This is a genomic window from Noviherbaspirillum sp., assembly GCF_035654295.1.
Taxonomy (GTDB): Bacteria; Pseudomonadota; Gammaproteobacteria; order Burkholderiales; family Burkholderiaceae_D; genus Noviherbaspirillum.
Genome location: NZ_DASRXF010000152.1, coordinates 1 through 55,629 on the forward strand (window position 1 = coordinate 1; position 55,629 = coordinate 55,629).

The 55,629-nt window shown below is 63.0% G+C and carries 55 protein-coding genes (1 of these 55 only partly in view); 42 read left to right on the top strand and 13 right to left on the bottom strand.

Going from position 1 to position 55,629, the window contains the following annotated elements; translation table 11 throughout:
* Positions 1 to 76 precede the first annotated feature (76 nt).
* The 10 genes from ispC to VFF99_RS14970 all read left to right on the top strand — a co-directional run bounded on the left by ispC (position 77) and on the right by VFF99_RS14970 (position 10,456).
* Positions 77 to 1,246: a 1-deoxy-D-xylulose-5-phosphate reductoisomerase gene (gene ispC / locus VFF99_RS14925; RefSeq protein ID WP_325019224.1), complete on the top strand. Its 1,170-nt coding sequence runs from the start codon at positions 77 to 79 to the stop codon at positions 1,244 to 1,246.
* 17 nt (positions 1,247 to 1,263) lie between these two features.
* On the top strand, positions 1,264 to 2,613 hold the full coding sequence (rseP, locus tag VFF99_RS14930) for an RIP metalloprotease RseP (RefSeq protein ID WP_325019226.1): 1,350 nt from the start codon (positions 1,264 to 1,266) through the stop codon (positions 2,611 to 2,613).
* Positions 2,614 to 2,672: 59 nt separating this feature from the next.
* On the top strand, positions 2,673 to 5,012 hold the full coding sequence (gene bamA, locus VFF99_RS14935; protein ID WP_325019228.1) for an outer membrane protein assembly factor BamA: 2,340 nt from the start codon (positions 2,673 to 2,675) through the stop codon (positions 5,010 to 5,012).
* 69 nt (positions 5,013 to 5,081) lie between these two features.
* A complete protein-coding gene (locus VFF99_RS14940) occupies positions 5,082 to 5,582 on the top strand; it encodes an OmpH family outer membrane protein (protein ID WP_325019363.1) in 501 nt (166 codons plus the stop codon).
* A gap of 17 nt (positions 5,583 to 5,599) precedes the next feature.
* A complete protein-coding gene (lpxD, locus tag VFF99_RS14945; RefSeq protein WP_325019230.1) occupies positions 5,600 to 6,649 on the top strand; it encodes a UDP-3-O-(3-hydroxymyristoyl)glucosamine N-acyltransferase in 1,050 nt (349 codons plus the stop codon).
* On the top strand, positions 6,649 to 7,119 hold the full coding sequence (gene fabZ / locus VFF99_RS14950; protein WP_088709003.1) for a 3-hydroxyacyl-ACP dehydratase FabZ: 471 nt from the start codon (positions 6,649 to 6,651) through the stop codon (positions 7,117 to 7,119). Before lpxD ends, fabZ begins: the two co-directional genes overlap by 1 nt.
* On the top strand, positions 7,119 to 7,907 hold the full coding sequence (gene lpxA / locus VFF99_RS14955; RefSeq protein WP_325019232.1) for an acyl-ACP--UDP-N-acetylglucosamine O-acyltransferase: 789 nt from the start codon (positions 7,119 to 7,121) through the stop codon (positions 7,905 to 7,907). The genes fabZ and lpxA overlap by 1 nt, the downstream gene beginning before the upstream one ends.
* A 13-nt stretch (positions 7,908 to 7,920) precedes the next feature.
* Positions 7,921 to 9,054: a lipid-A-disaccharide synthase gene (gene lpxB / locus VFF99_RS14960; RefSeq protein WP_325019365.1), complete on the top strand. Its 1,134-nt coding sequence runs from the start codon at positions 7,921 to 7,923 to the stop codon at positions 9,052 to 9,054.
* Entirely contained in the window at positions 9,051 to 9,674 is a 624-nt protein-coding gene (gene rnhB / locus VFF99_RS14965) for a ribonuclease HII (protein ID WP_325019235.1), read from the top strand. The genes lpxB and rnhB overlap by 4 nt, the downstream gene beginning before the upstream one ends.
* Positions 9,671 to 10,456 carry an RNA methyltransferase gene (locus VFF99_RS14970; protein WP_325019237.1) on the top strand — a complete coding sequence of 262 codons (786 nt, stop codon included), beginning with the start codon at positions 9,671 to 9,673 and terminating at the stop codon, positions 10,454 to 10,456. The genes rnhB and VFF99_RS14970 overlap by 4 nt, the downstream gene beginning before the upstream one ends.
* An 18-nt stretch (positions 10,457 to 10,474) precedes the next feature.
* Here VFF99_RS14970 and VFF99_RS14975 read toward each other — a convergent pair whose 3' ends face one another.
* Both VFF99_RS14975 and ppsR read right to left on the bottom strand, forming a co-directional pair.
* Positions 10,475 to 10,843: a hypothetical protein gene (locus tag VFF99_RS14975; protein ID WP_325019238.1), complete on the bottom strand. Its 369-nt coding sequence runs from the start codon at positions 10,841 to 10,843 to the stop codon at positions 10,475 to 10,477.
* A 167-nt stretch (positions 10,844 to 11,010) separates the two neighbouring features.
* Positions 11,011 to 11,859, bottom strand: a complete 849-nt coding sequence (gene ppsR / locus VFF99_RS14980) for a posphoenolpyruvate synthetase regulatory kinase/phosphorylase PpsR (RefSeq protein ID WP_325019240.1) — start codon at positions 11,857 to 11,859, stop codon at positions 11,011 to 11,013.
* Between the two features lie 165 nt (positions 11,860 to 12,024).
* Here ppsR and ppsA point away from each other — a divergent pair, with 165 nt between their 5' ends.
* From ppsA to VFF99_RS14995, 3 genes are all read left to right on the top strand, one after another.
* Positions 12,025 to 14,451, top strand: coding sequence for a phosphoenolpyruvate synthase (ppsA, locus tag VFF99_RS14985; RefSeq protein ID WP_325019242.1), 2,427 nt, complete (start codon positions 12,025 to 12,027; stop codon positions 14,449 to 14,451).
* Positions 14,452 to 14,679: 228 nt separating this feature from the next.
* Complete coding sequence (locus VFF99_RS14990; RefSeq protein ID WP_325019244.1) at positions 14,680 to 15,135, top strand: NfeD family protein; 456 nt, start codon at positions 14,680 to 14,682, stop codon at positions 15,133 to 15,135.
* A gap of 14 nt (positions 15,136 to 15,149) precedes the next feature.
* Positions 15,150 to 16,076 carry a stomatin-like protein gene (locus VFF99_RS14995; RefSeq protein ID WP_325019246.1) on the top strand — a complete coding sequence of 309 codons (927 nt, stop codon included), beginning with the start codon at positions 15,150 to 15,152 and terminating at the stop codon, positions 16,074 to 16,076.
* A 27-nt stretch (positions 16,077 to 16,103) separates the two neighbouring features.
* Here the strand turns inward: VFF99_RS14995 and smpB are convergent, their stop codons facing one another.
* Positions 16,104 to 16,553, bottom strand: coding sequence for an SsrA-binding protein SmpB (gene smpB, locus VFF99_RS15000; protein ID WP_325019248.1), 450 nt, complete (start codon positions 16,551 to 16,553; stop codon positions 16,104 to 16,106).
* A gap of 66 nt (positions 16,554 to 16,619) precedes the next feature.
* Here smpB and VFF99_RS15005 point away from each other — a divergent pair, with 66 nt between their 5' ends.
* Together VFF99_RS15005 and VFF99_RS15010 are read left to right on the top strand one after the other, a co-directional pair.
* A complete protein-coding gene (locus tag VFF99_RS15005) occupies positions 16,620 to 17,051 on the top strand; it encodes a type II toxin-antitoxin system RatA family toxin (protein WP_325019250.1) in 432 nt (143 codons plus the stop codon).
* Entirely contained in the window at positions 17,044 to 17,337 is a 294-nt protein-coding gene (locus VFF99_RS15010; RefSeq protein WP_325019252.1) for an RnfH family protein, read from the top strand. The genes VFF99_RS15005 and VFF99_RS15010 overlap by 8 nt, the downstream gene beginning before the upstream one ends.
* A gap of 13 nt (positions 17,338 to 17,350) precedes the next feature.
* Here VFF99_RS15010 and VFF99_RS15015 read toward each other — a convergent pair whose 3' ends face one another.
* A complete protein-coding gene (locus VFF99_RS15015; protein ID WP_325019254.1) occupies positions 17,351 to 17,854 on the bottom strand; it encodes a DUF4124 domain-containing protein in 504 nt (167 codons plus the stop codon).
* A 153-nt stretch (positions 17,855 to 18,007) separates the two neighbouring features.
* Between VFF99_RS15015 and guaB the strand changes: the two genes are divergently transcribed.
* From guaB to ldcA, 9 genes are all read left to right on the top strand, one after another.
* Positions 18,008 to 19,468 (top strand): IMP dehydrogenase, encoded by a 1,461-nt coding sequence (gene guaB, locus VFF99_RS15020; protein WP_325019256.1) that lies wholly within the window; start codon positions 18,008 to 18,010, stop codon positions 19,466 to 19,468.
* A gap of 33 nt (positions 19,469 to 19,501) precedes the next feature.
* Positions 19,502 to 20,527 carry a sensor domain-containing diguanylate cyclase gene (locus tag VFF99_RS15025; protein WP_325019258.1) on the top strand — a complete coding sequence of 342 codons (1,026 nt, stop codon included), beginning with the start codon at positions 19,502 to 19,504 and terminating at the stop codon, positions 20,525 to 20,527.
* 16 nt (positions 20,528 to 20,543) lie between these two features.
* Positions 20,544 to 22,124, top strand: coding sequence for a glutamine-hydrolyzing GMP synthase (gene guaA / locus VFF99_RS15030; RefSeq protein WP_325019260.1), 1,581 nt, complete (start codon positions 20,544 to 20,546; stop codon positions 22,122 to 22,124).
* Between the two features lie 116 nt (positions 22,125 to 22,240).
* Positions 22,241 to 22,876: a 7-carboxy-7-deazaguanine synthase gene (gene queE, locus VFF99_RS15035; protein WP_325019262.1), complete on the top strand. Its 636-nt coding sequence runs from the start codon at positions 22,241 to 22,243 to the stop codon at positions 22,874 to 22,876.
* A gap of 5 nt (positions 22,877 to 22,881) precedes the next feature.
* The gene (queD, locus tag VFF99_RS15040; protein WP_325019264.1) at positions 22,882 to 23,331 is read left to right on the top strand and encodes a 6-carboxytetrahydropterin synthase QueD; all 450 of its coding nucleotides are present in this window, start codon (positions 22,882 to 22,884) and stop codon (positions 23,329 to 23,331) included.
* On the top strand, positions 23,324 to 23,827 hold the full coding sequence (gene tadA, locus VFF99_RS15045; RefSeq protein WP_325019266.1) for a tRNA adenosine(34) deaminase TadA: 504 nt from the start codon (positions 23,324 to 23,326) through the stop codon (positions 23,825 to 23,827). Before queD ends, tadA begins: the two co-directional genes overlap by 8 nt.
* 157 nt (positions 23,828 to 23,984) lie before the next feature.
* Positions 23,985 to 24,896: an alpha/beta hydrolase gene (locus VFF99_RS15050; protein ID WP_325019268.1), complete on the top strand. Its 912-nt coding sequence runs from the start codon at positions 23,985 to 23,987 to the stop codon at positions 24,894 to 24,896.
* Between the two features lie 45 nt (positions 24,897 to 24,941).
* Positions 24,942 to 25,793, top strand: coding sequence for an alpha/beta hydrolase (locus VFF99_RS15055; RefSeq protein ID WP_325019270.1), 852 nt, complete (start codon positions 24,942 to 24,944; stop codon positions 25,791 to 25,793).
* A gap of 70 nt (positions 25,794 to 25,863) precedes the next feature.
* On the top strand, positions 25,864 to 26,778 hold the full coding sequence (gene ldcA / locus VFF99_RS15060) for a muramoyltetrapeptide carboxypeptidase (RefSeq protein ID WP_325019272.1): 915 nt from the start codon (positions 25,864 to 25,866) through the stop codon (positions 26,776 to 26,778).
* Here ldcA and VFF99_RS15065 read toward each other — a convergent pair.
* The 3 genes from VFF99_RS15065 to VFF99_RS15075 are packed head-to-tail and all read right to left on the bottom strand — an operon-like array spanning position 26,761 to position 30,287.
* A complete protein-coding gene (locus tag VFF99_RS15065) occupies positions 26,761 to 27,669 on the bottom strand; it encodes an aldose 1-epimerase (RefSeq protein ID WP_325019274.1) in 909 nt (302 codons plus the stop codon). The genes ldcA and VFF99_RS15065 overlap by 18 nt on opposite strands.
* Positions 27,670 to 27,678: 9 nt before the next feature.
* Positions 27,679 to 28,551: an SMP-30/gluconolactonase/LRE family protein gene (locus VFF99_RS15070; protein WP_325019276.1), complete on the bottom strand. Its 873-nt coding sequence runs from the start codon at positions 28,549 to 28,551 to the stop codon at positions 27,679 to 27,681.
* 14 nt (positions 28,552 to 28,565) lie between these two features.
* Positions 28,566 to 30,287 carry an IlvD/Edd family dehydratase gene (locus tag VFF99_RS15075; protein ID WP_325019278.1) on the bottom strand — a complete coding sequence of 574 codons (1,722 nt, stop codon included), beginning with the start codon at positions 30,285 to 30,287 and terminating at the stop codon, positions 28,566 to 28,568.
* Positions 30,288 to 30,382: 95 nt separating this feature from the next.
* On the opposite strand from VFF99_RS15075, the gene VFF99_RS15080 reads away from it, so the two are divergent.
* The 4 genes from VFF99_RS15080 to VFF99_RS15095 all read left to right on the top strand — a co-directional run bounded on the left by VFF99_RS15080 (position 30,383) and on the right by VFF99_RS15095 (position 34,417).
* Positions 30,383 to 31,168: an SDR family oxidoreductase gene (locus VFF99_RS15080; protein ID WP_325019280.1), complete on the top strand. Its 786-nt coding sequence runs from the start codon at positions 30,383 to 30,385 to the stop codon at positions 31,166 to 31,168.
* Positions 31,169 to 31,197: 29 nt separating this feature from the next.
* Positions 31,198 to 32,106, top strand: coding sequence for a 2-dehydro-3-deoxygalactonokinase (locus VFF99_RS15085; protein WP_325019282.1), 909 nt, complete (start codon positions 31,198 to 31,200; stop codon positions 32,104 to 32,106).
* A gap of 8 nt (positions 32,107 to 32,114) precedes the next feature.
* Positions 32,115 to 32,747, top strand: coding sequence for a 2-dehydro-3-deoxy-6-phosphogalactonate aldolase (locus VFF99_RS15090; RefSeq protein ID WP_325019284.1), 633 nt, complete (start codon positions 32,115 to 32,117; stop codon positions 32,745 to 32,747).
* A gap of 71 nt (positions 32,748 to 32,818) precedes the next feature.
* A complete protein-coding gene (locus tag VFF99_RS15095) occupies positions 32,819 to 34,417 on the top strand; it encodes an ABC-F family ATPase (RefSeq protein WP_325019286.1) in 1,599 nt (532 codons plus the stop codon).
* A 13-nt stretch (positions 34,418 to 34,430) separates the two neighbouring features.
* On the opposite strand, the gene VFF99_RS15100 is transcribed toward VFF99_RS15095, so the two are convergent.
* Positions 34,431 to 34,991, bottom strand: a complete 561-nt coding sequence (locus VFF99_RS15100) for a hypothetical protein (protein WP_325019288.1) — start codon at positions 34,989 to 34,991, stop codon at positions 34,431 to 34,433.
* A 332-nt stretch (positions 34,992 to 35,323) separates the two neighbouring features.
* Between VFF99_RS15100 and nadA the strand changes: the two genes are divergently transcribed.
* Together nadA and nadC are read left to right on the top strand one after the other, a co-directional pair.
* Positions 35,324 to 36,463: a quinolinate synthase NadA gene (gene nadA, locus VFF99_RS15105; RefSeq protein WP_325019290.1), complete on the top strand. Its 1,140-nt coding sequence runs from the start codon at positions 35,324 to 35,326 to the stop codon at positions 36,461 to 36,463.
* Positions 36,460 to 37,326, top strand: a complete 867-nt coding sequence (gene nadC, locus VFF99_RS15110; RefSeq protein ID WP_325019292.1) for a carboxylating nicotinate-nucleotide diphosphorylase — start codon at positions 36,460 to 36,462, stop codon at positions 37,324 to 37,326. The genes nadA and nadC overlap by 4 nt, the downstream gene beginning before the upstream one ends.
* A gap of 200 nt (positions 37,327 to 37,526) precedes the next feature.
* Here nadC and nadB read toward each other — a convergent pair whose 3' ends face one another.
* On the bottom strand, positions 37,527 to 39,128 hold the full coding sequence (nadB, locus tag VFF99_RS15115) for an L-aspartate oxidase (RefSeq protein WP_325019294.1): 1,602 nt from the start codon (positions 39,126 to 39,128) through the stop codon (positions 37,527 to 37,529).
* A gap of 138 nt (positions 39,129 to 39,266) precedes the next feature.
* Here nadB and VFF99_RS15120 point away from each other — a divergent pair, with 138 nt between their 5' ends.
* Positions 39,267 to 41,699, top strand: a complete 2,433-nt coding sequence (locus tag VFF99_RS15120; RefSeq protein WP_325019296.1) for a penicillin acylase family protein — start codon at positions 39,267 to 39,269, stop codon at positions 41,697 to 41,699.
* A 159-nt stretch (positions 41,700 to 41,858) separates the two neighbouring features.
* Here the strand turns inward: VFF99_RS15120 and VFF99_RS15125 are convergent, their stop codons facing one another.
* Complete coding sequence (locus tag VFF99_RS15125) at positions 41,859 to 43,523, bottom strand: MFS transporter (RefSeq protein ID WP_325019298.1); 1,665 nt, start codon at positions 43,521 to 43,523, stop codon at positions 41,859 to 41,861.
* A gap of 317 nt (positions 43,524 to 43,840) precedes the next feature.
* Here VFF99_RS15125 and VFF99_RS15130 point away from each other — a divergent pair, with 317 nt between their 5' ends.
* The 10 genes from VFF99_RS15130 (at position 43,841) to VFF99_RS15175 (ending at position 52,849) form a co-directional block, all read left to right on the top strand.
* Entirely contained in the window at positions 43,841 to 45,019 is a 1,179-nt protein-coding gene (locus tag VFF99_RS15130; protein ID WP_325019300.1) for an acetyl-CoA C-acyltransferase, read from the top strand.
* 113 nt (positions 45,020 to 45,132) lie between these two features.
* Positions 45,133 to 46,947: an acyl-CoA dehydrogenase gene (locus tag VFF99_RS15135; RefSeq protein ID WP_325019302.1), complete on the top strand. Its 1,815-nt coding sequence runs from the start codon at positions 45,133 to 45,135 to the stop codon at positions 46,945 to 46,947.
* A gap of 27 nt (positions 46,948 to 46,974) precedes the next feature.
* Entirely contained in the window at positions 46,975 to 47,760 is a 786-nt protein-coding gene (locus VFF99_RS15140; protein WP_325019304.1) for an SDR family oxidoreductase, read from the top strand.
* The gene (locus VFF99_RS15145; protein WP_325019306.1) at positions 47,760 to 48,194 is read left to right on the top strand and encodes a PaaI family thioesterase; all 435 of its coding nucleotides are present in this window, start codon (positions 47,760 to 47,762) and stop codon (positions 48,192 to 48,194) included. Before VFF99_RS15140 ends, VFF99_RS15145 begins: the two co-directional genes overlap by 1 nt.
* A gap of 7 nt (positions 48,195 to 48,201) precedes the next feature.
* Positions 48,202 to 49,200: an NADP-dependent oxidoreductase gene (locus VFF99_RS15150; protein ID WP_325019308.1), complete on the top strand. Its 999-nt coding sequence runs from the start codon at positions 48,202 to 48,204 to the stop codon at positions 49,198 to 49,200.
* A gap of 11 nt (positions 49,201 to 49,211) precedes the next feature.
* The gene (locus tag VFF99_RS15155) at positions 49,212 to 50,162 is read left to right on the top strand and encodes a glutathione S-transferase family protein (RefSeq protein ID WP_325019310.1); all 951 of its coding nucleotides are present in this window, start codon (positions 49,212 to 49,214) and stop codon (positions 50,160 to 50,162) included.
* A complete protein-coding gene (locus VFF99_RS15160) occupies positions 50,159 to 51,064 on the top strand; it encodes an SDR family oxidoreductase (RefSeq protein ID WP_325019311.1) in 906 nt (301 codons plus the stop codon). The genes VFF99_RS15155 and VFF99_RS15160 overlap by 4 nt, the downstream gene beginning before the upstream one ends.
* 1 nt (position 51,065) lies before the next feature.
* Positions 51,066 to 51,962 carry an alpha/beta hydrolase gene (locus tag VFF99_RS15165; protein WP_325019314.1) on the top strand — a complete coding sequence of 299 codons (897 nt, stop codon included), beginning with the start codon at positions 51,066 to 51,068 and terminating at the stop codon, positions 51,960 to 51,962.
* Positions 51,963 to 51,989: 27 nt separating this feature from the next.
* Entirely contained in the window at positions 51,990 to 52,427 is a 438-nt protein-coding gene (locus tag VFF99_RS15170; protein ID WP_325019316.1) for a thioesterase family protein, read from the top strand.
* Positions 52,424 to 52,849, top strand: coding sequence for a GNAT family N-acetyltransferase (locus VFF99_RS15175; protein WP_325019318.1), 426 nt, complete (start codon positions 52,424 to 52,426; stop codon positions 52,847 to 52,849). Before VFF99_RS15170 ends, VFF99_RS15175 begins: the two co-directional genes overlap by 4 nt.
* Here VFF99_RS15175 and VFF99_RS15180 read toward each other — a convergent pair.
* Genes VFF99_RS15180 through VFF99_RS15190 form a run of 3 tightly spaced genes read right to left on the bottom strand, consistent with a single transcriptional unit; the run spans position 52,842 to position 54,915 of the window.
* A complete protein-coding gene (locus tag VFF99_RS15180; protein ID WP_325019320.1) occupies positions 52,842 to 53,567 on the bottom strand; it encodes an NRDE family protein in 726 nt (241 codons plus the stop codon). The genes VFF99_RS15175 and VFF99_RS15180 overlap by 8 nt on opposite strands.
* Complete coding sequence (locus VFF99_RS15185; protein ID WP_325019322.1) at positions 53,558 to 53,845, bottom strand: DUF4936 family protein; 288 nt, start codon at positions 53,843 to 53,845, stop codon at positions 53,558 to 53,560. Before VFF99_RS15185 ends, VFF99_RS15180 begins: the two co-directional genes overlap by 10 nt.
* 20 nt (positions 53,846 to 53,865) lie before the next feature.
* Positions 53,866 to 54,915, bottom strand: coding sequence for a folate-binding protein (locus tag VFF99_RS15190; protein WP_325019324.1), 1,050 nt, complete (start codon positions 54,913 to 54,915; stop codon positions 53,866 to 53,868).
* Between the two features lie 110 nt (positions 54,916 to 55,025).
* Between VFF99_RS15190 and mltG the strand changes: the two genes are divergently transcribed.
* Positions 55,026 to 55,629, top strand: the 5' portion of a protein-coding gene (gene mltG / locus VFF99_RS15195; protein WP_325019367.1) for an endolytic transglycosylase MltG. It continues 386 nt past the right edge of the window; 604 of the gene's 990 nt are visible here — the first part of the coding sequence; its start codon is at positions 55,026 to 55,028; its stop codon lies beyond the right edge, outside the window.

A 55,629-nucleotide genomic window follows, 5' to 3' on the forward strand; every position in this document is an offset into this window, starting at 1 on the left:
GACCGGATCGATGCCTTGATCCCGACACTCCCGCTCGCTGTGCTGATCGGCTCATGGATTTGACACGGATGTAGCGATGCAGCGTATTACGATTCTTGGCGCAACCGGATCCATCGGGGTCTCAACGCTTGACGTGGTGGCCCGCCACCCAGATCGCTACCAGGTCTACGCGCTTACTGCCCACAGCCGCGTCAAGGAGTTGGCGGAGCAATGCTTGCGTTTTCATCCCGAGGTCGCCGTCGTCGGTTCCGCGGACGCTGCCCAGGCGCTGTCGGCCATCCTGAAGGAAAAGGGCTGCAAGACGGAAGTCGCCCATGGCGAGACAGCGCTGTGCGATACGGCAAGCGCGGCGGAATGCGACGCGGTGATGGCTGCCATCGTCGGCGCGGCCGGCCTTCCGCCTACCTTGGCCGCGGCACGGGCCGGCAAGAAAATCCTGCTTGCCAACAAGGAAGCGCTCGTCATGTCCGGTCAACTCTTCATGGATGCCGTGAGCGCCAGCGGGGCGCCGCTCTTGCCCATCGACAGCGAACATAACGCGATCTTCCAATGCCTGCCGCACGGATACGGACGGGCGCCTGCGCACCACGGTGTTTCCAAGGTGCTGCTGACAGCCTCCGGCGGACCGTTCCTCAAGCGCGAGCTCGACACCCTCCATGACGTGACCCCCGAAGAGGCAGTTGCCCATCCGAACTGGGTCATGGGACGGAAGATATCGGTGGACTCCTCGACCATGATGAACAAGGGGCTGGAGGTGATCGAGGCGCATTGGCTGTTCGGCGCCTCCGCCGAGCAGATCGAGGTCGTGATCCATCCGCAAAGCGTGATCCATTCGATGGTGTCGTACGTGGACGGCTCGGTCCTGGCACAGCTCGGCAACCCCGACATGCGCACGCCGATCGCATACGGGCTGGCCTATCCCGAGCGGATCGCTTCCGGCGTGGGCGCGGTCGACCTCGTCAAGATCGCGCAGCTTTCCTTCTTTCAACCGGATTTCCAGCGCTTCCCCTGCCTCCGTCTTGCCTACGATGCCTTGTTGGCGGGCGGTACCGCCCCGGCTATACTGAATGCGGCTAACGAGGTTGCTGTCCAAGCATTCCTGGACGGAAGAATCGGATTCCGCGCGATCGACCAGCTGATCGCGCGCGTAATGGACGCGCTTCCCGGCACCGGAATCGCCTCGCTGGCGGAATTGCTGGACCAGGACAGGCTGGCAAGGGAGAAGGCACTCTCCTTCATTCAATGACCTTTACCGGGTAAATCATGACTCTGCTGCATACCGTCCTCGCATTCCTTGTGGCGCTTGCCCTGCTGGTGGTCGTGCATGAACTCGGGCACTACCTCGTCGCGCGCTGGTGCGGCGTAAAGGTCCTGCGCTTTTCGGTTGGCATGGGGAAAATCGTCTATTCCCGCCGCATCGGGCCGGACCAGACGGAGTGGGCGCTGTCGGCGCTCCCGCTCGGCGGCTACGTCAAGATGCTCGATGCCCGCGAGCAGGACGTGAGCAAGCTGCCGCCGGAAGACCTGGCGCGGGAATTCACCCGTCAGTCGGTCTGGAAGCGCATCGCGATCGTCGCTGCCGGACCGCTGGCTAACTTCCTGCTCGCGATCGTCGTGTTCGTCGGGCTTTACAGCTATGGGATTCCGGAGCCGGCAACGCGCTTGCGGGCGGTCCCGGAAATGTCCGCCGCCCACCAGGCCGGGCTGAGGGGAGGGGAGCTCGTTACGTCGGTGAATGCAGAGCCGGTCGAGATCTGGTCGGACCTGCGCTGGAAGGTCATGCACCTTGCCCTCGAAAAAACGCCGGCGGCGCTCGGCGTGCAACGCGCCGATGGGGGCAGTGCGACGGTAACTGTTCGCCTGGATGAATTGTCTCCGTCCGACCTCGAAGGGGATTTCCTGGCGAAGCTGGGCATCGACCTCGCCCGGCCCAAGGCGGCAATCGGCAAGGTCGTTCCCGACGGTCCTGCGAGTCAGGCGGGCTTGCGCGAAGGCGACGTCATCCACGAAGTCGACGGCCGGCCCATGCTCGACGGTCTTGCATTCGTCGAACTCATCCGCGCGTCGGCAGGCAAGACCCTGCGCGTCACCGGCGAGCGTGCCGGCGTTCCTTTCGATATCGCGGTCACGCCGGAGACCCACGTTCGCAATGAGCAAACCATCGGACGCATTCAGGCCGAAGTGCCCCTTGCGCCTGAAATGGTGACTGCGCGCGACTCTCTCCTGCCCGCCATTGGCAAGGCCGTCCGCAAGACCTGGGATACGAGCGTACTGACGCTCAAGATGCTTGGTAAAATGCTCATCGGCGAAGTTTCCTGGAAGAATATCACCGGGCCGATTACCATTGCCGATTACGCAGGGCAGACTGCGCGCATCGGGGTCATCAGCTACCTGACCTTCATTGCGTTCATCAGCATCAGCCTGGGTGTCATGAACCTGCTCCCCATACCGGTTTTAGATGGGGGGCTTTTACTGTATTATTCGCTGGAACTTTTGACCGGGCGGGCCATCCCCGAACGGATCGGAGAATTGGCCCAGCGAGCAGGAGTGGGCATCTTGATGATGTTGATGGCGGTCGCCGTATTCAACGACATCATCAGGCTCATGTCCTGAGTCCCTGCCAAGCTTGCGCGTCATCACGCGCCGGGCAGGGATATTGATAATAAAACACGATGAAATTACATTCCGAGCGTTTCCTCCAGCCCTTCTTCCCCCGCCGTCTCATCGCTCTCGCCGCCTTTGCCCTGTGTACCGGTCATGCGCTGGCGGTTGAGCCGTTTACGATCAAGGATATCCGGGTCGAGGGCATCCAGCGCACCGAGGCGGGGACCGTATTCAGCTACCTGCCGGTTCGCGTGGGCGAAGTCTATAACGACGAAAAGGGCGCGGCGGCAATCAAGGCCTTGTACGCGACGGGCTTCTTCAAGGACGTGCGCCTGGAAGTCGAGGGCGATGTCCTGGTCGTATCGGTCGAAGAGCGGCCGGCGATTGCGGGCGTCGATTTCTCCGGCACGAAGGAATTCGACAAGGACCAACTCACCAAGGCGCTCAAGGACATCGGCCTGGGCGAATCGCGCATCTTCGACAAGGCACTGGTCGACCGCGCGGAACAGGAGCTCAAGCGCCAGTATCTCTCCCGGGGCCTGTACGGTGTCCAGATCACGACTACCGTCACGCCGGTGGAGCGCAATCGCGTCAACATCAGCTTTGCGGTGGACGAGGGCGAGGTTTCGCGCATCAAGCAAATCAATATCATCGGCAACAAGGCCTTCAGCGAGAAAGAGCTGCTCGGCCTGCTCAACCTGCGCACGCCCGGCTGGTTCACCTGGTATACCAAGGCCGACCAGTACTCGAAGCAGAAGCTGACCGGCGACATCGAGGCGCTGCGTTCTTTCTACCTGAACCGCGGCTATCTCGAAATGCAGGTCGAGTCCACCCAGGTCTCCATTACGCCCGACAAGCGCGACATCTACATCACCATCAACATCAATGAAGGCGACAAGTTCACCGTCGGCGACGTCAAGCTTGAAGGCGAAATGTTCGGCCGCGACGAAGAACTGCGCAGCCTGCTCGAACTGAAGACCGGGGATGTGTATTCGGGCGAGAAGCTGGCCGAAAGCGTCAAGAAGATTTCCGAGCGCATGGGCAACTTCGGCTATGCGTTCGCCAACGTCAACGCCAACCCCGAAATCAACCGGGACAAGAAAGAGGTCAGCTTCACCGTGCTGATCGACCCCGGCAAGCGCGTCTACGTCCGCCGCATCAGCATCGCCGGCAATACCAAGACGCGCGATGAAGTCATCCGCCGCGAGTTCCGGCAGTTCGAAAACTCGTGGTACGACGGCGAGAAAATCCGCCTGTCGCGCGACCGCGTCGATCGCCTCGGTTACTTCAAGGAAGTGAATATCGAAACCCCGGAGGTCCCGGGCACCACCGACCAGGTCGACGTGAGCATGACCGTCGCCGAGAAACCGACCGGCAATATTCTGCTGGGGGCCGGCTTCTCGAGCAGCGAAAAGCTGATGCTGACGGGCTCGATCCAGCAGGCCAACGCATTCGGCAGCGGCAACACCCTCGGCATCGACGTCAATACCAGCCGCCGCAACCGGACGATCGCGCTGTCGCAGACGACGCCTTACTTCACGGATGACGGTGTCAGCCGCAGCTACGAAGTCTTCCTGCGTACGACCCGTCCGCCGGAAGTGAACACCGGCGATTACGTGGTCAAGACGACCGGCGCCAACATCAAGTTCGGCGTTCCCTTCTCGGAAGTCGACACCGTCTTCTTCGGCCTCGGTATCGAACGGACGGAGGTCCAGACCTATACCGGCGTGCCGGGCTTCAATGACAGCCCCGAGCTGTACAAGCGCTATGTCGCCGACTTCGGCAATGGCACGGATGCGACGACGACCAGCTTCCCGCTGACTGCCGCATGGCAACGCGACAGCCGCGACAGCGCCCTCGTGCCTACCGTCGGCCGCTACCAGCGCGTCAATCTTGAAATGGCTCCGGCAGGCAGTCTGAAGTACTACCGTGCGATGTACCAGCACCAGTGGTTCCGCCCGTTGTTCCGTGCGGTAACTCTCGCCCTGAACGGCGAGATCGATTACGGCCGCGGCCTCGGGGGACGCCCGTACCCGATCTTCAAGAACTTCTATGCAGGCGGTATCGGCTCGGTGCGTGGTTACGAGGGTTCCTCGCTCGGCCCGCGCGCCCTGAACGACGACCCGCTGGGCGGCGCATCGCGTATCATCGCCAATGCCGAACTGCAGTTCCCGTTCCCGGGTTCGGGCAATGACAGGACCTTGCGCTGGTTCACGTTCTTCGATGCCGGCAACGTATTCGCCGAAGGCGAGCGGATGAGAGTGTCCGAGCTGCGTTATGCCGTTGGCGCAGGTATCAGCTGGGTATCGCCTATCGGCCCCTTGAAGCTCAGCTACGGCGTGCCGGTGAACTCGAAACCGGGCGACCGCAAGCAGAACTTCCAGTTCCAGCTCGGCACCGGCTTCTGACCGGTCAATGGCACAATGGCATAATGGTAATTTGATCCGCGGAGAATAATCTTGAAGTCTCTCACTACAATGACGCCGCTCAAATGCTTCGTCCTGATCGCGAGCTTCCTGTTGCCGCTGGCAAGCGCACAGGCACAGGAAACATCGAAAGTCGGCTTTGTGAGCACCGAACGAATCTTTCGCGAAGCAGCACCCGCAAAGGCCGCGCAGGCAAAGATCGAACAGGAGTTTTCGAAGCGCGACAAGGAATTGCAGGAAATGGCAAGCCGCCTGAAGTCGATGTCGGACAAGCTCGACAAGGACGCGGCGGTGTTGTCCGAGACGGACCGTATCAGGCGCCAGCGCGAACTGGCCGACCTCGACAAGGACTTCCAGCGCAAGCAGCGCGAATTCCGTGAAGATCTCAATCAGCGCCGCAACGAAGAACTGGCGATCGTCCTGGAGCGTACGAACAAGGTGATCAAGCAAATCGCCGAAGCCGAAAAGTACGACATCGTCTTCCAGGAAGCCGTCTACGCCAGTCCGCGCATCGACATCACGGATAAAGTGCTCAAGGCGCTCAACAAGTAAATTTTCAAAGGGCCGTTATGAGCACTCGGCTGGGTAAATTGGTCGAACGCTTGGGAGGCCAGCTGACTGGCGATGCGGAGATCGAGATCTCCGGCATCGCTCCCCTCGACGCAGCGGATGCGTCGCACATCACCTTCCTCTCCAATCCGAAACTGCGGTCGCAAGCTGCCCAGACCAAGGCAGCGGCGCTGATCCTTTCGCCTGCGGACCTGCCGGCCGTCAGCGCAAGCTACAAGGGTGCCACCGTCGTCACCGACAACCCGTATGCTTACTTCGCCCGGGCGGCGCAGTATTTCGCCGCCTTGCAGGAGATTGCGCCGGCGCCGGGCATCGATCCGAGCGCGAGCGTGCACCCGGACGCGAAGGTCGCGGCGGGCGCAAGCATCGGCCCTCACGTCACGATCGAAGCCGGAGCGGTGATCGCCGACGGCGCGATCGTCGATGCCGGCTGCTTTGTCGGCCGCAATGCGAAGATCGGGGAGGGCACGCATTTCTTTGCGAATGTGTCCTTCCACGCAGGATGCGAAATCGGCAGCCGCGGCATCATTCATTCCGGTGCGGTGATCGGCGCGGACGGGTTCGGCTTTGCCCGCGAGAAGGGGGCCTACATCAAGATTCCGCAGACCGGCCGGGTCGTCATCGGAGATGACGTCGAAATCGGCGCGAACACGACGATCGACCGCGGTGCACTCGCCGATACGATCATCGAGGACGGCGTCAAGCTCGACAACCAGATCCAGATCGGCCACAACTGCCACATCGGTGCACACACGGCAATGGCCGGCTGCGTCGGCGTTGCCGGCAGCGCGAAGATCGGCAAGTATTGCACCTTCGGCGGCGCGGCAATGGTGCTGGGCCACCTCACCATTGTCGACAACGTCCATATTTCGTCGGGCAGCATGGTGTCGCGTTCCATCCTCGAACCGGGACAGTACACCGGTTTTTATCCCCTGGCCAAGAATGCCGAATGGGAAAAATCCGCTGCCATCGTGCGCAATTTGGGAACAATGCGTGAGAAAATCCGCGAGCTCGAAAAAACCATCAAGTCGCTTACTGAAAAAAAGTAATGAAAACCCTCGATATCAATCAGATCAAAGAATATCTCCCGCATCGCTATCCGCTGCTGCTGGTCGACCGTGTGCTGGAGTGGGAATCCGGCAAGACGATCACCGCCATCAAGAATGTCACGGTTAACGAAGAATTCTTCAACGGGCATTTCCCGCACAAGCCGGTGATGCCTGGCGTGTTGATGATCGAGGCGCTCGCACAGACGGCGGCGTTGCTGTCGTTCTTGACCATGGGACAGAAACCCGATGAAAACAGCGTGGTCTACTTCGTCGGTATCGACGGCGCGCGTTTCAAGCGCCCGGTCGAGCCGGGAGACCAGCTCAGGATGCAGGTCGAAATCCTGCGCCAGTCGCGCGGCATTTGGAAATACAAGGCGCAGGCGACCGTCGACGGCCAGGTGGCGGTCGAAGCGGAACTGATGTGCACCATGCGCAGCGCGGCAGACGCCAGCCAGCCAGCGGGGCAGTAATGACAGTTATCCATCCCACCGCGATTGTCGATTCCAACGCGGAACTCGATGATTCGGTCGAAGTAGGCGCGTATTCGATCATCGGGCCGAACGTCAGGATCGGCGCGCGCACGAAGATCGGGCCGCACGTCGTCATCGATGGACATACCACCATCGGCTGCGACAATCGCTTCCTGCAGTTTTCCTCGATCGGCGGCCCGCCTCAGGACAAGAAATATGCGGGCGAGCCGACGCGGCTGGAAATCGGCGACCGGAACATGGTGCGCGAGTTCTGCACGTTCAACCTGGGCACTGCCCAGGATGAAGGCGTCACCCGCCTTGGCAATGACAACTGGGTCATGGCCTACGTGCACCTTGCACATGACGTCCAGGTCGGCAACAACACCATCTTTGCGAATAACGCCGCGCTGGCGGGGCATGTCCACGTCGGCGACTGGGTGATCCTGGGCGGATTCTCGAATGTCCACCAGTTCTGCAAGATCGGCGCGCACGCGATGCTCGGGATGAGCACCAGCCTCACCCAGGACGTGCCGCCGTTCGTCATGCTCAACGGAAATCCCGCTGCCGCGCACGGCATCAATGTCGAGGGTCTGAAGCGTCGCGGTTTTTCGCGCGAGCAGATCGGCGACATCCGCAATGCCTACAAGCTGATCTACAAGTCCGGCCTCACGCTCGAAGAAGCCAAGGCGGCGCTGGCCAAGGCCGAGGCCGACGCTCCGGATTCGGCCATCTACATCCGCATGATGCGCGATTTTCTCGACGCGACCACCCGTGGCATCGTCCGCTGAGCTTTCCATTGCCATGGTCGCCGGCGAGAGCTCGGGCGACCTGCTGGCAAGCCGCCTGCTGTCGGGCCTGCGTCCGCAGCTCCCCGAGGCACGCATCCACGGGATCGGCGGGCAGAAGATGGCAGCCTACGGCTTCCAGAGCCATTGGCCGATGGAGAAGCTGTCGGTGCGCGGCCTGTTCGAGGTCCTCGCGCACTACCGCGAAATCAAGGGCATACAAAACACCCTGCGCGACATGCTGCTGGCCGACAGGCCGGCCGCCTTCATCGGGGTGGATGCGCCCGACTTCAATTTCGGCCTCGAGGCGCCGCTGAAGCAGGCCGGCATCCCGACCATGCATTTCATCAGCCCATCGATCTGGGCGTGGCGCGGCGGGCGTATCAAGAAGATTGCCCGCGCCGTCTCGCACATGCTGGTCGTGTTCCCGTTCGAGGAAGAGATCTATCGCAAGGCGGGCATCCCTGTCTCCTATGTCGGCTATCCGCTTGCCGAGGTCATCCCGATGGTACCGGACACTGCGGCTGCCCGCGCGGCACTCGGCTTGCCGGCGGACGGCAAGATCGTGGCCATCCTCCCCGGCAGCCGCATGTCGGAGCTGAAGTACAACACCGTGGCCTTCATCGAGGCAGCGAAGCGGCTGGTCAGCCGTGATCCGTCCATCCGCATCGTAGTGCCGATGGCGGGCGAAAGGCAGCGCGCCTACTTCACCGAACTCGTGAGCAACGCAGGGCTGCAGGAGGTTCCGCTGGAATTGCTCTCCGGCCGCTCGCACGAGGCGATCGCCGCCGCCGATGCTGTGCTTGTCGCCTCCGGCACGGCGACGCTGGAGGTGGCCTTGTTCAAGAAGCCGATGGTGATTGCGTACAAGATGATGCGCGCGTCGTGGGAGATCCTGCGGCACATGGGGTACCAGCCCTGGGTCGGCCTGCCGAATATCCTCGCGCGGGATTTCGTGGTGCCCGAGTTGCTCCAGGATGCCGCGACGCCCGAGGCGCTGGCCGGTGCGCTCTGGACGCAATTGACCGACGAACCCCTGCGCGCACGCCTGCACCAGCGTTTCACCGAGATGCACCACAGCCTGCTGCGCGACACCGCGCGCGAAAGCGCCCAGGCAGTCATGCAGCTGATCGGCAGGAGCGCGGCATGAGCCATGAAAGCCTTGCGCTGTTCTCGCATGACGACGAGCTGATCTGCGGTGTCGACGAAGCGGGCCGCGGCCCGCTCGCCGGAGCGGTGTTTGCGGCGGCGGTCATCCTCGATCCAGCCCGGCCAATCGATGGGCTGCGCGACTCGAAAAAGCTGACCGAGGCACGGCGCAACGAACTCGCGGAACAGATCAAGGAGCGGTCGCTGGCGTGGTCGATCGCTTTCTGTTCGGAGACGGAAATCGATACGCTTAACATCCTGCAAGCGTCCATGCTGGCGATGCGCCGGGCGGTCGAGGGATTGAACCCTGCGCCGACACTGGCGCTGATCGACGGCAACCGGTGCCCGGTCATGCGGGTGCGGTCGGAAGCCATCGTGAAAGGGGATGACACGGTCGCATCCATCTCGGCCGCTTCCATCCTGGCGAAGACCGCGCGCGACGCGGCGCTGATGAAGCTGCATGAGCAGTTCCCGCATTACGCCTTCGACCAGCACAAGGGCTATCCGACCCCATTGCACCTCGAACGGCTGCAACTGCACGGCGTCTCGCCGGTGCATCGCAAATCGTATGCGCCGGTACGCGCGCTCCTGGAGGGCGCCGGCATGCAGGTGATCAAGTGAAGGCAATTACCTCGCGCGACAATCCTTTCTACAAGGAGCTGAAGCAGCTGGCGACCAGTTCACAGGCGCGGCGCAAGGCCGGGCGGTCTTTGCTGGACGGCGTGCACCTCTGCCAGGCCTATCTGGAGCAGGTCGGAAGGCCGGCGTTCTGTGTCGTGAGCGAAGGCTCGGATGCACATGCCGAAGTCCGGCAGATCGCGCATTCGTGCGACGCGGCGCGGGTGCCGTGCATTTCCCTGCCCGAGTCGCTGTACCAGGCGATCAGCCAGGTGGAGCACGGCGTCGGCCTGCTGTTTGTCGTGGATACGCCGGATGCAGCTCCGCCGGCGGTCCTGACGGAGTCGGCCGTTCTCCTCGACGGCCTGCAGGACCCAGGCAACCTCGGCTCCATCCTGCGCTCGGCAGCCGCAGCCGGGATCCGGCAAGTGGTGTGCAGCAAGGGAACCGTGTTCTCCTGGTCGCCGAAGGTGTTGAGGGCTGGGATGGGGGCGCATTTCGCGCTGCAGATCGCGGAAAATGCCGATCTTGCAAGCCTGATCCGGACGTCCCGGATTCCTGTCCTTGCGACCAGTTCACATGCCAGCCGGCGGATCTACGATATCGATCTCGCGAAGCCGGTTGCCTGGTTGTTCGGTCATGAAGGGCAGGGCGTCTCGGAGGAACTGCTCTCGCTGGCATCGGAGCGCGTATCCATCCCCCACCTGGGGCCGATGGAGTCCCTCAATGTGGCGGCGAGTGCCGCCGTATGCCTGTTCGAACAGGTCAGGCAGCGCACGAGTTAGCAACACTTCAGGGGTGTTTCAGGCCCCCTTGTCCTGCAAACAGGCGGGATTGCACTCCTGGTAGACCAGGCCGGGTTCAAGGCAGCGTTCGTCGGCTTCCAGGCGCATGCCGGAATCGGGAGGGCAAACGCGGTCGAACTGATACGTCCGGCCGTGGATGACCGCGTAGCGGAAAATCTCTGTATCGCGGTAAGTGCCGATCAATTCCTCGACGCGTTCCGGGCGATCGAACGGTAACGGCCCGTTCGGCGCCAACATGTTCCTGCCGTTGGGAACCAAGCCCATGGATTCGATATCCGATTCGACATGGCCCAGGCCTTCCTTCAGCGCCCAGAAGAAAAACAGCAAGCCGGCCCAGCAAACGAGCTCTAGCAGCACGAGATCCATAACGACTCCTCCATCGTCTACTCTCTTTATAATCGATTCGCAAGACGAATGTAAGTTTCGTGTAAGGATTTGAATTTTTCCCGTTTGTCCTGTTTTGTTGGCAATCAAACAAAAAGCGCGGCACCGGGGTCACCGCTGCCGCGCCGGGGCGTGCCGGGAAGGGGTTTTCAGTAAGCCCGTTTGTCCGACTTGATCTCTTGCAGGATCATGGTTGCGATTTCTTCGATGGATTTCGCCGTCGACGACATCCAGCGGATACCCTCGCGCCGCATCATCTTCTCCGCCTCGTTGATCTCATAGCGGCAATTTTCCAGGCTCGCGTATTTGCTGCCGGGGCGGCGTTCGTTGCGCACTTCGGAGAGCCGGTCGGGGGCGATCGACAGTCCGAACAGCTTTTTCCGGAATGCGGTCAGCCCGCTTGGCAGTCTTCCGCGCTCGAAATCTTCGGGGATCAGCGGGTAATTCGCCGCCTTGATACCGTATTGCATGGCCAGATACAGGCTGGTCGGCGTTTTGCCGGATCGCGACACACCCACGAGAATCACATCCGCCGCGGCCAGGTTCTGGTCGGACTGGCCGTCATCGTGGGCCAGCGAAAAGTTGATCGCTTCAATCCGGTTCCGGTAATCCTCGGAGTCGGCAATGTTGTGGCTGCGGCCGATGGTATGGGTCGACTTCACACCGAGTTCCTGCTCCAGCGGCTCGACGAAGGTCTGGATGAGGTCCATGTGCATGCCCTTGGACTGGCGCACCACGGAGGAAAGTTCGGCCTTGACCAGAGTGGAAAACACGATCGGGCGTTTGCCGTCGTGCTCGCAGGCGTCGTTGATTTCTCGAACCGCTTCATACGCCTTGTCCAGCGTGTCGATGAAAGGCAGGCGGACCTGCTTGAAACGGAGTTCGAACTGGGTGAGCACAGAATGCCCGAAAGTTTCCGCGGTGATCCCGGTACCATCGGAAACGAAAAATACCGTGCGGTCGGCCGGCGGCAAGAGGTGGGCAGGCAAGTCTGGCATAATGTTGACTAACTATAAATCGTGAAAAGTTGTATCGGCAAGTTGCGGTCGCACACTGTAGAATGGCGAGCAATTTATGACACAACGCGCCCCTGAAGAATAACAAAAAGAACGTGGCAGCGAAGGCACATATGCAGATTTCCCATCATCAAAATAGGTGTAGTTATGTCCAACGCAGTACCGACCGGGGCGACCCAGGGGGCTACGTACGTAGCATCTTTTGAAAACCTGAGAATGACGGACGTCGAGTCCGTCGGCGGCAAGAATGCGTCGCTCGGCGAGATGATCAGCCAGCTGGCTGGCGCCGGCGTGCGTGTTCCCGGGGGCTTTGCCACCACCGCTCAGGCATTCCGCGATTTCCTTTCCCATACCGCTGCGGGTGGTGCTTCGCTCGCTCAGCGCATCGCCGACCGCCTGGCGACGCTGAACGTCGATGACGTCCGCGCACTGGCGCAGGCCGGCGCCGAGATCCGTCAGTGGATCATCGACACACCGTTCCAGCCGCGGCTGGAACAGGAAATCCGCGAGTTTTACCAGCGCCTCGTGGCCGATTCCGCGGCCGAGGTGTCGTTCGCCGTCCGCTCGTCGGCCACTGCCGAAGACTTGCCCGATGCGTCCTTTGCCGGTCAGCAGGAAACCTTCCTGAACGTGGTCGGCATCGACAACGTGCTCGAAGCGATCAAGCACGTGTTCGCGTCGCTCTATAACGACCGCGCGATTTCCTACCGCGTCCACAAAGGGTTCACGCACGCGGAAGTGGCGCTGTCGGCGGGAGTGCAGCGCATGGTGCGCTCGGATGTCGGCGCTGCCGGCGTGATGTTTACCATCGATACGGAATCCGGCTTCAAGGATGTGGTTTTCGTCACGTCCAGCTATGGCCTCGGCGAAACCGTGGTGCAGGGCGCGGTCAACCCGGACGAGTTCTATGTCCACAAGCCGATGCTCGAGCAGGGCAAGATGCCGATCATCCGCCGCAACATCGGCTCCAAGCTGATCAAGATGGAGTTCACCGGCGAAGCCAAGGCCGGCCGTTCCGTGAAGACGGTCGATGTGCCGATCGAACTGCGCAACCGCTATTCCCTGAATGACCAGGAAATCGTCGAACTGGCGAAGTACGCGGTCATCATCGAGAAGCACTATGGCCGCCCGATGGACATCGAATGGGGCAAGGATGGCCGCGACGGCAAGCTGTACATCCTGCAGGCCCGTCCGGAGACCGTGAAGTCCCAGCAGAAATCCACCGATGCCCAGCAGCGCTTCAAGCTCAAGGGCAGCGGCACCGTCCTCGCATCCGGCCGCGCGATCGGGCAGAAGATCGGCGCCGGCCCGGTCCGCGTAATCCATGATCCGTCCGAAATGGAGCGCGTGCAGCCGGGCGACGTGCTGGTGGCCGACATGACCGATCCCAACTGGGAACCGGTGATGAAGCGCGCCTCCGCGATCGTGACCAACCGCGGCGGACGCACCTGCCACGCGGCGATCATCGCGCGCGAACTCGGTGTGCCGGCAGTCGTGGGCTGCGGCAATGCGACCGACATGCTCAAGGATGGCACGCTGGTGACGGTTTCCTGCGCCGAAGGCGATGAAGGCAAGATCTACGACGGCCTGCTGGAGACCGAAGTGACCGAAGTGTCGCGCGGCGAACTGCCGGAACTGCCCTTGAAGATCATGATGAACGTCGGCAATCCGCAATTGGCCTTCGATTTTCAGTCGATTCCGAACGGCGGTGTCGGACTGGCGCGTCTGGAGTTCATCATCAACAACAACATCGGCGTGCATCCGAAGGCGATACTGGAATATCCGGGCGTCGAATCCGACCTGAAGAAGGCGGTCGAGTCGGTCGCGCGCGGCCATGCATCGCCGCGCGCCTTCTACGTCGACAAGCTGGCGGAGGGCATCGCAACCATCGCCGCCGCGTTCTGGCCGAAGCCGGTCATCGTCCGCCTGTCCGACTTCAAGTCGAACGAGTACAAGAAGCTGATCGGCGGCTCGCGCTACGAGCCGGACGAGGAAAACCCGATGCTCGGCTTCCGCGGCGCGGCGCGTTATCTTGCTGCCGACTTCGCCGAAGCGTTCGAGATGGAATGCCAGGCCATGAAGCGCGTGCGCAACGACATGGGCCTGACCAACGTCGAGATCATGGTGCCTTTCGTCCGTACGCTGGGCCAGGCCGAGAAGGTAGTCAACCTGCTCGCGAAGAACGGCCTGAAGCGCGGCGAGAACGGCCTGCGCCTGATCATGATGTGCGAAGTGCCGTCCAACGCGATCCTTGCCGAGCAGTTCCTGCAGTACTTCGATGGCTTCTCGATCGGTTCCAACGACCTGACGCAGCTCACGCTCGGCCTGGACCGCGACTCCGGCATGGAATTGCTGGCGGCGGATTTCGACGAGCGTGACGAGGCGGTTCGCGCATTACTGTCCAAGGCTATCGCAGCCTGCCGTGCCCAGGGCAAGTACATCGGCATCTGCGGCCAGGGGCCGTCCGACCATCCGGACTTTGCAGAGTGGCTCATGAAGGAGGGTATTGCCTCGATTTCGCTGAACCCGGACACGGTAATCGATACCTGGCAGAAGCTCGCTTCGGCAACGTAAAGGCCTCGCTTGCATCGGAAACCTGTTTCAGATTGAAAAAGCTGTTGTAAGTCGGCAAAAAGCTGAGCTGAAACATTTGAAGCACCGGGGTTTTCGATTAGACTTGAGCCAACTTGTCGCCGAACAATAACCAACAAAAACAGCAGTACCTCTGTATTGCGCCCCCGTCGCCTGCCGGCTGCGGGGGCTTTTTATTTTCCGGACACGGATGAGGGGAAACCGGAGCGCATGATGACGGATTGGATCGCCTGGTTCGCGCTAGCGGGCATACTCGTTGTGCTGGAGATGTTCACCGGCACCTTCTATCTGCTGATGGTGGCCATCGGTTTTGCTGCGGGCGGGGTGGCGGCGCTTGCCGGCGCAGGCGTGGCGCTGCAACTGGTCGTCGCGGCACTTGCCGGCGTCATTGCAACCTATGGACTTCGCCGCAGCAGGTGGGGTAAAACGGCGAAGCGGGATGCGCAGCGCGACCCGAACGTGAACCTGGATATCGGCCAGATGCTGCTGGTCGAGGAGTGGTCGGAGGCGAATGGCGGTGCGCAGACTGCGCGCGCGATGTACCGCGGCGCCATGTGGGATGTAGAGCTCGAAGCAGGGAGCGCCGGAAGGCCGGGCAGGTACGTCATCCGCGAGGTGCGCGGCAACCGCCTGGTGGTTGCGGAAGCAGGGTCGGTCAATCAATAAGAACGGAGGGCAGCATGGAGTTTGGATTCGGCAGCGTCAGTCTGGTGCTATTCATCATCGCCGTCGTTTTTGTCGTCAAGACGATCAACGTCGTGCCGCAGCAGAATGCCTGGGTCGTGGAGCGACTGGGCAAGTACCACGCAACCCTCGGGCCCGGGCTCAATATCGTCCTGCCTTTCATCGACCGCGTCGCCTACAAGCATTCACTGAAGGAAATCCCGCTGGATGTGCCCAGCCAGGTCTGCATCACCAAGGACAATACCCAGTTGCAGGTGGACGGCATCCTGTACTTCCAGGTGACGGACGCGATGCGCGCCTCCTACGGTTCCTCGAACTACATTGCGGCCATCACGCAACTGGCGCAGACAACCCTGCGCTCGGTCATCGGCCGCATGGAGCTGGACAAGACCTTCGAGGAGCGCGACCACATCAACCGCGCCATCGTCTCCGCGATCGACGAATCGGCCGCGAATTGGGGTGTGAAGGTGCTGCGCTACGAAATCAAGGACCTGACCCCGCCGAAGGAGATCCTGCATGCCATGCAGGCGCAGATCACGGCGGAACGCGAGAAGCGCGCATTGATCGCCGCGTCGGAAGGGCGCAAACAGGAACAGATCAACATCGCCAACGGCGAGCGCGAGGCCGCGATCGCGAAATCCGAGGGCGACAAGCAGGCCGCCATCAATCGCGCCCAGGGCCAGGCTGCTGCCATCCTGGCTATCGCAGAAGCAAGTGCGGAAGCGCTGCGCAAGACCGCCGCCGCGATCCGTGAACCGGGCGGCGCGGACGCGGTCAACCTGAAAGTTGCCGAGCAATACGTGGGCGCGTTTTCACAGCTCGCCAAGACGAACAATTCGCTGATCGTGCCTGCCAACCTGAGCGATATCAGCGGGTTGATCGCCAGCGCGATGCAGGTGGTGAAAACGCAGAAGGATGCTTGAGGGATACGCGGGGAAGTTACCTGTCGCTTAGCGGCGGTGCTGTTTCATGATTGATTGCTGTTCGCGCTGCCAGTCGCGCTGCTTTTCGCTTTCCCGCTTGTCGTGCTGTTTCTTGCCTTTCGCGAGGCCGACTTCGCATTTGATGCGGCCCTTCGTGTAGTGCAGGTTCAGCGGGACGAGCGTGTAGCCGGCGCGTTCGACCTTGCCGATGAGTTTCTTGATTTCCTCGGCGTTGAGCAGCAGCTTGCGCGTGCGGACAGGGTCGGGATTGACGTGCGTGGATGCGGTAGGCAGCGCGCTGATGTGCGCGCCGAAGAGAAAGACTTCTCCCTGGCGGACGATGACGTAGGCTTCCTTGAGTTGTACGCGTCCCGCGCGGATCGCCTTGACTTCCCATCCCTGCAGCACCATGCCGGCTTCGTAGCGCTCCTCGATGAAGTAATCATGGAAGGCTTTTTTATTATCAACAATGGTCATGAATGTGGGAAACAGATCCGGTCAGTTAAAATTCAGCCCTCTATTCTAACAAACGGATAATTTGCAATGGCTGTCGTTCACAAGTCGGTATTGCTTGGGTACAGCGCGGAACAGATGTTCGCGCTGGTCGACAATATCGAGGACTATCCGAAATTTCTTCCCTGGTGCGGCGGGACGGAAGTGCGCGAGCGCCAGGGCGACAAGGTCGTCGCCACGCTGAAGATCAACTATCACGGCGTCAAGCAGACATTCTCGACCGAGAACGTACATATCCGCCCGACCTCGATCACCATGACCTTGCTGGAAGGACCGTTCAAGCACCTGCACGGCACCTGGACATTCAAGGCGCTGCGCGCGGACGCGTGCAAGATCGATTTCGAGCTGCATTACGAGTTTTCGAGCCGCGTCCTGGAGCAGGTTATCGGACCGGTGTTCAGCATGATCGCCAACAGCTTCGTAGATTCCTTCTGCAAGCGTGCGGAGACGGTCTATGGCTGAGATCGCCGTGCAGGTATGTTATGCGCGCCCGGACCTGCAGATCCTGCGCGACCTGAAGGTGGAAGAGGGTACGACCATCCGGACGGCGATCGAGCAGAGCGGGCTGCTGAACGAGGTGCGCGAAATCGATCTCGCACAGTGCCGCGTCGGTGTGTTCGGAAAGCTCAGGGAGCTGGACTCCGTTCTCCGCGAACGCGAGCGGATCGAGATTTATCGCAGCCTGATCGCTGATCCGAAGGAGTCGCGGCGCAAGCGCGCCGAAAAGAAAGAGAGCAAAGCCCGGTAAAAGCCGGGCCGGCCTACTTGCATCCCGCGAGCGCGCGCCTGGTCGCGGCCGATTCCTGCGCGCGTTGTTCGTCTGACAAGAATGACCTCTCCCCGTTGCTGTCCGTGCGCACGATGCGTTGACCCGAATCGAGCGTCCTCTGGTACTCGCGGGCACGTTCACAGTTCCTTGCATTTTCCGCCACGCGGGTCGCTTCCTCAGCGGCCTTCTTTTCCTTGTCGGCCTGTTCCTGCCTCCGCTTGCGGAATTCGGCATTCTTCTCGGCGAGCGTGGGCTCGGCCCTTGCGGGCGCGGATGCCTGCTGTTCCGTCACGTCCTGCTGCTGTTCCTGCTGCACCCTCGCGCCGGGCTGCTTCAGGATGCGGCCGGACGGCACCGAAGCCGGTGGCGGCATGTCCGAGAATTGCTTCGTTCCTCTCTCGTCCAGCCAGACGTACTGGGCGGCCGCCGTCGCGGGCATGATCAATATGGCAAGTGCGGCTTGGGCCAGCAGGTTCTGCAACGGGGCGCGCTTCATTGGAATCCTTCGCGTTCGGGGGACAGGAGGATTTCGCCATGCTTTGTCCGGACTGTCAACGAAACGGCCTCTGCGCCGTTCCCGGATTGCATCGAAAAACGACGTACTGGATCGATTACTGTATAATCCGCTTTTGCGCCTATAGGAATCACTATGCGTCTACTCCAGAAAGCACTCACGTTCGATGATGTGCTGCTCGTTCCGGCACATTCGGACATCCTCCCCAAAGACACCTCCCTGAAAACGCGCCTGTCGCGCAATATCACGTTGAACATTCCGCTGTTGTCGGCGGCGATGGATACCGTGACCGAGGCGCGCCTGGCAATCGCGATGGCGCAGGAGGGCGGCATTGGCATCGTCCACAAGAACCTCAAGCCGAAGGACCAGGCGCGGGAAGTGGCGAAAGTGAAGCGCTTCGAGTCCGGCGTGCTGCGCGACCCGATCACCATCCCCCCGACGATGCGCATCCGCGACGTGATTGCCCTGCGCGAGCAGCACGGCATCAGCGGCTTCCCGGTGGTGGAGGGCAAGACCGTGGTCGGCATCATCACCAACCGCGACCTGCGCTTCGAAGAGGACCTGGACGCAGAGGTGCGCGCCAAGATGACGCCGCGCGAGAAACTGGTGTTCGTGAACGAGGGCGCCGACCTCGCGGAGGCCAAGCGCCTCATGAACAAGCACCGCCTGGAGCGCGTGCTGGTGGTGAACGGCGATTTCGATCTGCGCGGCCTGATCACCGTGAAGGATATCCAGAAGGCGACCGAACACCCGAACGCTTCCAAGGACGAGCACGGCAAGCTGCGCGTCGGCGCGGCAGTGGGCGTGGGCCCGGATAACGACGAGCGCATCGACCTGCTGGTGAAGGCCGGCGTGGACGTGATCGTGGTCGATACCGCGCACGGCCACTCCAAGGGTGTGCTGGACCGCGTCAAATGGGTGAAGACGAATTATCCGCATGTTGACGTCATCGGCGGCAACATCGCGACGGCAGCCGCAGCGATCGCGCTGGCCGAACATGGCGCGGACGGCGTGAAGGTCGGCATCGGCCCCGGCTCGATCTGCACCACGCGTATCGTGGCAGGCGTCGGCGTTCCCCAGATCACCGCGATCTCGAATGTCGCGGAGGCGCTCAAGGGTACCGGCATTCCCTGCATCGCCGACGGCGGCATCCGCTTCTCGGGCGATATCTCCAAGGCACTCGCCGCCGGCGCATCGAGCGTCATGATGGGCAGCATGTTTGCCGGCACCGAAGAGGCGCCGGGCGAAGTCATCCTCTACCAGGGCCGCTCGTACAAGTCGTATCGCGGCATGGGCAGCCTGGGTGCGATGTCGGAAGGTTCGGCCGACCGCTACTTCCAGGATTCCGCCAACAATGCGGACAAGCTGGTCCCCGAAGGCATCGAAGGCCGCGTTCCCTACAAGGGCAGCGTGCTGGCCATCATTTACCAGCTCGTGGGCGGGGTTCGCTCCTCGATGGGCTATTGCGGTTGCGCCACCATCGACGAACTGCGCGAGAAGGCTGAATTCGTGGAAATCACCTCGGCAGGCATGCGCGAATCGCATGTTCACGACGTGCAGATCACGAAAGAGGCGCCGAACTACCGTGCGGACTGACCGGTCCCGCACCTGTGCCGAAGGATCGCGTCGATGACGGCTGACAGCAGCGGGCGTAACGAGACGACGGCGCCCGCTGGCCAGCCGGAGGTTTCGTTCGGCGAAGACAACGAGCAGCTGCAGCGCATCCGCCGCCTGGGCAAGAAGCTGTTTGGCGTCGCGAATTGCGTCGTTGTCATCGGCGACGCACCGAAGGCGCCGGCAACCGGATCGATGAACGATATCGAGACCGCGTTCTGCCTCGATATCGGGGCATCGGAAGGCGCGGTGGCGGTGCTGGACACTAGCGCCCACCGGGCGATCGGGCAGCACCGGCATGTGGCGGGCAAGCCCTATATCCGGTTCTTCGCTTCGCATCCCGTCTATGCCCCGGACAAGGCACTCGCAGGGCGGGTCTGCCTGGTCGATTACACCCCGCGGCCGGCGTTCCGGGAGGGCGACAGGCAAACGCTTGCCGACCTGGCCGCACTGGTCGAGCGCGAGCTCGAGCTGCACTCGGTCAATGCCTCCCAGCTGGACCTGCAGAAAAAAAACAAGAACCTGCGCCGGAAATCGCTGATCGATCCCTTGATCGGGACGTGGAACCGCGGCGCGATCATGCGCATCCTGACCATCGAGGCCGTCCGTTGCGACAAGGCGGGCGTGCCGCTGTCGCTGATCGTCGTGGACCTCGACTTTTTCAAGAAGATCAACGACACCTACGGCCATCCCGCCGGCGATGCGGTTCTCGTCAAGGTCGCCAGCCGGCTGCGTTCCTGCATCCGGCCGCAGGAAGCGCTCGGGCGTTACGGCGGCGAAGAGTTCCTGATCGTCTTGCCGGGCTCTTCGCACAAGACGGCGATGGCGGTGGCAGAGCGCATGCGCGCGGCGGTCGCGGCGCAACCGGAGGTCGTCAACGGGGCGTCGCTGAACCTGACCATGAGCGCAGGCATCGCCTCCACCGATGTCTTCCCGACGGCGACCACCGAAGAATTGATCAGCAAGGCCGACATGGCGTTGTATGCGGCGAAAGATGCGGGACGCAACCGCGTCATCAACGCGACACCAGATTTATCCTGATAGCAGAAGCCCATCCATGCACTCCAAAATTCTCATTCTCGATTTCGGTTCACAGGTTACCCAGCTGATCGCGCGGCGCGTTCGCGAGGCCGGCGTCTTCTCCGAGGTCTTTCCCTACGACGTCAGCGACGATTTCATCCGCAGCTACGGTGCCGCCGGCATCATCCTCTCCGGAGGCCCGAATTCGGTGACCGAAGGCGATACACCGCGCGCGCCCAAGGCCGTGTTCGAGGCCGGCGTGCCGGTCCTGGGCATCTGCTACGGCATGCAGACGATGGCCGAACAGCTCGGCGGCAAGGTCGAGATGGGCAAGGTGCGCGAGTTCGGCTATGCCGAGGTTCGGGCGCGCGGCCATACCTCGCTGCTGAAGGGCATCAGCGACTTCGTGACCGATGAAGGCCACGGCATGCTGAAGGTGTGGATGAGCCACGGCGACAAGATCATCGAGATGCCGCCCGGCTTCAAGCTGATGGCATCGACCGACAACTGCCCGATCGCCGCGATGGCGAACGAGGAGCGCAAGTGGTACGCCGTCCAGTTCCACCCGGAAGTGACGCACACCGTGCAGGGCAAGGCCATCCTCGGCCGCTTTGTGCACGAGATCTGCGGCTGCAAGTCGGACTGGAACATGCCAGACTACATCTCCGAGGCCGTCGAGGCGATCCGCAAGCAGGTGGGCGATGAGGAAGTCATCCTCGGCCTGTCCGGCGGCGTCGACAGCAGCGTCGCGGCGGCACTGATCCATCGCGCCATCGGCGACCAGCTGACCTGCGTGTTCGTGGACCACGGCCTGCTGCGCCTGAACGAAGGCGAGATGGTCATGAACATGTTCGGCAAGAACCTCGGCGTGAAAGTGGTCCATGTGGACGCCACCGAACAGTTCATGGGCAAGCTGGCCGGCGTCACCGATCCGGAAGCGAAACGCAAGATCATCGGTCGCGAGTTCGTGGAAGTCTTCCAGGCCGAAGCAGGCAAGCTGAAGAATGCGAAGTGGCTGGCGCAGGGCACGATTTACCCCGACGTCATCGAGAGCGCCGGCAAGGGCAAGAAAACCGCGCACACCATCAAGAGCCACCACAACGTGGGCGGACTGCCGGAAACCCTGAACCTGAAACTGCTGGAGCCGCTGCGCGAACTGTTCAAGGACGAAGTGCGCGAGCTCGGCGTGGCGCTCGGACTGCCGCACGACATGGTATACCGCCATCCCTTCCCGGGCCCCGGCCTTGGCGTTCGCATCCTTGGCGAGGTCAAGAAGGAGTATGCGGACCTGCTGCGCCGTGCGGATGCGATCTTCATCGAGGAACTGCGCGCCGCTACCGATGCGGAAGGCCGCTCCTGGTACGACAAGACCAGCCAGGCCTTCGCCGTCTTCCTGCCGGTGAAGTCGGTGGGCGTGATGGGCGACGGACGCACCTACGATTACGTGGTTGCCTTGCGCGCTGTCCAGACGCAGGATTTCATGACCGCGCACTGGGCGCACCTGCCGCACGACCTGCTGGGCAAGGTGTCCAATCGCATCATCAACGAAGTGCGCGGACTCAACCGCGTCGTGTACGACATCTCGGGCAAGCCGCCCGCGACGATCGAGTGGGAATAAGCATTCCCGCCCCGGCCGGCGGCCGGGCTTGAACTGAATGGGAAGATGCCGTGCGCGGATGCAGGTCCGCGGCACGGCGTGCGGCATGGGCCGCTCCCGGCATCAGGAAACGCAAATTGACTTACAGCGTTAAAGAAATCTTCTACACCTTGCAGGGTGAAGGAACCCATGCGGGGCGTCCCGCCGTGTTCTGCCGCTTCGCCGGCTGCAATCTTTGGACAGGCAGGGAGAGCGATCGCGCCTCGGCCATCTGCAAGTTCTGCGATACGGACTTCGTGGGCACCGATGGCGAGCGCGGCGGCAAGTTCGCCGGCAGCGAAGCTCTTGCCCGCGTGATCGACTCCTTGTGGCCGGCATCCTACGCCCGGAGCAAGTTCGTCGTCTTCACCGGCGGCGAACCGCTGCTGCAGCTCGACGAAGCACTCATCGCCAGCATGCATGCGCGCGGATTCGAGATCGCGATCGAAACCAACGGCACCATCGCCGTCCCCCCGGGCGTGGACTGGATATGCGTGAGCCCGAAGGTAGGCTCCGAGCTTGTCGTGCATAGAGGCAACGAACTCAAGGTCGTGATCCCGCAGGCAAACCAGGACATTGCGCAGTACGAGGCGCTCGACTTCGAGCACTTTTACCTGCAGCCGATGGATGGGCCGGACGCGCAGCGCAATACCCGCCTCGCGATCGAAACGTGCCGCAACAACCCGAAGTGGAAACTGAGCCTGCAAACACACAAACTGCTGCAAATACCCTGAATACCATGCTGACCATCACCCGCAAGCTCGAATTCGACGCCGGCCACCGGATTCCCGACCACAAGAGCCAATGCCGCAACCTGCACGGCCACCGTTACACGCTGGAGATCACGCTCGTGGGCGACATCGTCCGCGAAGAGGGCAGCTCCGACAACGGCATGATCATGGACTTTTCCGACGTGAAGGCGCTGGCCAAGCAGCACCTCGTCGACGTCTGGGACCACGCCTTCCTTGCCTATGCGAAGGACACCGTGGTGCGCGAGTTCCTCGAAAGCCTCCCGGGGCACAAGACCGTGATCATCGACAGCATCCCCACCGTGGAAAACCTCGCACGGACCGCGTTCAACATCCTGCGCGCCGCCTACAAAGACCATTACGGCACCGGATTGCGCCTGCACAAGCTGGTTCTGCACGAGACCCCCAACTGCTGGGCGGAGATCACCGCCGATGAATGAGCTGCCCGACACCATCTACATGCAGCAGGCGATTTCCCAGGCGCATAACGCGTGGGCGCTGGGAGAGGTGCCTGTCGGCGCTGTGTTGGTGAAGGACGGACAGGTTGTGGCCACCGGCTTCAACCAGCCGATCGGGACGCATGACCCCACAGCGCACGCCGAAATCATGGCCCTGCGTGCCGCCGCGGAAATTCTCGGCAACTACCGGCTGCCCGGCTGCGAACTCTATGTGACGCTCGAACCCTGCGTCATGTGTGCCGGCGCAATGATGCATGCCCGGCTGGCAAGAGTCGTCTTTGGTGCGCCCGACCCGAAAACGGGCGCCTGCGGTTCGGTGGTCAATCTTTTCGAGCAGGAAAAGCTGAATCACCACACCGAGGTCACCGGCGGCGTGATGGCCGAGGAATGCGGCGCGTTGCTGAAGGAGTTTTTTGCCGAGCGCCGCCGCGCCGCGCAGCGGCTCATGGACCAGGCAGTCGGCACCCGGCAGGAATAACGGGAAATTTTTCCACCGGCGCGTGCTGAAATTACATGCTTGCCGCAACAAGGCGGGCGCCAGCCGGTAAAAACGTCTCGGCACGGCACTTGCAGCTTCCCCGGACTGCTGCACCGGGCGAATGCAGCAGTAAAGCAATCACCGCGAAGGAATACCCTTGCCATTCACAGAAGCAAACGGCATCAAGCTGGCCTATGACGTACAGGGCGACCCGGACGGGGAGCCTGTTCTGCTCATCGCCGGCCTGGGCCTGCAATCCATTTCATGGCCCGAGGCCTTCTGCAAAGGATTGACCGACCAGGGTTTCCGTGTCATCCGCTTCGACAACCGCGACTGCGGCCGGTCGAGCAAGATGGAACACTTCGGCAAGCCCAACCTGCAGGCCGCATTCTTCAAATCACTGTTCCACATGCCCCTGTTCAGCGGCTATACGCTTTACGACATGGCAAAGGACGGCATCTGCCTGCTCGATGCGCTCGGCATCCGGAAAGCCCATATCGTCGGCGCATCGATGGGCGGCATGATCGCGCAGATCATTGCGGGACGCTATCCCGAGCGGGTCCTGTCGCTCACGTCCATCATGTCCACCTCCGGCCGCCCGGGATTGCCGGGGCCGACGATGGCCGCCAGCCATGCCATGTTCTCGCGTCCGCAAAACCCGCGCGATATCAACAGCGTCATCGACCATAACGTGCAATTGTTCCGCGTGCTCGGCGGCTCGCGCTATCCCGTTCCGGAAGCCGAGCTGCGCCGGCGCGTGACCGAAAGCGTGCGACGCGGCGTTTGCGTGAGCGGCACCGCACGCCAGATCATGGCGGTCGCCTCCTCAGGAGATCAGGTCGCGCTGCTGCGCACGGTCAAGGTGCCGACGCTCGTCATCCACGGGACGGACGACCCCCTGGTGCCGCTGGCATGCGGACGCGATGTCGCGCTTCTCGTGCGGGGTGCCGACTTGAAGGTGATCGAAGGGATGGGGCATGATTTTCCCCCCGCTCTCGATGCCACCCTGTCGGGCATGATCGCCGCCCACTGCAAGGCCAGCCAGGAACCGGAAGCGCGCCGCGCGTAGCAGCCATTTCCCGCTGGTGCCGATTTCAACCAAGGAGATCAACCATTGGCTCAACTGCTGAATTTTTCTGACGCCGTCTCGCGCCTGAAGGCGATACGCGACAGGGCAGGGAAACAGGAAGAGGTGAAGGCGCCAGGCTGGTTCCTGCTGACGCTGGAAGGCAGGGCCCCGTGGGAACTGTGGGCATCGCTCGTCTCGCGACCCCTCCTCAGCCAGGCGCCGAAGGGTGACGGGCATCCGGTGCTCGTCTTTCCCGGCCTGGCGACTGGCGACATGACGACCCTGGTGCTGCGCAATTTCCTCAGGGACCGCGGCTACGTGCCTTACGCCTGGGAGCAGGGCTTGAATCGCGGGCCGCGCCCCGGGGTGATCGAGGCGTGCGTCGAGCGCGTGCAGCAGCTGCGCGCAGAGCACGGACAGAATGTCAGTCTTGTCGGTTGGAGCCTGGGCGGGATTTACGCGCGCGAAATCGCAAAAACGATCCCGGACGCAGTGCGCAGCGTGATCACGCTCGGCACGCCGTTCTCCGGCTCGCCCCGCGCCAATAATGCATGGCGGCTCTATGAATTCACCAGCGGCCAGAGCATAGCCAACGACCCGCGCCTCGTTGGCCTGAAGCAGACGCCACCCGTTCCCACGACGTCCATCTACAGCCGCACCGACGGCATCGTGGCATGGCAGTGCTGTGTCGAGAAAGAGACCGAGCGCTCCGAGAATATCGAGGTGCATGCCAGCCATTTCGGCATAGGCGTCAACCCGACCGCGCTGTATGCAGTCGCCGACCGGCTCGCCCAGCCCGAGGGCGGGTGGGAGCGCTTCGACCGGCACGGCATCACGGGATTGAAGAAACTCCTGTACCTCGATCCGTCGCGCAGGACAGGTTTCGGGCTGTTTTGAGCGCCCCGCCGCTGCGCGGTGGCGGGCCTGCTCTACAATATCCCTTTCGTGACCAAACGAAAGACCGGACATGGACAGGACCAACATCGGCGTAGCGGTCGTCGCCCCGAGCGGATACGCGCCCGACCCGTACAGCTACGCGCGTGGTATCGAACGCCTGCGCGCGCAAGGCTGCACGGTGCGCGATTTTTACGACCCCGCCCGCAAGCACCAGCGCTTCGGCGGGACGGACGAAGACCGCATCCACCAGCTGCATGCGGCGGCCATGGATCCCCAGGTGCAGGTGGTGATGGCCTTGCGCGGCGGTTACGGGATATCGCGCATTTTGCCCAAGCTCGACCTGCCCCTGCTTTCCGGCAGCGGCAAGCTGTTCGTCGGCCACAGCGACTTCACTGCGCTGCACATGGCATTGCTGGGCAAGGGTGCACAAAGCTTTGCCGGTCCCATGGTCTGCATCGATTTCTCACGCGACGAGCCGAGCGAATTCACGCTCGACCATTTCTGGCGCTGCATCGAAGGGCCGACACATTCGATCGAATTCGAGGCCGAGGGCAATCCGCAGGTGGACGTGTCGGGCGTGCTGTGGGGCGGCAACCTGGCGATGCTGACTCACCTGATCGGTACGCCGTATCTTCCGCGCATTGACGGCGGCATTCTCTTCATCGAGGACGTGAACGAACATCCGTACCGGATCGAGCGCATGCTGCTGCAGATGGAATACGCCGGCTTGCTGGACCAGAAGGCGGTGGTGTTCGGGGACTTCTCCAGCTATGCGCTGACCGAATACGACAACGGCTACAGCTTCGAAGCCATGCTCAACTACCTGCGCAGCCGCCTCGGTGTGCCCATCGTGACCGGGCTGCCCTTCGGCCACACGCGTGACAAGGCGACCCTGGCCGTGGGCAGCCACACCCGCCTGCGCTCCGACGGGCGCAACTGCTCCTTCGTCATGAGCGCCTATCCGGCGCTACCCCTGGCTGACTGAACCGACCGAAGGCCCCACCAGGAATTTTGCGCGCAGCGCGAAGCTGTCGCCGTGCGTCAGGTAGGCGAGCCCGGGATGGTCGGGCATGTGGAAGGCATCGATCGGATGGGTGATCGGCTCGATGCAGAAGAAGTCCTTGTCGGGCGGCCGGTAGAACAGGGTGTAGCCGTTACAGTCCGGCATGACCATCGTGACCGAGAGGCCGCGATCCGGATAGTCCACCACTGCCTTGCCGTTCCAGCCGGTATAGCAGGCATCGATCAACGGCCCCTCCAGCGGCGCGAGGCTGTTGTAATTCCAGCTCTCGGGAAAGGTCGTCGTGTGCGAGGTCGGGATCGGATCGTCGCCGCTCAGCCAGACGCCCTCCGCCTTGAACATGAGGCGGGTGTCCTTGTTCCTCACGAAATACGGGTGCAGGCCGAGCCCGAACGGCATGGCGGCCTTGCCGAGGTTGGTGACGGTGAGGTCGATCTGCAAACCGTCCGGCAACAGGAGGAAGGTCTCGGTGCTGCGGTAATGGTAGGGGTTGCCATCGAAGCCGCGCGACTCGAGCAACAACTTGACGCGTCCGCTCTCGCGCTCGGCAACTTTCCATGGCTGCAGCCAGCCATTGCCGTGGATCGGATAGTGTTCTTCTGTGCGGTTGGCGTGGATCTGATAGAACGCCCCCTCGAACTCGAAGCCGCCTCCGGTGATGCGGTTGGACCAGGGCACAAGCGGAAAGCAGGCGAGCGTGTAGCGGTCGCCCGAGCCGCCGTCCCAGGGACGGAACAGCGGCAGCGTCTGCGAACCGGATTTCCAGTCCCATGCCGTTGTGCTGCCGCCCATGGCGGGCGCGAGCTGCAGGCGTTGGGTATCGTTTTCCAGGGTAATGATTTCTTCGGCCGTCATCGGTGTGCCTCATCCGCGGAACTGGTTTGCCGGCAGTCCGGCGATATCGATTTCCAGCGCAAATAGACCGCCTGCCAGCGGTTCGCGTTCCAATTGCCCGGGAGCGAGTCCATCGGCGGCCGAGGTGATGTACAGCGTCCTGAAGCCGGGGCCGCCGAAAGTGCAACTGGTGATCTGGCTGCAGGGCAGCGTGACGGTCTGCAAGACATTCCCTTGCGGATCATGCCGCGTCAGCTTGCTCGTGCCCCAGTGCGCGATCCACAGCCCGCCCTCGGCGTCCGTCGTCATGCCGTCCGGCGAGCCGTCCTCCTTGCTGAACTGCAGGAAGATCCGCTTGTTGGAGACGCGCCCCGTCTCCAGGTCGTAGTCGAAGGCATAGACGCGGCCGTTCACGCTGTCGTTGTGATACATCGTGCGGTAGTCGGCGGACCAGGCCGGGCCGTTGGTGACGGGGTAGCCGGTGTCGGCGCGCTCGCAGCGCAGGTCGGGCGAGAGGCAGTAGAGCGAGCCGGTGGGCTCGCGGCAGGCGAAGTCCATGGTGCCGGCCCAGAAGCGGCCGAGGCGGTCGCACTTGCCGTCGTTGAAGCGGTTGCCCGGCAGGTCTGCTTCCACCTGGAGCAGGGGTGTCATTTGACCGGATGCGGGATTGAAGCGGGCGAAGCCATGGCGGCGCGTGACGATCAGTTCATCGACTTCCGCACGCTCGGCGACGGCGCACACTTCCTCCTCGAACTGCCAGCTACGCTGTCCTTCCGCGGGCGAGTAGCGATGCAAGCGGTGACCGAGGATGTCGACCCAGTACAAGGCTTGCTCCCGTACCGACCACATCGGGCCTTCGCCGAGCAGCGCATGCGCATTCCAGACGCATTCGGGCGTGTTCATCGCGGCCTCCGCGCTCAATGCGACTCGCGGGGCACGGGAGCGCCGCTCTTCCCGACGAGGAAATCGAGGTCGGCGCCGAGGTGGGCCTGCTGCACATGGTCCACGTACAGCTTGGCATAACCGCGCGCCGGCATGTCCGGCGCCGTCCATTCGTTGCGGCGCCGCGCCAGTTCCTCGTCGCTGACTTCGAGATGCAGGCTGCGCTCGCCCACATCGAGCTGGATCATGTCACCGTTGCGCACCAGGGCCAGCGGGCCGCCGGCGGCGGCCTCTGGCGAGGTATGCAGGACCACGGTGCCGTAGGCGGTGCCGCTCATGCGCGCATCCGAAATACGTACCATATCCGTGATCCCCTTTTGCAGGATCTTGCTCGGCAGCGGCATGTTGCCGACCTCGGCCATGCCCGGGTATCCGCGCGGACCGCAGTTTTTCAGCACCATCACGCAGGTCTCGTCGATGTCGAGTGCCGGGTCGTCGATGCGCGCGCGGAAATCCTCGATCGATTCGAACACGACGGCGCGCCCCCTGTGCTTGAGCAGGTGCAGCGAGGCGGCGGATGGTTTGATGACTGCACCGTTCGGCGCGAGGTTACCCTTGAGCACAGCGATGCCCGCCTTCGCTTTGAAGGGCTCGTCGACAGTCTTGATCACCTCGCGGTTATAGCAGGGCGCATCCTCGATGTTCTGGCCCAGCGTCTTGCCGTTGACCGTAAGCGCATCGAGATGCAGGCGGTCGCGGATCTCGCGCATGACCGCGGGCACGCCTCCCGCATAGTAGAAATCTTCCATCAGGAAGTGGCCGGAGGGCTGCAGGTTGACGAGGCAGGGCATCTCGCTGCCGATTGCGTCCCAGTCTTCCAGCGTCAAATTCACCCCGATGCGCCCGGCGATGGCCAGCAGGTGCACCACGGCGTTGGTCGAACCGCCGATGGCCGCGTTGACGCGGATGGCGTTCTCGAAGGCTTCGCGCGTGAGGATCTTCTCCATGCCTAGGTCTTCCTCGACCATCTGCACGATGCGCCGCCCGCTCAGCTGCGCCAGGCGGTTGCGGCGCGTATCCGGCGCCGGGATCGCGGCATTGCCGGGCAGCGACATGCCCAGCGCTTCCACCATGCTGGCCATGGTGGAGGCCGTCCCCATCGTCATGCAATGGCCGGAGGAGCGGTTCATGCAGGCTTCGGCGTCAGTGAATTCCTGCTGCGTCATCAGGCCGCCGCGCACCATCTCCGACATCATCCAGACCCCGGTGCCGGAGCCGATGTCCTTGCCGCGGAATTTGCCGTTCAGCATGGGACCGCCCGAAATGCCAATGGTCGGCAGGCCGCAACTGGCGGCGCCCATCATCAGTGCGGGAGTGGTCTTGTCGCATCCCATCAGCAGCACGACGCCGTCGATCGGATTGCCGCGGATGGATTCTTCCACGTCCATGCTGGCAAGGTTGCGGAACAGCATGGCCGTCGGCCGCAGCTGCGTTTCCCCGAGGGACATGACGGGGAACTCCAGCGGGAATCCTCCTGCCTCAAGTACACCGCGTTTGACAAACTCGGCCAGTTCGCGGAAGTGGCTGTTGCAAGGGGTTAATTCGGACCAGGTATTGCAGATGCCGATGACGGGGCGCCCGTCGAAGGCGTCGGGCAGGTAGCCCGGCTTTTGTGTCCAGCTGCGGTGGACAAAGCCGTCGCGGTCCTGCTTTTCAAACCATGCCTGGCTGCGACGTTTCTTGATGGGGATGCTCATGAGAGGCTCTCGGAATTTTTTTGCCGATGGCGGGAAGGTTTCGACCCAGCATCAACATTGATTTGCCGAGGGATCGAAAGTTCAGGAGAAAAAAGATGTCGTCACAAGGCAGTAAGGCGGCGCTGGCGCGCTACACCAGCCTCGAGGGAAAGCGTGTCTTCGTGACCGGCGGCGGGTCGGGAATCGGCGAGGCAATCGTTGCCGGGTTCGCGGAACAGGGTGCGCAGGTCGCTTTCGTCGATATCGCGGTGGACGCCAGCCTTGCGCTGTGCGAGCGCCTCGGCAGTGAAGGTTACCCGAAGCCGGTTTTCCGCCAGTGCGACATACGCGATGTCCAGGCGCTGCAGGACACCATCGGCACGCTCGCCGAAAGCCTTGGTGATTTCGATGTGCTGGTGAACAATGCCGGCAACGACCAGCGCCATGCACCGGAAGACGTGACGCCGGCCTTCTGGGACAACTGCATCGCGATCAACCAGCGCCCGATGTTCTTCGCCGCACAGGCGGTGCTGGAAGGCATGAAGCGGCGCGGCGGGGGCGCGATCATCAACCTCGGCTCCATCAGCTGGCATCTGGCGAACGGCGGCTATACCGTGTACGCCACGACCAAGGCCGCTGTCAGCGGCTTGACACGCGGCCTGGCGCGCGACCTCGGGCCGTTCAACATCCGGGTCAATACCGTCACGCCGGGCTGGGTGATGACCGAGCGCCAGGTCAACCTGTGGCTGGACGAGGAGGGCGAAAAGCTGATCGACCGCAGTCAGTGCCTGAAGCGGCGCCTGATGCCCGGCGATATCGCGCGCATGGTGCTCTTTCTTGCCTCGGACGATGCGGCCATGTGCACGGCCCAGGAGTTCATCGTCGACGGCGGCTGGGCCTGAGCGGCGCCGTCCAAACGCATGGGATCATCATGACAGCACAAACAACTACGCTACTCGGCATCGACTGGGGAACGAGCAACCGCAGGGCCTACGTCCTCGACCCGCAGGGCGGACTGGTGCGTCAGCATCAGGATGAGGTCGGCATCCTGCAGGTGCACGAGGGATTCGAACAATCGCTGAAGGCCTTGATGGAAGCGCTGGAACTGGAAAGCGCGGACGTCATCATGTCCGGCATGGTCGGCAGCCGCAGCGGCTGGAAGGAAGTGCCTTACCTGTCGACGGAGCATCCGCTGTCGCGCCTTGGCGACGCCCTGATGCCGGTCGAGACCGCTATTCCCGGCACCCGGGTACGCATCGTGCCGGGCTATCGCTACGTCGATCCGCACGGCCTGCCCGATGTCATGCGCGGTGAGGAAACCCAGGTCCTGGGCGCGCTGGAGTCGGGCGCTTCCGGCGGCTGGTTCCTGCTGCCGGGCACCCATAGCAAATGGGCCCATGCCGACAGCGGACGCATGACCGAGTTCATGACCTTCATGACGGGAGAGCTGTACTCCCTGATGTCGCAGCACGGCACGCTGTCCAAGGTCATCTCATCGCAGGAACCCGTACAGGAAGCCTTCGCTGCGGGCCTGCGCGCGGCGCGGCAGGGCGGCTTCACCCATACCGCCTTCTGCTGCCGCGCAATGGTGGTGACCGACATGATGCCGGGCGACCATGCGGCCTCCTACCTATCCGGCCTACTGATCGGCACCGAGCTGTTCGAGATCGTCAAGAAGGCCGGCGAAGCCATGTCGGCGCCGGTCCAGGTGATCGGCAGCGTCGCGCTGTCGGCGCGCTACCTGAGCGCGCTTGAACTGCTCGGCATCCCGGCGCGTGCGTGGCAGCCCGACAGCGTTTACCTCGCCGCCCTGCGCGCAATGTTCAATCTTTCCCGTTGAGTACCATCATGGACGTGTTCAAACCCTCACCCTGTCCCCTCGTGGCCATCCTGCGCGGCCTGACACCGGCCGAGGCGCCGCGCGTGGGGCAAATCCTGTTCGAGGCCGGCTTCCGCATGCTGGAGGTTCCGCTCAACCGCCCAGGCGCCATCGATGCCATCCATGCTTTGCTGCGCGATGCGCCGGACGACGCGCTGATCGGCGCCGGCACCGTGCTCACCGTGCAGGATGTCGACGCGGTGAAAGAGGCGGGCGGCCGCCTCATCGTTTCGCCGCATTGTGCGCCGGACGTGATCAGCCACGCGGCCAAGCATGGCATGATTGCACTGCCCGGCGTGGCGACCCCGACCGAGGCGTTCCGCGCGCTGGAGGCGGGGGCGCATGGCTTGAAACTGTTCCCGGCGGAGATGATCCCGCCGGCGGCGGTCAAGGCCATGCACTCGATCCTGCCGGTCGACACGCCGCTGTTCCCGGTCGGCGGCGTCCAGCCGCACAACATGGCCGCCTATGTTTCCGCCGGCGCGGCGGGATTCGGCATCGGCGGCTCGCTCTACCAGCCGCGGATTGACGAAGCGGCATTGAAGCGCGCCGCGGAGTCTTTCATGGCGGCACGGCGAAATCTGGTGGAGGATGCACTTTAGGCCACGATCGGCGCGGTGCGGAATGGTAAAATGGCGGGTTATTTTCGAATCTCCCGCAAAAGGTTTTACCCGTGCTTTCCACCGCAAACATCACGATGCAGTTCGGCCCCAAGCCGCTGTTCGAAAACATTTCCGTCAAATTCGGCGAGGGCAACCGTTACGGCCTGATCGGCGCCAACGGTTGCGGCAAGTCCACCTTCATGAAGATCCTGGGCGGCGACCTGGAGCCGAGCGGCGGCAACGTCATGCTCGATCCCAACGAGCGCCTGGGCAAGCTGCGCCAGGACCAGTTCGCCTTCGAGAGCATGCGCGTGCTCGACGTCGTCATGATGGGTCACACCGAAATGTGGGCCGCGATGACCGAACGCGATGCGATCTACGCCAACGCGGAGGCGACCGACGAGGACTACATGCGCGCCGCCGACCTGGAGGCGAAGTTCGCCGAGTACGACGGTTACACCGCGGAAGCCCGCGCCGGCGAACTGTTGCTGGGCGTCGGCATCCCGCTCGACCAGCACCAGGGCCCGATGAGCAACATCGCGCCGGGCTGGAAGCTGCGCGTGCTCCTGGCGCAGGCGCTGTTCTCCAATCCCGACATCCTGCTGCTCGACGAGCCGACCAACAACCTCGACATCAACACCATCCGCTGGCTCGAGAACGTGCTCAACGAGCGCAACTCCACCATGATCATCATTTCGCACGACCGCCACTTCCTGAACCAGGTGTGCACGCACATGGCGGACATGGACTACGGCACGCTGAAGATCTATCCCGGCAATTACGACGACTACATGCTGGCCTCTTCGCAGGCGCGCGCCCAGCTCATGGCCGCCAATGCCAAGGCCAAGGAACGCGTGGCGGAACTGCAGGAATTCGTGCGCCGCTTCTCGGCCAACAAGTCCAAGGCACGCCAGGCGACTTCCCGCGCCAAGCAGATCGAAAAGATCAAGGTCGAGGATGTCAAGCCGTCCAGCCGCCAGAACCCGTTCGTCCGCTTCGAGGGCGAGAAGAAACTGCATCGCCAGGCGGTGGAGGTGGAAGGGCTGTCGAAATCCTACGACCGCACGATTTTCAAGAACTTCAACATCCTGGTCGAGGCGGGCGAAAAGATTGCGATCATCGGCGCCAACGGCGCAGGTAAGACCACCCTGTTGCGCAGCATCGGCGGCGAAGTGTGCGGCATGCAGGCCGACTCAGGCATCACCAAGTGGGCGGAAAACGCCAATGTGGGTTACATGCCCCAGGACCCGACCGAGGAATTCGCGGTCGACAAGAACCTGACGGACTGGATGGGCCAGTGGACGAAGGAGGGCGACGACGACCAGGCCGTGCGTTCCATCCTCGGCCGCCTGCTGTTCTCGGGCGACGACGTGCGCAAATCGGTGAAGGTGCTGTCGGGCGGCGAAAAGGGCCGCATGATGTACGGCAAGCTGATGCTGGGCCGCCACAACGTGCTGCTGATGGACGAGCCGACCAACCACATGGACATGGAATCCATCGAATCGCTCAACATCGCGCTGGACAAGTACGCCGGCACGCTGATCTTCGTGTCGCACGACCGCGAGTTCGTATCCTCGCTCGCGACACGCGTACTCGAGATCCGGGCTGGCGAGATCATCGACTTCCGCGGCGGCTACGAGGAATACCTCGCCAGCCAGGGCATCGAATAAGACAGGTTTTGCCTTATTCGGCCAGCGCCGCGTTCAGCCCGATGACGGTGGTATTGGGCGCGGTCTCGCCCATGTAGAGCAACTGGTCGAGACGTGTCCGCATGCCGCGCGCGACTTCCTTGCCCTTGGCTTTCAGCACGGCCTCCAGGTAGGGATCGCGCAGGGCGCGGAAATCGTCGATCGAGGCCGCTTTCTCCACCTTCAGCTGCAGCGTGTAGCCGCGCAGGCCGATGGTGCCCTTGATGGTCTCGGTGTAGAACTGGTAGATCGCCTGGAACTGGTTCTGGCCTTCCGGCAGGGGCGGGAGCTCCGATTCCAGAGCGGCCTCCGGCACCGGCGATGGCGGAACGATCGGCTCCACCTCAGCCACCAGCTGGATAAATCCGTTATCCAGCAGTTCCGTAATGCTGTCCTGTGTCAGGCCGATGCCGCCGACTTTCTTCAACAGGTCGTCGGCGCTTTGCTTGCCATCCACCATGACCAGCAGTGTGCGCAGCCGGGATGCCAGCTGGTGTTTGCGCGTGGCGATTTCTTCGCGACCTTTGTCGGTCTTGTCGAAAATGCGGTGCGTCATTGGTGTCTCCTCCCCCTCGCGAAATCCGTCTTTCCGTTTTCAGCCGCCGCCACTCTCCGGGGCGTACAGCGTGTTACCGGTCCATGTCATTTTTATTCCTGCCGGCAATGTCGGACGAAACCTATTCTTGATGCACCGCCTCGGCAGGGCTTTGACATGGATCAGATTCAGTATGCGACGGAAACCGGATTGCGTAAATAAAAAGTTGTCGTGTGGCAACAAATATCGCTGGCTATGCCGGACACTTGAAAAAAGCCCTGCCCCCCCAGTTCTCCGTTATCAGGCATACTTTCCGTTTCGGCGCTTTCGCGCCCGTTTTTTGCGTCACTACCATGCAAATCCAACCGATCAAGACTGTCGAATTCGAACGTCCGCAGATGGAATCGGGCACCAGTTGCGTCGCCAACGCCTGGGCCCGCATACCGCTTGCGCCCACCCCCGAGGAAAAGACCGCGCTCAAGGAGAAAATCAAGCGTCTCCTGAAGGAAAAAGAAGCCGTCCTGGTGGCCCACTACTACGTGGATGCCGACCTGCAAGACCTTGCCGAGGAAACCGGCGGCTGCGTGTCCGATTCCCTGGAAATGGCGCGCTTCGGCCGCGACCATCCGGCCAAGACGCTGGTGGTGGCAGGCGTGAAATTCATGGGCGAGACGGCGAAGATCCTAAGCCCGGACAAGACCATCCTGATGCCGGATCTCGACGCCACCTGCTCGCTCGACCTCGGCTGTCCGGCGGACGAATTCGCCGCATTCTGCGACGCTCATCCCGACCGTACCGTTGTCGTCTACGCCAATACTAGCGCGGCTGTGAAGGCGCGCGCCGACTGGATGGTGACCTCGTCGATCGGCTTGGACATCGTGCAGCACCTGCACGACCAGGGCAAGAAGATCCTGTGGGCGCCGGACAAGCACCTCGGCAGCTACATCCAGAAAAAGACCGGTGCCGACATGCTGCTGTGGCAGGGCTCCTGCCTGGTGCACGACGAGTTCAAGGGCATCGAACTGGAATTGCTGCGCAAGGAGCATCCCAAGGCCAAGATCCTGGTGCACCCGGAGTCGCCGGAGGCGGTGGTGGCGCAGGCCGACGTCGTCGGTTCCACCTCCCAGCTCATCGCGGCGGCCCAGTCGCTGGACGCCGACGAATTCATTGTCGCCACGGATAACGGCATCCTGCACAAGATGCGCATGGCCGCACCCGGCAAGCGCTTCATCGATGCGCCCACCGCCGGCAACAGCGCCACCTGCAAGAGCTGCGCGCACTGCCCGTGGATGGCCATGAACGGCCTGCAAAACCTGGCCGAGGTGCTGGAGTCGGGCAAGAACGAAATCCACGTCGATCCGGAGACCGGCCGCAAGGCCTTCGTCTGCATCGACCGCATGCTGGCGTTCGCCGCTGCACGCAAGGCCAATGTCCGCCCCGGCGGCGACCTGGCAAAAGAACAAAAACTGTTTGCTGGGATCGGACCCGCATGAGCACGCTGAAGAACCCGTTTGCACCATTTGACGCCGCGCTGGTCGCGGCATTCGAGCAGAACCTTCGCGCGGCCCTGCAGGAGGACGTCGGCACCGGCGACGTGACCGGGCTGCTGGTACCGGAGAACGAGTGGGTCAAGGCACGCGTGATCGTGCGCGAACCGGCCGTCCTGTGCGGCGCGCCCTGGTTCGAGGGCGTGATGACCCAGCTCGACCCGCGCATCCGCATCGAGTGGCGTTACGCCGAAGGCGACTCGATGACGGCGGACAGTGAAGTCTGCGCGATCGACGCGCCGGCCCGTGCGCTGCTGACGGCCGAGCGCACGGCGCTGAATTTTCTGCAGCTGCTGTCGGGCGTGGCCACGGTGACCCGCCAGTATGCGGATGTGGTGAAGGGCACCCGCGCCGCGGTGCTCGATACCCGCAAGACCTTGCCCGGACTGCGGCTTGCGCAGAAATACGCGGTACGCGTCGGCGGCGGAAAGAACCAGCGCCTTGCGCTGTACGATGGCATCCTGATCAAGGAAAACCATATCGCCGCTGCTGGCGGCATCACGGCGGCGATGAAGGCGGCACATGCGCTGCATGCAGGCGTCAGCATTCAGATCGAGGTCGAGAACCTCGTCGAGCTGGAAGAAGCCCTGGTGGCGGGCGCGACGTCCATCCTGCTCGACAACTTCACCCTGGAGATGATGCGCGAGGCGGTGAAGGTCAACAACGGACGGGCGCTGCTGGAGGCATCGGGCGGCGTCAACATGAGCACGCTGCGCGCCATCGCGGAAACCGGCGTGGACCGGATTTCCATCGGGGGGCTGACCAAGGACGTGCGGGCGACGGATTATTCGCTGCGTATCGTTGGGTAATTGGGGTGAGGTGGGTTTCGCTTCGCTCTACCCACCCTACAGTCCTTTATCGGCAACGGTGGGTTTCGCTTCGCTCTACCCACCCTACAGTCCTTTATCGGCAACGGTGGGTTTCGCTTCGCTCTACCCAACCTACGATTCTCTATAAAGGACGGTAGGGTGGGTAGAGCGAAGCGAAACCCACCAAGCGCCTCAAACTATCACCGCCGCCCCGGCGCCAGTACTGTCGGCAACGCCTTCGGCAGCGTCTCCGGAAAATCCTGGCTGAAGTGCAGCCCGCGGCTCTCGCGGCGCGACAGAGCACTCTCCACGATCATCGATGCCACATCGACAAGATTGCGCAGTTCCAGCAGGTCGCGCGTGATCCGGAAATGCGAGTAGTACTCGTAAATCTCTTCCCGCAACAGCCCGATGCGATGCTGCGCGCGCTCCAGCCGCTTGGTCGTGCGCACGATACCCACGTAGTTCCACATGAAGCGCCGCAACTCATCCCAGTTATGCGCGATGACGACTTCCTCGTCGGCGTCGGTCACGCGGCTTTCATCCCAGGCGGGCAGGGAATACTGCCGTGGCTTGGGCTGTTGTTCGATGTGCTGCGCCGCGGCCCGGCCGAGGACCAGGCATTCCAGCAGCGAATTGCTGGCAAGGCGGTTGGCGCCGTGCAGTCCGGTGTAGGCCGTCTCGCCGACGGCATATAGCCCGGGCAGGTCGGTGCGTCCGAACATGTCGGTGACAACGCCGCCGCAGGTGTAATGGGCCGCCGGAACGACAGGAATAGGCTGCCTGGTGATGTCGATGCCGAGCTCCAGGCATCGGGCGTAAATGGTCGGGAAGTGTTCCTTCAGGAATTCGGGCGGCTGGTGGCTGATGTCCAGGTCGACGTAATCCAGGCCGCGCTTCTTCATTTCAAAGTCGATGGCGCGCGCCACCACGTCGCGCGGCGCGAGCTCCGCGCGCTCGTCGTGCGACTCCATGAAGCGCTTGCCGGCCGCCGCGCCGGCCTCGGCGGGCAGCTTGAGCAGGCCGCCTTCGCCCCGTACCGCTTCCGAAATCAGGAAGGACTTCGCATACGGGTGGTACAGGCAGGTGGGATGGAACTGGATGAACTCCATGTTCGCCACCCGGCAGCCGGCGCGCCAGGCCATGGCGATGCCGTCGCCGGTCGCCGTATCCGGGTTGGTCGTGTACAGGTAAACCTTGCCGGCGCCGCCGGTGGCGAGCACGGTATGGTCCGCCGCCAGGGTCATCACGGCTCCGGTATTGACATCCTGCACATACAGGCCGAGGCAACGGTGCGTCCCGTCGGCGCCATCGATCTTGTCGGTCGTGATCACGTCGATCGCGTAGTGGTTTTCCAGGACCGTGATGTTCGGATGGTTGCGGGCTTTCTGCTCCAGCGTGACCTGGACCGCGTGCCCGGTGGCGTCGGCCGCGTGGATGATGCGGCGCTGGCTGTGTCCGCCTTCGCGCGTCAGGTGGTAGCCCAGTTCCGCCGTCGGGTCGCGGGTGAAGGGCACGCCTTGTTCGATCAGCCACTCGATCGCACTGCGGCTGTTCTCGACGATGAAACGCGTGGCGCCTTCGTCGCACAGCCCGGCGCCGGCGACCAGCGTGTCGGCGATATGCTGCTCGTGGCTGTCGCCGGAATCGAGGACGGCGGCGATGCCGCCCTGCGCCCAGTTGCTTGCTCCGTCCAGCAGGCTGCGCTTGGAAACCACGACGACCTTGTGCGTCTGCGCGAGGTGCAGGGCGACGGACAGCCCCGCAAGGCCGCTGCCAACAATGGCGACATCAAATTTCATAAGATAGGAATTCGACAGCATAGTCATTACACGAAACGACATCTTACCACCTGGCAATCCATCTCTCCCGTCAGAAGGAGTGCCGGTTGGCGCTGTGATAACCTCGCACGCTTGGAGAACGAGGAGCCCGATAAACATATGACTGGAATATTGAAAAAAGTTGCCCTGGTCCTGTTGCTTCTGCTGCTTGCCGCTGCCGGCGCCGTGCTGTGGTACCGCGCAGCCAGCCAGCCGCAGGTGGAGGGAACGCGCACACTGAAGGGGCTGGGCGCGGCGGTCGACATTGTGCGTGACGCCCACGGCATTCCCCATATCTACGCGAAGTCGCCGGCAGACGCCTATTTTGCGCTCGGCTATGCGCATGCACAGGACCGGCTGTGGCAGATGGAACTGAACCGCCGCATCCCCGCCGGCCGGCTGGCCGAGGTGCTCGGCCCGAACGCGGTGGATACCGATCGCTTCATCCGCACGCTCGGGGTGCGCCGCAATGCGGAACGAATCCTGGGCAACCTGTCGCAGCAGACGCGTGACGCGCTGGATGCATACACCCGCGGCGTGAACGCCTATCTCGAAGACCGCAGCGGGCCGCTGCCCCCGGAATTCCTGCTGACCGGCGCACCGGCCCCGGAACCGTGGTCGCCAGTGGATTCGATCGGCTGGCAAACCATGATGGCCTGGGACCTCGGCGGCAACTGGACGCAGGAACTGCTGCGCATGCGACTGTCGCAACGCCTGACGCTGGCGCAGATCAATGAATTCCTGGCGCCGTATCCCGGTGACGCGGCGCTGCCCACGCAGGACTACACGCGTCTTTACCGCGAACTGTCGGGTACCACGGCACACATGCAAAAGGTCGCCGCCGCTGCGCCGCCGTCGCATGTCGACGGCATGGGGTCCAACAACTGGGTGCTCGGTGGCAAGCTGACGGAAACCGGCAAGCCGCTGCTCGCCAACGACCCGCACCTCGGCCTCTCCGCGCCGGCGCTATGGTATTTCGCGCATCTCTCCGCGCCCGGCCTGAACGTGATCGGCGCCACGCTTCCTGGCATTCCCTCGGTCGTCCTGGGCCGCAACGACCACATCGCCTGGGGCTTCACAAATACCGCGCCCGATGTCCAGGACCTCTACATCGAGCGCATCCACCCCGAAGACCGCAGGAAATACCAGACGCCCGACGGCTGGGCCGAGTTCCAGGTGCGCAGCGAGACGATCAAGGTGAAAGGGCAGCCGGACGTCACGATCGAGGTGCGCGAAACGCGTCACGGTCCGGTCATTTCCGGCACGATCCCGATCATGGAAAAGGCGCCGGTCGACGCCGCGAAATATGCGGTCGCCTTCGCATGGACCGCGCTGCGGCCGGACGACCTGACGCTGCAGGCCGGCATGAAATTCAACCTGGCGCAAGACTGGGAGCAGTTCCTCGAAGGCGCCAGGGATTTCGCCTCGCCGCAGCAGAGCATTGTGTATGCCGATGTCAAGGGCAACATCGGCTTCATCGCGCCCGGGCGGATCCCGGTGCGCAAGGCGGAAAACGATCTCAAGGGACTGGCTCCTGCGCCGGGCTGGGATGCCCGTTACGACTGGGCCGGATTCATCCCCTTCGACGAACTCCCGCGCAAGTTCAATCCCGATCCGCAGCGGATCATGACCGCCAATCACAAGATTGTCGATGCCGATTATCCGCATTTCCTGACAAGCGAATGGACCCTGCCGTACCGCGCCCGCCGTATCGACGCGCTGCTCGACGCGACGCCGAAGCACAGCATGTCCAGCTTCGCCGCCATCCAGAAGGACCACCTTTCGCTGGCGGCGCAGGAAATCCTGCCGGTATTGCGCAAAACCGTCCCGCGCACCGAACGTGCGAGGGCGGCGCTCGACATGCTGCGCAGCTGGGACGGCGCGATGGACGCCGACCGGCCCGAACCGCTCATCTACAACGCCTGGATGCGCATGGCCTCGAAGCAGATCTTCGCCGACGAGCTGGGCGAGACGTTGCTGAAGGATTACTGGGAACAACGCAATGTGCATCGCCCCACCGTCAACATCCTCCTGGACAAGGAGGGGCAGGGCCGCTGGTGCAACGATGTGACGGTGGCCGTGGGAGCGAAGCAGCAGGGCTGTGGCGATATCCTCGCCGCATCGCTTGACGCCGCGCTTGCCGATCTCGATCAGCGCTACGGCGCCGACATGCGGAAATGGCAGTGGGGCGAAGCCCATGCGGCGCGTTCCGAGCACCGCCCGTTCGCGCGCGTCGACCTACTGGCAAAGCTGTTCGACATCCGTGTGCCGACTCCGGGCGACACCTTTACTGTGAATGTCGGCCGGCACAACATCAAGGACGAAAAAGCGCCGTTCGCCAACCGCCACGCGGCCAGCCTGCGCGCGGTGTACGACCTGTCCAACCTCGACAATTCGCAGTTCATTCACTCCACCGGGCAATCCGGGAATGTGCTGTCGCCGCATTACCGGAGCTTTGTGCAACGCTGGGCCGAGGTCGGTTATCTGCCGATGAAGACGCGGCGCGAAGAAGTGGAGAAGGGCGGAATGGGCGTGCTGACATTGCAGCCTTGAACACAGTCATTCCCGCGAAGGCGGGAATCCAGTGTCTTTCTTCGATAACGCCGCTGGATTCCCGCCTTCGCGGGAACGACGCGCATAAAAAAAGCCGCCAGAAAACTGGCGGCTTCAAAACCAGGAATACCGGAAGGTACGCCTGGGACGATTAGACGTTTAGTCGTTCGCGTAGATGTCGCGATCCTTGGTTTCCTTCACGAACAGCAGGCCGACCACGAAGGTGATCAGGGCGATGATGATCGGATACCAGAGGCCGTAGTAAATGTCGCCCTTGTAAGCAACGAGTGCGAACGAGGTCGTCGGCAGCAGGCCGCCGAACCAGCCGTTACCGATGTGGTAGGGCAGGGACATGGAGGTGTAGCGGATGCGGGTCGGGAACAGTTCCACCAGCATGGCTGCGATCGGGCCGTACACCATCGTCACGTAGATCACCAGGATGACCAGGATCAGGAGGATCATGCCCTTGTTCATCTGGGCAGGATCAGCCTTGGACGGATAGCCGGCTGCCTTGATGGCGTCGCCGAGTTCTTTCTTGAACTCCTTGTCCTTGGCTGCAGCGTCGGCTGCAGAGAGGCCGGTTGCGTCATAGCCCTGGATGACCTTGTCGCCGATCTTGATCGAAGCGATCGTGCCGGCCGGCGCTTCCACGGTGTTATAGCTCACCGAAGCCTGTGCCAGCACAGTACGTGCGATGTCGCAGGACGACGTGAACTTCTTGGTGCCCGTCGGATTGAACAGGAACTGGCACTTTTCCGGGTCGGCAGTCACGACCACCGGGGAGCTGGTGATCGCCTGTTCCAGGGCCGGGTTGGCATAGTGGGTCAGTGCGCTGAAGAGCGGGAAGTAGGTCAGTGCAGCGATCAGGCAGCCGCCGAGGATGATGGGCTTGCGGCCGATCTTGTCGGACAGGGCGCCGAACACGATGAAGAACGGGGTGCCGATGACCAGCGAAGCAGCGATCAGCAGGTTGGCCGTTGCACCGTCGACCTTCAGCGTCTGCGTCAGGAAGAACAGGGCGTAGAACTGGCCGGTGTACCACACCACTGCCTGTCCGGCGGTCAGGCCGACCAGCGCCAGGATAACGATCTTCAGGTTCTTCCACTGGCCGAAGGATTCGGTCAGCGGCGCCTTGGAGGTCTTGCCCTCAGCCTTCATCTTGGCGAAAGCCGGCGATTCGTTCATGGACAGACGGATCCACACCGAGATTGCCAACAGGAACACGGAGACCAGGAACGGGATACGCCAGCCCCAATCTGCGAACGCGGCTTCGCCGATGGCGGTACGGGTGCCCAGAATTACCATCAGGGACAGGAACAGGCCGAGGGTAGCGGTCGTCTGGATCCACGCGGTGTAGGCGCCGCGCTTGCCGTGCGGAGCATGTTCGGCAACGTAGGTCGCTGCGCCGCCGTACTCGCCGCCGAGCGCGAGGCCCTGAAGAATGCGAAGGCAGATCAAGATGATCGGAGCGGCAATGCCGATCGACGCGTAATTGGGCAGCAGACCCACGATGAACGTGGAGATACCCATGATCAGGATGGTCACCAGGAAGGTGTACTTGCGGCCGATCATGTCGCCCAGGCGGCCGAACACGATTGCGCCGAACGGGCGGACGATGAAGCCTGCCGCGAAGGCCAGCAGTGCGAAAATGAACGCGGTGTTGGGGTCGGTTCCCGCGAAGAACTGCTTCGCGATAATCGCCGCCAGCGAGCCGTATAGATAAAAGTCGTACCACTCGAACACGGTACCCAGCGAAGACGCGAAAATAACTTTCCGCTCTTCTGCTGTCATGCCGCGCGCAGCCGTAGCTTGTACTGTCGCCATGCCAATCTCCTCAAACTCGAATAATTAATATGAATGTGCAAATACACTTGCCCATTTGATTGCACGTTTGGCAGTGTGCGACCCGAACCTTACGGCACGCTTGCTTGAAACTTACAGAACCTTACAAACCCGGCAATGTCGTTTTTGCATCTTTCCCTATGAAAAGCACAGGCGGAGACGTGAAAAAGAGAAAATTATTTTTTACGAACGATCGTGCTAAAAATGTGATATTCTCAAATTTCACTTTCGTCGCACCCGGATAAGAATCGTCCTCGCACCGACCTGGACGTCAACCAATTCAACACAAGGAGCCCCAAATGACTGACGCCGTCATCGTATCCACCGCCCGTACCGGCCTGGCCAAATCCTGGAAAGGTGCCTTCAACATGACCCATGGCGCGACCATGGGCGGTCATGTACTGAAGGCCGCCATCGAGCGCGCGAAGATCGATGCCGGCGAAGTGGAAGACGTGATCATGGGCTGCGCCACGCCGGAAGGTGCGACCGGCAGCAACATCGCGCGCCAGATCGCGCTGCGCGCCGGCTGCCCGGTCACCACCGCGGGCATGACCATCAACCGCTTCTGCTCCTCCGGCCTGCAGACCATCGCCACCGCGGCCCAGCGCATCATCGCCGGTGAAGGCGACATCTATGCCGCCGGCGGCGTCGAGTCGATCTCCTGCGTGCAGAACGAAGCCAACACCCACATGATCGGCGAGGTGTGGCTCAAGCAGAACAAGCCGGAAATCTACTGGCCGATGCTGCAGACCGCGGAAACGGTCGCCAAGCGCTACAACATTCCGAAGGAGCGCCAGGACGAGTACGGCGTGCAGAGCCAGCAGCGTGCCGCCGCCGCGCAGGCCGCCGGCAAGTTCAATGACGAGATCGTGCCGATGACCACCATCATGGGCGTGGCCGACAAGGAAACCGGCATGCTCGTTACCCGCGAAGTCACGATTTCCGCCGACGAAGGCATCCGTCCCGACACCACCCTGGAAGGCGTGTCCAAGATCCGCACCGCCATCCCGGGCGGTGTGATTTCGGCCGGCAACGCCAGCCAGTTCTCCGACGGCGCGGCCTGCGCGATCGTCATGAACAGCAAGCTCGCCGAACAGAAGGGCCTGCAGCCGCTGGGCATTTTCCGCGGCTTCGCCGTCGCCGGCTGCGAGCCGGATGAAATGGGCATCGGCCCGGTGTTCGCCATTCCGAAGCTGCTGAAGAAGACCGGCTTGAAGGTCGAGGACATCGGCCTGTGGGAACTGAACGAAGCATTCGCCGTGCAGGTGCTGTACTGCGCCGACAAGCTCGGCATCCCGATGGACCGCCTCAACGTCAACGGCGGCGCAATCGCTGTCGGCCATCCCTACGGCGTGTCGGGCGCCCGCCTGACCGGCCATGCGCTGATCGAAGGCAAGCGCCGCGGCGCCAAGTACGTGGTCGTCACGATGTGTATCGGTGGCGGCCAGGGTGCTGCCGGCTTGTTCGAAGTCGTGTAAATGTTCGAGATCATGGGCGCCTGAAGCGCCCATGATTGCTTTGGGCGCCGGCGCGTCCAGTTTCTTGCTCACAGTGACGTGCGGCATGGCGTCCGCACGTGTGGAGGACTACCATGCAATCGAAAATCGTCTCCCGCCGCGACCTCGAATTCGTGCTCTACGAATGGCTGAAGGCGGAAGAACTCACCGGCCGCGCGCGCTACGCCGACCACTCGCGCGAAACCTTCAACGCGGCGCTCGATACCTGCGAACAGATCGCGACCGACCTGTTCGCGCCGCATAACAAGAAGAACGACCAGCAGGAGCCGCATTTCGACGGCGACAAGGTCCACATCATCCCCGAGGTGCAGACCGCGCTGAAAGCCTTCAGCGAGGCAGGCCTGATGGCTGCCGGGCAGGATTACGACTTCGGCGGCATGCAGCTGCCCTGCGTCATCGAAAAGGCCGGCTTCGCCTATTTCAAGGGCGCCAACGTCGGCACGTCGTCCTATCCCTTCCTAACCATCGGCAATGCCAACACCCTGCTTAAGTGCGGCACGCCGGAGCAGATCGAGACCTTCGTCCGCCCGATGATGGAGGGCCGTTTCTTCGGCACCATGTGCCTGTCCGAGCCGCAGGCCGGCTCCTCGCTCTCCGACATCGTCACCCGCGCCGAGCCGCAGGCCGACGGCACCTACCGCATCAAGGGCAACAAGATGTGGATTTCCGCCGGCGAGCACGAGCTGTCGGAAAACATCGTCCACCTCGTGCTGGCCAAGGTGCCGGACGAGAATGGCAAGCTGATCCCGGGCGTGAAGGGCATCTCGCTTTTCATCGTGCCGAAGATCCTGGTGAACCAGGACGGCTCGCTCGGCGAACGCAATGACGTTGTGCTGGCCGGCCTCAACCACAAGATGGGCTACCGCGGCACCACCAACTGCCTGCTCAATTTCGGCGAGGGCAAGTACAAGCCCGGCGGGCAGGCAGGTGCGGTCGGCTATCTGGTCGGCGAAAAGCACAAGGGCCTGGCCAACATGTTCCACATGATGAACGAGGCGCGCATCGGCGTCGGCCTCGGTGCGGTGATGCTCGGCTACACCGGCTATCTGCACGCGTTGGAATATGCGCGCGAGCGGCCGCAGGGACGCCATCCGATGGCCAAGGACCCGGCGCAACCGCAGATCCCGATCATCCAGCACACCGACGTCAAGCGCATGCTGCTGGCGCAGAAGGCGTACGTCGAAGGCGGACTTGCGCTCAACCTCTATTGCGCGCGGCTGGTGGATGAAGAGCGCACCGCCGAGTCGGACGAGGCGCGCAGGAATGCCACGCTGCTGCTCGATATCCTGACCCCGATCGCCAAGTCCTGGCCGTCGCAGTGGTGCCTGGAGGCGAACAGCCTCGCCATCCAGGTGCACGGCGGCTACGGATACACGCGGGAATACAATGTCGAACAGTTCTACCGCGACAACCGACTCAACCCGATCCACGAAGGCACGCACGGCATCCAGGGCCTGGATTTGCTGGGCCGCAAGGTATCGATGCAGGGCGGCGCGGCATTCAAGCTGCTGGGCGCGGAAGTGCAGAAGACCATCGCCAAGGCGATGGAGGTGAAGGAACTGGCCGGCTTTGCCCGGGAGCTCGGCGCGGCACTGCAGCGGATCGAGAAGGTGACGCAGGCGCTGTACGGCGCGGGCGATATGAACAAGACGCTCGCCAACGCGTCCGCCTATCTGGAAGCCTTCGGCCATGCGGTCGTTGCCTGGATCTGGCTGGAGCAGGCCCTGGTCGCCGCCGGCAAGACCGGGCACGATGCCGGCTTCTACCGCGGCAAGCTGCAGGCATGCACCTATTTCTTCAAATGGGAGCTGCCCAAGGTCTATCCGCAGCTCGACCTGCTGGAGAGCATCGATACCACGACGCTCGACATGCAGGACGCCTGGTTCTGATTGAAAACTAAACATACAGGAGACAAGATGCGTACCACCAAGGAATTGTTCGACCTCAACGGCAAGACGGCGCTGGTCACCGGCGGCTCGCGCGGCCTCGGCCTGCAGATTGCTGAAGCACTGGGCGAGGCGGGCGCCAAGCTGGTGCTGTCCTCGCGCAAGCAGGCCGACCTCGATGAAGCCGTCGCGCACCTGAAGTCACGAGGCATCGAGGCCAGCGCGATTGCAGCCGACCTCTCGCAGGAAGCGGCCATCGCGCCGCTGGTCACCGAAGCCATGAACCGCCTCGGCCACATCGACATCCTCATCAACAATGCAGGCGCCACCTGGGGCGCGCCGGCGGAAGACTATCCGCTGGAAGCCTGGGACAAGGTGATGAACCTGAACGTGCGCAGCATCTTCCTGTTGTCGCAGGCAGTGGCCAAGCAATCGATGATCCCGCGCAAGTACGGCCGCATCGTCAACGTGGCCTCCATCGCCGGCCTCTCCGGCAATGGCCCCGACAGCATGCAGACCGTCGCTTACAACACCTCCAAGGGCGCGGTGGTCAACTTCACCCGCACGCTGGCCGGCGAATGGGGCAAGTACGGCATTACCGTCAATGCATTGGCGCCGGGATTCTTCCCGTCCAAGATGACCAAGGGCGTGCTGGAAAACTTCGGCGAGGAAAACCTCGCGCGCCGTGCGCCGCTGCAGCGCATCGGCGATGACGAAGACCTCAAGGGCGCGGCCTTGCTGTTCGCGTCCGACGCATCCAAGCACATCACCGGCCAGATCCTCGCGGTCGACGGCGGCGTGTCGGCCGTCCATTGATGGATACCAGCAAGCCGCAGCCGTTCCCGGCCGAGGTTCCGTTCCTGAACGATCTCGGCGTCGAGTTCCTCGGCATGGGAAACGGTGAAGCGCAGGTTGCACTGAACCTCGAACACCGCCACATGAACAGCTGGAGGGTGACCCATGGCGGCATCACCATGACGCTGCTCGACGTGGTGATGTCGCTGGCCGGCCGTTCGCTCGACCCGGATGCGCGCGGCGGCGTGACGATCGAAATGAAAACCAGCTTCCTGCAGCCGGCCGGGCATACCGGCGGCCGTATCGTCGCCAAAGGCAAGGCTTACCACCGTTCCACCACCATGTGCTTCTGCGAGGGCGAAGTGTGGAACGGCGAGAAACTGGTGGCCAAGGCGATGGGGACGTTCAAGTACCTCAAACGCCTGGATGTCGCAAAAAAGCTGGATCACGACTAAGGAGATAATGATGGCAACGTACAAACGCATGGTCCTGGCCTCGCGCCCGCAAGGCCACGTCGTCCCGGAAAACTTTCGCCTGGAGGAAGTCCCGGTTCCCGCGCTGAAAGAGGGCGAGCTGCTCGTGCGCAACCATTACCTCTCGCTCGATCCCTACATGCGCATGCGCATGGAGGATGTGAAGAGCTATGCGGCTCCGCAGGCGATCGGCGAAACCATGATCGGCGGCACCGTGGGCGAGGTGGTCGAATCGAAGCATCCGAAGTTCGCCGTGGGCGACAAGGTGCAGGGCATGTTCGGCTGGTCGGAGATGGGCGTGTCGGACGGCGCGCTGCTGCGCAAGCTCGACACCACCCATGTGCCGCTGTCCGCCTATCTCGGCGCAGTGGGCATGCCGGGCATGACCGCATGGTACGGCCTGACCCAGATCATCCAGCCCAAGGAAGGCGAGACCATCGTGGTGTCGGCGGCGAGCGGCGCGGTGGGCAGCGTTGTCGGCCAGCTGGCGAAGCAGCGCGGCTGCCGCGCGGTCGGCATTGCCGGCGGCAAGGAGAAATGCGATTACGTGGTCAATGAGCTCGGCTTCGACGCCTGTATCGACTACAAGGCCGGAAACCTGAAAGAGGAACTGGCCAAGGCGACGCCGAACGGCATCGACGGCGTGTTCGAGAACGTGGGCGGCGAGATTTTCGACGCCTGCCTGGAGCGCATGAACCCGTTCGGCCGTATTGCTCTGTGCGGCATGATCGCCGGCTACGACGGCGAGCCCACGCCGATCAAGAACGCACGCTTCTTCCTGACCATGCGCCTGAGCATGCGCGGCTTCATCGTGTCCGAACACATGGACCTGTGGCCGCTGGGCTTGAAAGAGCTCGGCACGCTGCTGGCCGCCGGCAAGCTGAAGTTCCGCGAGTCGGTTGCACAGGGGCTCGAAACCGCGCCAGAGGCATTCATCGGCATGCTCAAGGGACGCAATTTCGGCAAGCAGCTCGTCAAGCTGGTATGAGCGGAGCTGCCGTGCGCGAACTCATCTTTCACCATTACCCGAACTCGCCGTTCTCGGAGAAGATCCGCCTGATCTTCGGGTTCAAGAAACTGGCATGGAAATCGGTGCTCATTCCGCCGGTGATGCCCAAGCCGAACCTGATCGCGCTGACCGGCGGCTACCGCCGCACGCCGGTGCTGCAGATCGGCGCCGACATCTACTGCGACACGGCACTGATCGCCGACGTGCTGGAGCGGATCGCCCCGTCGCCCGCGCTGTATCCGGCCGAGGTCGAAGGCGCGTCGCGCACGCTTGCGCAGTGGGCGGACAGCACCTTGTTCTGGACCGTCATTGCCTATGTCTTCCAGCCGGTCGCCATGCCTCACTTGCTGGGGCCGCTGACGCCGGAGCAGATGAAGGCTTTTGCCGCCGACCGCGCGGCGATGCGGGGCAATGCGCCACGCATGTCGGTCGGCGAAGCGACCGGCAATCTGCGGGAATACCTGCGCCGGCTGGAGAACATGCTGGCCGATGGCAAACCCTTCCTGCTCGGCAGCGCGGCAAGCATCGCCGACTTTTCCGTTTACCACTGCATCTGGTTCCTGCAGCTTGCCAAGCCGCTGGCCTCCATCCTCGACGCCGCGCCGCGGCTGAAGGAATGGGCGGACCGCATGGCCGCATTCGGACACGGTGAGCCGGAAAAGCTGCGATCGGAATCGGCGCTCGAGATTGCCGCGCAGGCGAGCGCCGCGGCGGCGGACCTGCTGTTTGTCGACACGCACGGCATCGCAAGGGGAGAGCGCGTAAGCGTCACTCCCACCGACTACGCGCTTGACCCGGTCGAGGGCGAGCTGCTTGTTTCAACCGATACCGAATGGGCCGTGCGCCGTACCGACCCCGTCGCGGGCGAGGTAGTCGTGCATTTCCCGCGCATCGGATTCCAACTCAAGAAAATCCAGACCAATTCAGGAGAACAGACATGAAAGACTTCCACGGCAAGGTTGCCGTCATCACCGGCGGCGCAAGCGGCTTCGGCCGCGAGTTCGCGGTCATCGGGGCGCGTCTCGGCATGAAGCTCGTCCTGGCCGACGTCCAGCAGGACGCACTGGACAAGGTGAAGGCGGAGCTCGAAGCGCAGGGCGCACAGGTGCTTGCCATGCGCTGCGACGTGCGCAAGGCGGAGCAGGTCACGGCGCTGGCCGATGCGGCAATGGAAAAGTTTGGCGCGGTGCACCTGGTGTTCAACAATGCCGGCGTGGGCTGCGGCGGCCTGGTCTGGGAAAGCTCCATCGCCGACTGGGAGTGGGTGCTGGGCGTGAACCTGTGGGGCGTGATCCACGGCGTGCGCACCTTCACGCCGCTGATGCTGGAATGCGCGAAGAAGGATCCCGGCTACGAGGGCCACATCGTCAACACCGCTTCGATGGCAGGCCTGCTGAATGCGCCGAACATGGGCATCTACAATGTTTCCAAACATGCCGTGGTGTCGCTGTCCGAGACCCTGTACCACGACCTGCAATTGATCAAGGCACCGATCGGCGCCTCCGTGCTGTGCCCGTACTTCGTGCCGACCGGCATCAGCCAGTCGCAGCGCAACCGCCCGGATGACGTCAAGGCCGAAGGTGCGCCGACGCTCAGCCAGGTTGCCGCGCAGGCGGTGTCCGACAAGGCGGTATCGTCCGGCAAGGTCACTGCGGCCGAAGTCGCCGAGCGCACCTTCAATGCCATCCGCGACGGCGGGTTCTACATCTACTCGCATCCGCAGGCGCTGGGCAATGTGCAGACCCGCATGGAAGACATCGTCCTGCAGCGCAATCCGACCGACCCGTTTGCAGCCGCGCCCCAGGTGCGCGAGATGCTGCAGGCGAAGATGAACGTGAAATAACATGGCGGCCGCCATCCGCGACGGGCAGTTCGCCGAACTGCCGAACGGCATGCGCCTGCACTTTGCGAGTGCAGGCGAAAAGGGCAGGCCGCTGATCCTGTTCGTACACGGGTTTCCCGAGTTCTGGTACGAATGGGAGGCGCAGCTGGCAGAGTTCGGCTCGGACTTCTTCGCAGTCGCGCCGGATCTGCGCGGCTTCAACCAGTCCGACATGCCGCTCGACCTCGGCCAGTACAAGGCCAAGCACATCGTCGACGACCTGCGCCTGCTCGCGCAGCACCTCGGCTACGACAAGTTCGTGATGGTTGCCCACGACTGGGGCGGCGCGATTGCCTGGAACTTCGCGATCGCGCTGCCGCAGCTGCTGCACAAGCTCATCATCATCAACTCGCCGCATCCCTACCTGTTCGCACAGGCCCTGGCAAACGATCCCGAGCAGAAGGCGGCCAGCGAGTACATGAACTGGCTGCGCGCCGAAGGCTCGGAAAGCGCGCTGGCCAAGGATGGGTTCAAGTTGCTGGAAGACCTGCTCAACGGCATGGGCAAATCGCCTACGCCGTGGTTCACGCCGGAAGTGCGGGCGCGTTATCATGCGTGCTGGTTGCGCGGGCTGACGGGCGGGGTGAATTACTACCGCGCATCGCCCTTGCACCCGCCGACCGCGGAACACGCCGGCCCGGCAAAGCTGCAGCTCAGTCCGGACGACTTCCGGGTCCGCATCCCGACGCGCGTGATCTGGGGCGAACGCGACATCGCCTTGCCCAAGTCGCTGCTCGACGGCCTCGATGCCGTGGTCGACGACCTGAAGCTCGAGCGCATCCCGGAGGGCACGCACTGGGTGATCCACGAACAACCGGAACGCGTCAACCGATTGATCCGCGGCTTCCTGGCTGAGTGACAAGCTGAACAAATACATCATCACATCATGGCACGCGAAGACTTTTCCTTTTTCCATTCCCTGCGGGTGCGCTGGGCCGAAGTCGACATGCAGGGCATCGTATTCAACGGCCACTACCTGACCTATTTCGACGTCGCGTTCACCGAATACTGGCGCGCGACCGGTCTGCCCGGCGTGCTGCAACAGGCCGAGGAGGGGCGCGAGATGTTTGCGCGCAAGGCGACTATCGAGTACCAGGCGCCGGCCCGCTTCGACGACGTGCTCGACATCGGCGTGCGCTGCGCCGGCTTCGGCCGGACCTCGGTACGCTTCGTCGTCGAGATCCACCACGGCGATGAACACCTGATTTCGGGCGAACTGGTGTATGTGTATGCGGACACCACCCTTCGAAAAGGGGTGCCCTGGCCCGACGCCTGGCGCGAGACCATCACCCGCTTCGAAAAACTCGCGCCGGCGGCACTATGAGCATCCGCGTCACACTGGGCGGCTGGGCGGTGCAACGGGCCGACGCCCAGGCGGTGCGCCTCGAAGTCTTCGTGCAGGAACAGAAGGTGCCGCTGGACATGGAATGGGACGAGATGGATGCGCGCTGTACCCATGCCGTCGCCTACGACGGCGAGGGCAGGGCCGTGGGCACCGGACGCCTTCTGCCTGACGGGCACATCGGGCGCATGGCGGTGCGCAAACCGGCGCGCGGAACCGGGATAGGCGCGCTTTTGCTGGAAGCGCTGGTCGAGGCTGCAAGGCAGCGCGGCGACCGCGAAGTGATGCTGAATGCGCAGACGCAGGCCGAGCCGTTCTATCTGCGCCATGGCTTCGTCCGCGAGGGCGAGGTGTTCATGGAGGCGGGCATCCCCCACATCCACATGCGCCGCCCGCTTACCTGAGCTGGCGCTCGCGCAGCACGGGCACACCGCTGTCCGGCAGCCGGACGAGGGTGGAAGAGCGCGTGCCGTATTCCGGGGACTCGATGCAGACCGCCGACAGGAGGCGTTCCCACTCCAGGGGGACACCGGTTTTCGGCAGCCGGCTGTCGGCGGCGAGGCTGGTGTCCGCGAGCATTTCAAAATACGCATCTTCCGGCGCCCCCTGGCACAGCAGGCTGGAAAATTGCGCTTTGGTGCGCACGAGCTTCGGCCATGGCGTGTCAAGCGCGCCGTTCGACAACCCGTACACACCCGGCGCGAGCGGCCTGCCGTTGCGCGGATCGTCCGGCGAGCCGTTGGAATACCAGACCAGCTCCTCTCGATTCCCCACCAGCAGGTTGAACCCGTTATAGGCCGCAGCGCGCGGCGCGAGGGCTTCCACGTATTGTTGCGGGGAGGCGATGCCGGACAGGTAGCCGGCGACGAGCTCTCCGCGTGACGGGACGCCGGTCCTTCTTTCAGACGGCGCCCGGATATTGGTGATGGCCGCGAAACGGCCTTCGCGCGTCACGCCCATCCAGGTGCCGCCGTCGCGCAGGTCGCGCCCGGCGTAGATGTGCGCTTCATCGCTCCACCACGTTGCCGGGGCCGAGGGGCGCTCATAGAATTCGTCGCGGTTGGCGGCGGCGACGAGCGGGATTCCGGGGACAAGCTTCCAGGCGAAGACGATCAGGCACATGCGGTTATGTCCACAAAATGTTCGGTGTGGCGTGGGCCGTCGGTCAGCGCGGCAAGGCCGTCGCGGGCAACGGCGTCGGCCAGCACGCTCTCAAAGCCGGGCGGAACGCTTTCGTAGATCTCCATCCACGTCTGCCGGCCATCCTTTTCTTCGGGCCTTCGCTTCAATGCGCCCGTGATCCCTTGATCCGCCGCAAGGCGCCGCTGCATGGCCTGCACGCGACCCTGCAAGCCCGGCGCGTCTTCGCTGCGTACCCGGTAGTAGATGTACAGATCCATGCGTTGCCGACGGGGCCGCGTCAGGCGGGCAGCGCGTAGGGCAGCTGCGCGAACTGCAGCCGGGGGCCGGTGGCGGAGCCAAGATGAATGCTGCCGTCTTCGGTCGCCGCCATCTTCACTTCCACGAGGCAATCGCTGCCGCCTTCCGGATTTCGCTCCGCATTCACCACCATGCCGCAGGGTTGGTCCGGATCGCCGCTCCAGAACACCTCATTGCCGGGCGCGACGTTACCGGTGTCCACCGTCGCCAGCAGCATGCGCCGCTTGAGCTTGCCGAGGTATTGGCTCCGCGCCACGATTTCCTGGCCCGGATAGCAGCCTTTCTTGAAATTGACGCCGCCGATCAGCTCGAAGTTGATCATCTGCGGGACGAACTGCTCCTGGGTAGGCTGCGTCACCAGCGGGATGCCGGCATGGATATCAGTGCGGCGCCACAGGGCGGTGGCGGCGGGGGACAGCGTCTTGGTCAGCTCCGGCCATGCGGCTTCGGCCGCGGCAGGCGCCGCCGCCCACAGGAAGCGCGGTTGGCCGAAGGCGTCGGGCAGGCGCACCAGGGTGCCATGCGGCGATTCCGTCAGCGTGTACGGCGCAGCGGGCAGCTGCGGAAACCAGGCGCCCAGCGTTTCTGCCGCCGCTTCGCCGCCGATGCCGAGCAAGGCGTGGTCGTGTGTGGCATCGGCCAGCTTGACCTTGGAGCGGAGCACGAACATCTGCAAGCGCTTTTGCACCGGCGGCTGGATCTGGCGCGGCAGCGCCAGCATGATTGCGCCGCCGGCCCGCCACATCAGGAAGGTCGCCAGCAGCCGGCCCTTGGGGGAGCAATAGCCGGCAAGGCGCGCTTCCTGCGGACCGAGGTGCTCGACGTCGTTGGTGAGCTGGTTGTGGAGGAAGCTCGCCGCGTCGTCACCCGCCGCGGAGATGAGGCCCATGTCGGTGAGCGGCGCGACAAAACCGCGCTGCAGCCCGCCCTGCGGGAGTGCGCCGCCGAAAGCCGCCACAGTCCCGGTTTCATCAAATTGCGCGCCCTGGCGTTCCAGGAATTGCAACCATGTGTTTGTCGATTCAGTCATAGACTCAAGTAAGTGCGCGGTTAGCCAGTATCATCATGGCTTGATTATAGTGACGTCTTCAAAAAGCCGTTCAGAGCCCCTTCGCTTTGTCCGGCATCTTTTGCAAAGGTCTGGTTTTGGTCAAAAAGTTTCTTGTATTCATTGTCGTCCTGGCGCTCCTGGGGTCCGCCATGGTCACGTTCTGGGCGTACCGCCCCATCCTTGCCGAGGGCGAGCAGCCGATCGAGTTCGCGATCAAGCCGGGCAGCAGCGTCAAGAGCAGCGCCGAGCAGATCGCGGCGGCCGGCGTGCCCCTCAATCCGGACCTGTTCCACCTGCTGACCCGGCTCTCCGGCCAGAGCGCGCGGCTGAAGGCAGGGAATTATGAACTAAAGCCTGGAACGTCACCGCTGGCGCTGATCGACCAGCTGGTGCGCGGCGAATTCGCCCAGGAGTCCATCGCCATCATCGAAGGCTGGACCTTCAAGCAAATGCGTGCCGCCATCGATGCCCACCCCCGCATCCGGCACGAGACGGCGGGACTGTCCGACAAAGACCTGCTGGCAAAAATCACCACCGACTACAAGTTCCCGGAAGGCCTGTTCTTCCCCGATACCTACCTCTTCGCCAAGAATTCGAGCGACCTGCAGATCTACCGCCAGGCGCACGCGCTCATGCTCAAGCGGCTGGAAGAGGCCTGGAGCAGGCGCGCGCCGGGCGTGCCGTACAAGTCGC

What these genes read in the sequence shown, in the direction of transcription:
- bamA (WP_325019228.1), top strand. Translation starts at nt 2,673, where the DNA reads ATGAAATTACATTCCGAGCGTTTCCTCCAGCCCTTCTTCCCCCGCCGT.
- queD (WP_325019264.1), top strand. Translation starts at nt 22,882, where the DNA reads ATGCTGACCATCACCCGCAAGCTCGAATTCGACGCCGGCCACCGGATT.
- nadC (WP_325019292.1), top strand. Translation starts at nt 36,460, where the DNA reads ATGAGCACGCTGAAGAACCCGTTTGCACCATTTGACGCCGCGCTGGTC.
- ldcA (WP_325019272.1), top strand. Translation starts at nt 25,864, where the DNA reads ATGGACAGGACCAACATCGGCGTAGCGGTCGTCGCCCCGAGCGGATAC.
- VFF99_RS15010 (WP_325019252.1), top strand. Translation starts at nt 17,044, where the DNA reads ATGGCTGAGATCGCCGTGCAGGTATGTTATGCGCGCCCGGACCTGCAG.
- lpxA (WP_325019232.1), top strand. Translation starts at nt 7,119, where the DNA reads ATGACAGTTATCCATCCCACCGCGATTGTCGATTCCAACGCGGAACTC.
- VFF99_RS14940 (WP_325019363.1), top strand. Translation starts at nt 5,082, where the DNA reads ATGACGCCGCTCAAATGCTTCGTCCTGATCGCGAGCTTCCTGTTGCCG.
- guaB (WP_325019256.1), top strand. Translation starts at nt 18,008, where the DNA reads ATGCGTCTACTCCAGAAAGCACTCACGTTCGATGATGTGCTGCTCGTT.
- VFF99_RS15150 (WP_325019308.1), top strand. Translation starts at nt 48,202, where the DNA reads ATGATGGCAACGTACAAACGCATGGTCCTGGCCTCGCGCCCGCAAGGC.
- VFF99_RS15075 (WP_325019278.1), bottom strand. Translation starts at nt 30,287, where the DNA reads ATGAGCATCCCCATCAAGAAACGTCGCAGCCAGGCATGGTTTGAAAAG.
- VFF99_RS15065 (WP_325019274.1), bottom strand. Translation starts at nt 27,669, where the DNA reads ATGACGGCCGAAGAAATCATTACCCTGGAAAACGATACCCAACGCCTG.
- ppsA (WP_325019242.1), top strand. Translation starts at nt 12,025, where the DNA reads ATGTCCAACGCAGTACCGACCGGGGCGACCCAGGGGGCTACGTACGTA.
- fabZ (WP_088709003.1), top strand. Translation starts at nt 6,649, where the DNA reads ATGAAAACCCTCGATATCAATCAGATCAAAGAATATCTCCCGCATCGC.
- VFF99_RS15165 (WP_325019314.1), top strand. Translation starts at nt 51,066, where the DNA reads ATGGCGGCCGCCATCCGCGACGGGCAGTTCGCCGAACTGCCGAACGGC.
- VFF99_RS15130 (WP_325019300.1), top strand. Translation starts at nt 43,841, where the DNA reads ATGACTGACGCCGTCATCGTATCCACCGCCCGTACCGGCCTGGCCAAA.
- nadB (WP_325019294.1), bottom strand. Translation starts at nt 39,128, where the DNA reads ATGAAATTTGATGTCGCCATTGTTGGCAGCGGCCTTGCGGGGCTGTCC.
- VFF99_RS15085 (WP_325019282.1), top strand. Translation starts at nt 31,198, where the DNA reads ATGACAGCACAAACAACTACGCTACTCGGCATCGACTGGGGAACGAGC.
- VFF99_RS15190 (WP_325019324.1), bottom strand. Translation starts at nt 54,915, where the DNA reads ATGACTGAATCGACAAACACATGGTTGCAATTCCTGGAACGCCAGGGC.
- VFF99_RS15185 (WP_325019322.1), bottom strand. Translation starts at nt 53,845, where the DNA reads ATGGATCTGTACATCTACTACCGGGTACGCAGCGAAGACGCGCCGGGC.
- lpxB (WP_325019365.1), top strand. Translation starts at nt 7,921, where the DNA reads ATGGTCGCCGGCGAGAGCTCGGGCGACCTGCTGGCAAGCCGCCTGCTG.
- nadA (WP_325019290.1), top strand. Translation starts at nt 35,324, where the DNA reads ATGCAAATCCAACCGATCAAGACTGTCGAATTCGAACGTCCGCAGATG.
- tadA (WP_325019266.1), top strand. Translation starts at nt 23,324, where the DNA reads ATGAATGAGCTGCCCGACACCATCTACATGCAGCAGGCGATTTCCCAG.
- VFF99_RS15005 (WP_325019250.1), top strand. Translation starts at nt 16,620, where the DNA reads ATGGCTGTCGTTCACAAGTCGGTATTGCTTGGGTACAGCGCGGAACAG.
- VFF99_RS15170 (WP_325019316.1), top strand. Translation starts at nt 51,990, where the DNA reads ATGGCACGCGAAGACTTTTCCTTTTTCCATTCCCTGCGGGTGCGCTGG.
- ispC (WP_325019224.1), top strand. Translation starts at nt 77, where the DNA reads ATGCAGCGTATTACGATTCTTGGCGCAACCGGATCCATCGGGGTCTCA.
- VFF99_RS15180 (WP_325019320.1), bottom strand. Translation starts at nt 53,567, where the DNA reads ATGTGCCTGATCGTCTTCGCCTGGAAGCTTGTCCCCGGAATCCCGCTC.
- VFF99_RS15080 (WP_325019280.1), top strand. Translation starts at nt 30,383, where the DNA reads ATGTCGTCACAAGGCAGTAAGGCGGCGCTGGCGCGCTACACCAGCCTC.
- rnhB (WP_325019235.1), top strand. Translation starts at nt 9,051, where the DNA reads ATGAGCCATGAAAGCCTTGCGCTGTTCTCGCATGACGACGAGCTGATC.
- VFF99_RS14975 (WP_325019238.1), bottom strand. Translation starts at nt 10,843, where the DNA reads ATGGATCTCGTGCTGCTAGAGCTCGTTTGCTGGGCCGGCTTGCTGTTT.
- VFF99_RS15145 (WP_325019306.1), top strand. Translation starts at nt 47,760, where the DNA reads ATGGATACCAGCAAGCCGCAGCCGTTCCCGGCCGAGGTTCCGTTCCTG.
- smpB (WP_325019248.1), bottom strand. Translation starts at nt 16,553, where the DNA reads ATGACCATTGTTGATAATAAAAAAGCCTTCCATGATTACTTCATCGAG.
- VFF99_RS15135 (WP_325019302.1), top strand. Translation starts at nt 45,133, where the DNA reads ATGCAATCGAAAATCGTCTCCCGCCGCGACCTCGAATTCGTGCTCTAC.
- VFF99_RS14995 (WP_325019246.1), top strand. Translation starts at nt 15,150, where the DNA reads ATGGAGTTTGGATTCGGCAGCGTCAGTCTGGTGCTATTCATCATCGCC.
- VFF99_RS15025 (WP_325019258.1), top strand. Translation starts at nt 19,502, where the DNA reads ATGACGGCTGACAGCAGCGGGCGTAACGAGACGACGGCGCCCGCTGGC.
- VFF99_RS15160 (WP_325019311.1), top strand. Translation starts at nt 50,159, where the DNA reads ATGAAAGACTTCCACGGCAAGGTTGCCGTCATCACCGGCGGCGCAAGC.
- VFF99_RS14990 (WP_325019244.1), top strand. Translation starts at nt 14,680, where the DNA reads ATGATGACGGATTGGATCGCCTGGTTCGCGCTAGCGGGCATACTCGTT.
- ppsR (WP_325019240.1), bottom strand. Translation starts at nt 11,859, where the DNA reads ATGCCAGACTTGCCTGCCCACCTCTTGCCGCCGGCCGACCGCACGGTA.
- VFF99_RS15175 (WP_325019318.1), top strand. Translation starts at nt 52,424, where the DNA reads ATGAGCATCCGCGTCACACTGGGCGGCTGGGCGGTGCAACGGGCCGAC.
- VFF99_RS15015 (WP_325019254.1), bottom strand. Translation starts at nt 17,854, where the DNA reads ATGAAGCGCGCCCCGTTGCAGAACCTGCTGGCCCAAGCCGCACTTGCC.
- guaA (WP_325019260.1), top strand. Translation starts at nt 20,544, where the DNA reads ATGCACTCCAAAATTCTCATTCTCGATTTCGGTTCACAGGTTACCCAG.
- lpxD (WP_325019230.1), top strand. Translation starts at nt 5,600, where the DNA reads ATGAGCACTCGGCTGGGTAAATTGGTCGAACGCTTGGGAGGCCAGCTG.
- VFF99_RS15090 (WP_325019284.1), top strand. Translation starts at nt 32,115, where the DNA reads ATGGACGTGTTCAAACCCTCACCCTGTCCCCTCGTGGCCATCCTGCGC.
- VFF99_RS15100 (WP_325019288.1), bottom strand. Translation starts at nt 34,991, where the DNA reads ATGACGCACCGCATTTTCGACAAGACCGACAAAGGTCGCGAAGAAATC.
- VFF99_RS15120 (WP_325019296.1), top strand. Translation starts at nt 39,267, where the DNA reads ATGACTGGAATATTGAAAAAAGTTGCCCTGGTCCTGTTGCTTCTGCTG.
- VFF99_RS15125 (WP_325019298.1), bottom strand. Translation starts at nt 43,523, where the DNA reads ATGGCGACAGTACAAGCTACGGCTGCGCGCGGCATGACAGCAGAAGAG.
- rseP (WP_325019226.1), top strand. Translation starts at nt 1,264, where the DNA reads ATGACTCTGCTGCATACCGTCCTCGCATTCCTTGTGGCGCTTGCCCTG.
- VFF99_RS15140 (WP_325019304.1), top strand. Translation starts at nt 46,975, where the DNA reads ATGCGTACCACCAAGGAATTGTTCGACCTCAACGGCAAGACGGCGCTG.
- VFF99_RS15070 (WP_325019276.1), bottom strand. Translation starts at nt 28,551, where the DNA reads ATGAACACGCCCGAATGCGTCTGGAATGCGCATGCGCTGCTCGGCGAA.